Annotated in this window: 55 protein-coding genes and 1 riboswitch (2 of these 56 only partly in view); of the genes, 38 read left to right on the top strand and 17 right to left on the bottom strand. The window is 71.5% G+C overall.

The annotated features are described in order from the left end of the window. Positions 1-709: the 5' portion of a VOC family protein gene (locus B0I31_RS01930; RefSeq protein ID WP_106613534.1), read on the bottom strand. 110 nt of this gene lie to the left of the window's left edge; 709 of the gene's 819 nt are visible here — the first part of the coding sequence; its start codon is at positions 707-709; the stop codon falls past the left edge of the window. Between the two features lie 55 nt (positions 710-764). Between B0I31_RS01930 and B0I31_RS01925 the strand changes: the two genes are divergently transcribed. Then, on the top strand, positions 765-1,511 hold the full coding sequence (locus B0I31_RS01925) for a class I SAM-dependent methyltransferase (protein ID WP_106613533.1): 747 nt from the start codon (positions 765-767) through the stop codon (positions 1,509-1,511). A 23-nt stretch (positions 1,512-1,534) separates the two neighbouring features. Continuing rightward, on the top strand, positions 1,535-2,518 hold the full coding sequence (locus B0I31_RS01920; protein WP_106613532.1) for an aldo/keto reductase: 984 nt from the start codon (positions 1,535-1,537) through the stop codon (positions 2,516-2,518). Between the two features lies 1 nt (position 2,519). On the opposite strand, the gene B0I31_RS01915 is transcribed toward B0I31_RS01920, so the two are convergent. After that, positions 2,520-3,179, bottom strand: a complete 660-nt coding sequence (locus B0I31_RS01915) for a PadR family transcriptional regulator (protein WP_106613531.1) — start codon at positions 3,177-3,179, stop codon at positions 2,520-2,522. Between the two features lie 132 nt (positions 3,180-3,311). Between B0I31_RS01915 and rlmN the strand changes: the two genes are divergently transcribed. From rlmN to B0I31_RS01895, 4 genes are all read left to right on the top strand, one after another. Next, entirely contained in the window at positions 3,312-4,418 is a 1,107-nt protein-coding gene (rlmN, locus tag B0I31_RS01910; RefSeq protein ID WP_106613530.1) for a dual-specificity RNA methyltransferase RlmN, read from the top strand. Between the two features lie 41 nt (positions 4,419-4,459). After that, positions 4,460-4,732 (top strand): type II toxin-antitoxin system Phd/YefM family antitoxin, encoded by a 273-nt coding sequence (locus B0I31_RS01905; protein WP_106613987.1) that lies wholly within the window; start codon positions 4,460-4,462, stop codon positions 4,730-4,732. Next, a complete protein-coding gene (locus tag B0I31_RS01900; protein ID WP_106613529.1) occupies positions 4,729-5,004 on the top strand; it encodes a type II toxin-antitoxin system RelE family toxin in 276 nt (91 codons plus the stop codon). The genes B0I31_RS01905 and B0I31_RS01900 overlap by 4 nt, the downstream gene beginning before the upstream one ends. A 275-nt stretch (positions 5,005-5,279) precedes the next feature. Continuing rightward, positions 5,280-6,104, top strand: a complete 825-nt coding sequence (locus tag B0I31_RS01895) for a hypothetical protein (RefSeq protein WP_146173705.1) — start codon at positions 5,280-5,282, stop codon at positions 6,102-6,104. Positions 6,105-6,248: 144 nt separating this feature from the next. Here the strand turns inward: B0I31_RS01895 and B0I31_RS01890 are convergent, their stop codons facing one another. Then, positions 6,249-6,506, bottom strand: a complete 258-nt coding sequence (locus B0I31_RS01890; RefSeq protein ID WP_245949592.1) for a DUF2631 domain-containing protein — start codon at positions 6,504-6,506, stop codon at positions 6,249-6,251. A gap of 208 nt (positions 6,507-6,714) precedes the next feature. Between B0I31_RS01890 and B0I31_RS01885 the strand changes: the two genes are divergently transcribed. From B0I31_RS01885 to B0I31_RS01860, 6 genes are read left to right on the top strand one after another with little or no spacing between them, the layout of a single operon-like run. Continuing rightward, entirely contained in the window at positions 6,715-7,890 is a 1,176-nt protein-coding gene (locus B0I31_RS01885; protein WP_106613526.1) for an ABC transporter ATP-binding protein, read from the top strand. Beyond that, the gene (locus B0I31_RS01880) at positions 7,883-9,037 is read left to right on the top strand and encodes a polyamine ABC transporter substrate-binding protein (RefSeq protein WP_106613525.1); all 1,155 of its coding nucleotides are present in this window, start codon (positions 7,883-7,885) and stop codon (positions 9,035-9,037) included. Before B0I31_RS01885 ends, B0I31_RS01880 begins: the two co-directional genes overlap by 8 nt. Further along, entirely contained in the window at positions 9,034-9,879 is an 846-nt protein-coding gene (locus B0I31_RS01875) for an ABC transporter permease (protein ID WP_106613524.1), read from the top strand. Before B0I31_RS01880 ends, B0I31_RS01875 begins: the two co-directional genes overlap by 4 nt. After that, positions 9,876-10,721 carry an ABC transporter permease gene (locus tag B0I31_RS01870; protein ID WP_106613523.1) on the top strand — a complete coding sequence of 282 codons (846 nt, stop codon included), beginning with the start codon at positions 9,876-9,878 and terminating at the stop codon, positions 10,719-10,721. The genes B0I31_RS01875 and B0I31_RS01870 overlap by 4 nt, the downstream gene beginning before the upstream one ends. 20 nt (positions 10,722-10,741) lie before the next feature. After that, entirely contained in the window at positions 10,742-12,403 is a 1,662-nt protein-coding gene (locus B0I31_RS01865) for a sensor histidine kinase (RefSeq protein WP_106613522.1), read from the top strand. A 2-nt stretch (positions 12,404-12,405) separates the two neighbouring features. Continuing rightward, positions 12,406-13,056 carry a response regulator gene (locus B0I31_RS01860; protein WP_106613986.1) on the top strand — a complete coding sequence of 217 codons (651 nt, stop codon included), beginning with the start codon at positions 12,406-12,408 and terminating at the stop codon, positions 13,054-13,056. A 72-nt stretch (positions 13,057-13,128) separates the two neighbouring features. On the opposite strand, the gene B0I31_RS01855 is transcribed toward B0I31_RS01860, so the two are convergent. After that, entirely contained in the window at positions 13,129-13,395 is a 267-nt protein-coding gene (locus tag B0I31_RS01855; protein ID WP_073896502.1) for a GlsB/YeaQ/YmgE family stress response membrane protein, read from the bottom strand. 154 nt (positions 13,396-13,549) lie between these two features. Here B0I31_RS01855 and dxr point away from each other — a divergent pair, with 154 nt between their 5' ends. From dxr to map, 7 genes are all read left to right on the top strand, one after another. Next, positions 13,550-14,770 carry a 1-deoxy-D-xylulose-5-phosphate reductoisomerase gene (dxr, locus tag B0I31_RS01850; protein ID WP_106613985.1) on the top strand — a complete coding sequence of 407 codons (1,221 nt, stop codon included), beginning with the start codon at positions 13,550-13,552 and terminating at the stop codon, positions 14,768-14,770. 1 nt (position 14,771) lies between these two features. After that, on the top strand, positions 14,772-15,968 hold the full coding sequence (locus tag B0I31_RS01845; RefSeq protein ID WP_106613521.1) for a M50 family metallopeptidase: 1,197 nt from the start codon (positions 14,772-14,774) through the stop codon (positions 15,966-15,968). A gap of 22 nt (positions 15,969-15,990) precedes the next feature. Further along, a complete protein-coding gene (gene ispG / locus B0I31_RS01840; protein WP_106613520.1) occupies positions 15,991-17,148 on the top strand; it encodes a flavodoxin-dependent (E)-4-hydroxy-3-methylbut-2-enyl-diphosphate synthase in 1,158 nt (385 codons plus the stop codon). Between the two features lie 71 nt (positions 17,149-17,219). Beyond that, the gene (locus B0I31_RS01835; protein ID WP_181319945.1) at positions 17,220-18,074 is read left to right on the top strand and encodes a GNAT family N-acetyltransferase; all 855 of its coding nucleotides are present in this window, start codon (positions 17,220-17,222) and stop codon (positions 18,072-18,074) included. Positions 18,075-18,119: 45 nt separating this feature from the next. Continuing rightward, positions 18,120-19,919, top strand: a complete 1,800-nt coding sequence (locus tag B0I31_RS01830) for a penicillin-binding transpeptidase domain-containing protein (RefSeq protein ID WP_106613519.1) — start codon at positions 18,120-18,122, stop codon at positions 19,917-19,919. Between the two features lie 32 nt (positions 19,920-19,951). Continuing rightward, a complete protein-coding gene (locus B0I31_RS40325; RefSeq protein WP_181319944.1) occupies positions 19,952-20,110 on the top strand; it encodes a hypothetical protein in 159 nt (52 codons plus the stop codon). Between the two features lie 65 nt (positions 20,111-20,175). Further along, positions 20,176-21,033, top strand: coding sequence for a type I methionyl aminopeptidase (gene map, locus B0I31_RS01825; protein ID WP_106613518.1), 858 nt, complete (start codon positions 20,176-20,178; stop codon positions 21,031-21,033). On the opposite strand, the gene B0I31_RS01820 is transcribed toward map, so the two are convergent. Further along, a complete protein-coding gene (locus B0I31_RS01820) occupies positions 21,020-21,718 on the bottom strand; it encodes an alpha/beta hydrolase family protein (RefSeq protein WP_106613517.1) in 699 nt (232 codons plus the stop codon). The two genes, map and B0I31_RS01820, sit on opposite strands and share 14 nt — an antisense overlap. A 42-nt stretch (positions 21,719-21,760) precedes the next feature. Here B0I31_RS01820 and B0I31_RS01815 point away from each other — a divergent pair, with 42 nt between their 5' ends. Continuing rightward, positions 21,761-23,284: a cobyric acid synthase gene (locus tag B0I31_RS01815; protein ID WP_106613516.1), complete on the top strand. Its 1,524-nt coding sequence runs from the start codon at positions 21,761-21,763 to the stop codon at positions 23,282-23,284. Positions 23,285-23,619: 335 nt separating this feature from the next. Here B0I31_RS01815 and B0I31_RS01810 read toward each other — a convergent pair whose 3' ends face one another. Together B0I31_RS01810 and B0I31_RS01805 are read right to left on the bottom strand one after the other, a co-directional pair. After that, positions 23,620-24,549 (bottom strand): pentapeptide repeat-containing protein, encoded by a 930-nt coding sequence (locus B0I31_RS01810; protein WP_106613983.1) that lies wholly within the window; start codon positions 24,547-24,549, stop codon positions 23,620-23,622. A gap of 226 nt (positions 24,550-24,775) precedes the next feature. Then, positions 24,776-25,729 (bottom strand): EamA family transporter, encoded by a 954-nt coding sequence (locus tag B0I31_RS01805; RefSeq protein ID WP_106613515.1) that lies wholly within the window; start codon positions 25,727-25,729, stop codon positions 24,776-24,778. A gap of 73 nt (positions 25,730-25,802) precedes the next feature. Here B0I31_RS01805 and B0I31_RS01800 point away from each other — a divergent pair, with 73 nt between their 5' ends. After that, a complete protein-coding gene (locus tag B0I31_RS01800) occupies positions 25,803-26,711 on the top strand; it encodes a LysR family transcriptional regulator (RefSeq protein ID WP_106613514.1) in 909 nt (302 codons plus the stop codon). A 189-nt stretch (positions 26,712-26,900) separates the two neighbouring features. Here B0I31_RS01800 and B0I31_RS01795 read toward each other — a convergent pair whose 3' ends face one another. Beyond that, positions 26,901-27,152, bottom strand: coding sequence for a hypothetical protein (locus B0I31_RS01795; RefSeq protein ID WP_425444339.1), 252 nt, complete (start codon positions 27,150-27,152; stop codon positions 26,901-26,903). Between the two features lie 63 nt (positions 27,153-27,215). Beyond that, positions 27,216-27,887, bottom strand: a complete 672-nt coding sequence (locus B0I31_RS01790; protein ID WP_106613513.1) for a FadR/GntR family transcriptional regulator — start codon at positions 27,885-27,887, stop codon at positions 27,216-27,218. Positions 27,888-28,048: 161 nt separating this feature from the next. On the opposite strand from B0I31_RS01790, the gene B0I31_RS01785 reads away from it, so the two are divergent. Then, entirely contained in the window at positions 28,049-29,227 is a 1,179-nt protein-coding gene (locus tag B0I31_RS01785) for an MFS transporter (protein ID WP_245949590.1), read from the top strand. 203 nt (positions 29,228-29,430) lie between these two features. Here B0I31_RS01785 and B0I31_RS01780 read toward each other — a convergent pair whose 3' ends face one another. Both B0I31_RS01780 and B0I31_RS01775 read right to left on the bottom strand, forming a co-directional pair. Continuing rightward, entirely contained in the window at positions 29,431-30,807 is a 1,377-nt protein-coding gene (locus tag B0I31_RS01780; RefSeq protein WP_106613981.1) for a mycothione reductase, read from the bottom strand. 112 nt (positions 30,808-30,919) lie between these two features. Continuing rightward, entirely contained in the window at positions 30,920-31,447 is a 528-nt protein-coding gene (locus B0I31_RS01775) for a YbhB/YbcL family Raf kinase inhibitor-like protein (RefSeq protein WP_106613980.1), read from the bottom strand. A gap of 193 nt (positions 31,448-31,640) precedes the next feature. Here B0I31_RS01775 and B0I31_RS01770 point away from each other — a divergent pair, with 193 nt between their 5' ends. The 3 genes from B0I31_RS01770 (at position 31,641) to B0I31_RS01760 (ending at position 34,776) form a co-directional block, all read left to right on the top strand. Next, positions 31,641-32,474, top strand: coding sequence for a polysaccharide deacetylase family protein (locus B0I31_RS01770; protein ID WP_106613512.1), 834 nt, complete (start codon positions 31,641-31,643; stop codon positions 32,472-32,474). Between the two features lie 67 nt (positions 32,475-32,541). Beyond that, positions 32,542-33,027: an AMIN-like domain-containing (lipo)protein gene (locus B0I31_RS01765; RefSeq protein ID WP_245949588.1), complete on the top strand. Its 486-nt coding sequence runs from the start codon at positions 32,542-32,544 to the stop codon at positions 33,025-33,027. A gap of 117 nt (positions 33,028-33,144) precedes the next feature. Further along, positions 33,145-34,776 carry a PstS family phosphate ABC transporter substrate-binding protein gene (locus B0I31_RS01760; protein ID WP_106613979.1) on the top strand — a complete coding sequence of 544 codons (1,632 nt, stop codon included), beginning with the start codon at positions 33,145-33,147 and terminating at the stop codon, positions 34,774-34,776. Between the two features lie 272 nt (positions 34,777-35,048). Here the strand turns inward: B0I31_RS01760 and lon are convergent, their stop codons facing one another. After that, entirely contained in the window at positions 35,049-37,424 is a 2,376-nt protein-coding gene (gene lon, locus B0I31_RS01755; RefSeq protein WP_106613510.1) for an endopeptidase La, read from the bottom strand. 152 nt (positions 37,425-37,576) lie between these two features. Here lon and B0I31_RS01750 point away from each other — a divergent pair, with 152 nt between their 5' ends. Next, the gene (locus tag B0I31_RS01750) at positions 37,577-38,377 is read left to right on the top strand and encodes an SAM-dependent methyltransferase (RefSeq protein WP_106613509.1); all 801 of its coding nucleotides are present in this window, start codon (positions 37,577-37,579) and stop codon (positions 38,375-38,377) included. Here B0I31_RS01750 and B0I31_RS01745 read toward each other — a convergent pair. Together B0I31_RS01745 and B0I31_RS01740 are read right to left on the bottom strand one after the other, a co-directional pair. Beyond that, the gene (locus B0I31_RS01745) at positions 38,374-39,210 is read right to left on the bottom strand and encodes a serine hydrolase (protein ID WP_106613508.1); all 837 of its coding nucleotides are present in this window, start codon (positions 39,208-39,210) and stop codon (positions 38,374-38,376) included. The genes B0I31_RS01750 and B0I31_RS01745 overlap by 4 nt on opposite strands. After that, a complete protein-coding gene (locus B0I31_RS01740) occupies positions 39,207-40,148 on the bottom strand; it encodes a LysR substrate-binding domain-containing protein (RefSeq protein WP_106613507.1) in 942 nt (313 codons plus the stop codon). Before B0I31_RS01740 ends, B0I31_RS01745 begins: the two co-directional genes overlap by 4 nt. 93 nt (positions 40,149-40,241) lie before the next feature. On the opposite strand from B0I31_RS01740, the gene B0I31_RS01735 reads away from it, so the two are divergent. Both B0I31_RS01735 and B0I31_RS42450 read left to right on the top strand, forming a co-directional pair. After that, positions 40,242-41,159 carry an MBL fold metallo-hydrolase gene (locus B0I31_RS01735; RefSeq protein ID WP_181319943.1) on the top strand — a complete coding sequence of 306 codons (918 nt, stop codon included), beginning with the start codon at positions 40,242-40,244 and terminating at the stop codon, positions 41,157-41,159. A gap of 164 nt (positions 41,160-41,323) precedes the next feature. Then, positions 41,324-43,237, top strand: coding sequence for a patatin-like phospholipase domain-containing protein (locus tag B0I31_RS42450; protein ID WP_106613505.1), 1,914 nt, complete (start codon positions 41,324-41,326; stop codon positions 43,235-43,237). Between the two features lie 97 nt (positions 43,238-43,334). Here the strand turns inward: B0I31_RS42450 and B0I31_RS01725 are convergent, their stop codons facing one another. Beyond that, positions 43,335-44,267: an alpha/beta hydrolase gene (locus B0I31_RS01725; RefSeq protein WP_181319941.1), complete on the bottom strand. Its 933-nt coding sequence runs from the start codon at positions 44,265-44,267 to the stop codon at positions 43,335-43,337. A gap of 70 nt (positions 44,268-44,337) precedes the next feature. Here B0I31_RS01725 and B0I31_RS01720 point away from each other — a divergent pair, with 70 nt between their 5' ends. Continuing rightward, the gene (locus tag B0I31_RS01720; RefSeq protein WP_106613503.1) at positions 44,338-45,360 is read left to right on the top strand and encodes a M48 family metallopeptidase; all 1,023 of its coding nucleotides are present in this window, start codon (positions 44,338-44,340) and stop codon (positions 45,358-45,360) included. A gap of 72 nt (positions 45,361-45,432) precedes the next feature. Continuing rightward, the gene (locus tag B0I31_RS01715) at positions 45,433-46,185 is read left to right on the top strand and encodes a S1 family peptidase (protein WP_106613502.1); all 753 of its coding nucleotides are present in this window, start codon (positions 45,433-45,435) and stop codon (positions 46,183-46,185) included. A gap of 63 nt (positions 46,186-46,248) precedes the next feature. Here B0I31_RS01715 and B0I31_RS01710 read toward each other — a convergent pair whose 3' ends face one another. Beyond that, positions 46,249-46,854 carry a LysE family translocator gene (locus B0I31_RS01710; protein ID WP_106613501.1) on the bottom strand — a complete coding sequence of 202 codons (606 nt, stop codon included), beginning with the start codon at positions 46,852-46,854 and terminating at the stop codon, positions 46,249-46,251. 177 nt (positions 46,855-47,031) lie between these two features. Here B0I31_RS01710 and B0I31_RS01705 point away from each other — a divergent pair, with 177 nt between their 5' ends. Then, positions 47,032-47,751: a S1 family peptidase gene (locus B0I31_RS01705; RefSeq protein WP_106613500.1), complete on the top strand. Its 720-nt coding sequence runs from the start codon at positions 47,032-47,034 to the stop codon at positions 47,749-47,751. Between the two features lie 20 nt (positions 47,752-47,771). Next, positions 47,772-48,230, top strand: coding sequence for a GNAT family N-acetyltransferase (locus B0I31_RS01700; protein ID WP_106613499.1), 459 nt, complete (start codon positions 47,772-47,774; stop codon positions 48,228-48,230). Here B0I31_RS01700 and B0I31_RS01695 read toward each other — a convergent pair. After that, entirely contained in the window at positions 48,184-49,362 is a 1,179-nt protein-coding gene (locus B0I31_RS01695; RefSeq protein WP_245949586.1) for an 8-amino-7-oxononanoate synthase, read from the bottom strand. The two genes, B0I31_RS01700 and B0I31_RS01695, sit on opposite strands and share 47 nt — an antisense overlap. Positions 49,363-49,398: 36 nt before the next feature. Between B0I31_RS01695 and B0I31_RS01690 the strand changes: the two genes are divergently transcribed. From B0I31_RS01690 to B0I31_RS01665, 6 genes are all read left to right on the top strand, one after another. After that, positions 49,399-50,607, top strand: a complete 1,209-nt coding sequence (locus B0I31_RS01690; protein ID WP_219910569.1) for a cytochrome P450 — start codon at positions 49,399-49,401, stop codon at positions 50,605-50,607. Positions 50,608-50,727: 120 nt separating this feature from the next. Continuing rightward, a riboswitch (cobalamin riboswitch) is annotated at positions 50,728-50,799 on the top strand. Positions 50,800-50,856: 57 nt separating this feature from the next. Beyond that, the gene (locus tag B0I31_RS01685; protein ID WP_106613497.1) at positions 50,857-52,797 is read left to right on the top strand and encodes a putative cobaltochelatase; all 1,941 of its coding nucleotides are present in this window, start codon (positions 50,857-50,859) and stop codon (positions 52,795-52,797) included. Positions 52,798-52,807: 10 nt separating this feature from the next. Next, the gene (cobO, locus tag B0I31_RS01680) at positions 52,808-53,422 is read left to right on the top strand and encodes a cob(I)yrinic acid a,c-diamide adenosyltransferase (protein ID WP_106613496.1); all 615 of its coding nucleotides are present in this window, start codon (positions 52,808-52,810) and stop codon (positions 53,420-53,422) included. Then, the gene (locus B0I31_RS01675) at positions 53,419-54,792 is read left to right on the top strand and encodes a cobyrinic acid a,c-diamide synthase CobB (protein WP_106613977.1); all 1,374 of its coding nucleotides are present in this window, start codon (positions 53,419-53,421) and stop codon (positions 54,790-54,792) included. The genes cobO and B0I31_RS01675 overlap by 4 nt, the downstream gene beginning before the upstream one ends. Before the next feature lie 65 nt (positions 54,793-54,857). Further along, positions 54,858-55,931 carry a cobalt-precorrin-4/precorrin-4 C(11)-methyltransferase gene (locus B0I31_RS01670; protein ID WP_106613495.1) on the top strand — a complete coding sequence of 358 codons (1,074 nt, stop codon included), beginning with the start codon at positions 54,858-54,860 and terminating at the stop codon, positions 55,929-55,931. A gap of 1 nt (position 55,932) precedes the next feature. Continuing rightward, positions 55,933-56,163 carry the beginning of a bifunctional cobalt-precorrin-7 (C(5))-methyltransferase/cobalt-precorrin-6B (C(15))-methyltransferase gene (locus B0I31_RS01665; RefSeq protein WP_106613494.1) on the top strand. The gene runs 627 nt beyond the window's last position, so the window shows 231 of its 858 coding nt (coding positions 1-231); its start codon is at positions 55,933-55,935; its stop codon lies beyond the right edge, outside the window.

Genomic DNA, 56,163 nt, shown 5'->3' with positions numbered 1-56,163 from the left:
CGACCGTGATCCGGCCGAACGGCGTGTCGTACGGCTCCACGGTGACGCGTCCGCCCAGCTCCAGCACCCGGGAGGCGGCGGAGTCCGTGCCGATCTCCGGCGCCGCGGTGAAGTACACCATCCAGTGCGCCGGGGTGTCCGGCGTGAACGCCCGGCCCATCCGCTGACGTCCGAGCACGGTGTGCCCCTGGGTGGCCCAGATCGTGTAGTCGACCGCCTGACCGTCACCGATCTGGGTGATTTCGTACCCGCACAGCTCGCCGAAGAACTCGTCCGCCGCGTTCCCGTCACGCGTGTTCAGCTCCGCCCACGCGTACGCGCCGTGGCCATCGGTGCCGAACACCCAATCGGGTGGCACGTGCCGGAACCCCACCACCGCGCCGGTCGGGTCGGCGATCACGGTGACCGTGTCCGAAGGCTCCCCGAGCACGTGCCCGCCCAGCGCCTGTGCCTTCTCCGCGGTCGCCCTGGCGTGCGGGGTGTTCAGGTACAGCGTCCACGCGCTCGGCTCGGCGGCGGCGACCAGCTCGGCCACCGGCACGCCGTCGACCAGCGCGATCGCGTTGCCGGGCGCGTCGGCGAAGTTCCACCCGAACAGCCCCGCGTAGAAGTCGGTCGTGGCCTGGAGGTCCGTGGTCGCGATGTCGACCCAGCACGGGGCGCCGTGGTGCAACTCGGCCAAAGCGGGGGAATTCGGGACGATCGACACCGCGTACCTCCTGCTAGCCGTCTATTCGATCACGCTACGGCTCTAGAGTCGTCTCGTGAAGGGATTCGTCCGCGCCGCGTTGGCCGCCGTACGGCCGGTAGACGTCCTGCCGAGCCCGAACATCTGGCACTGGCCCGAGGTCTACGAGGTCGAGAACCGCGCGCAGGACGTGGACGGCGCCATCTGGAGCGCGCTGCGCGAGGAGTTCGACTGGGCCGGGCGGGACGTGGTCGACGTCGGCTGCGGTGACGGGTTCCACTTGCCCGTGCTCGCACGGGACGCGCGTTCGGTGATCGGTGTCGAGCCGCACCCGCCGCTGGTGCGGCGCGCCCGGGCACGGGTGGCGGAGGTGCCGAACGCCGAGGCGGTGGCCGGGCCCGCGCAACGGCTGCCGCTGCGCGACGCGACCGCGGACCTCGTGCACGCGCGCACGGCGTACTTCTTCGGTCCCGGCTGCGAGCCGGGCCTGCGTGAAGCCGAACGGGTGCTCAGACCCGGCGGCGCGCTGGCGATCGTGGACCTCGACGGCCTCGCCGAGCCGTACGGGCCGTGGCTGTGCGCCGACGAGCCCCGCTACAACCCCGTGGACGTGGAGCGGTTCTTCGCCGATCAGGGCTTCTCGTTGCGCCGCGTGCGCGCACTGTGGCGGTTCGAACGCCGTGAGGACCTCGAAGCCGTGCTGCGGATCGAGTTCTCCGAGGCGGTCGCGGCGAAGGCGATCGCGCGCACGCCCGGCCTGTCGTTCGAGGTCGGCTACCGGCTGCACGTCAGGCGCAAGCCGGCCGGGATTGTGCTGCCATGAGAGCGCTCACCTAGGATCGGACCGTGGAGAACAGGAACGCGGGCAAGTTGGGTCGGCAGGTCGGCGTCATCGGTCTGGGCTGCTGGCAGCTCGGCGCCGACTGGGGCCAGGTCGAGGAGTCCGACGCGCTGGCCGTGCTGCACGCCGCCGCCGACACCGGCGTGAACTTCTTCGACACCGCCGACGTCTACGGCGACGGCCGCAGCGAGACGCTGATCGGCAAGTTCCTCCGCGAGCGCGGTGACGCCGACATCACGGTGGCCACCAAGATGGGCCGCCGGGTCGAGCAGGCGCCGGAGAACTACTCCCGGGAGAACTTCCTGGCCTGGAACGACCGGTCGCGCGCCAACCTCGGCGTCGACACGCTCGACCTGGTCCAGCTGCACTGCCCGCCGACCCCGGTCTACTCCACCGACGAGGTGTTCGACACCCTCGACGAGATGGTGCAGGCCAAGCGGATCGCCGCGTACGGCGTGAGCGTGGAGACCGTCGAGGAGGCGCTGACCGCGATCGCCCGGCCGGGTGTCGCGAGCGTCCAGATCATCCTGAACGCGCTGCGGCACAAGCCGCTGGAGCGGGTGCTGCCCGCGGCGGCGGAGGCGGGCGTGGCGATCATCGCCCGCGTTCCGCTCGCCTCGGGGCTGCTGTCCGGCAAGTACACGGCGTCGACCACGTTCTCCGCCGACGACCACCGCAACTACAACCGCAACGGTGACGCGTTCGACGTCGGCGAGACGTTCTCCGGCGTGCCGTTCGAGGTCGGCCTGGAGGCGGTGGAGCGGCTGCGGCCCCTGGTGCCGTCCGGTGCGACCATGGCGCAGTTCGCGCTGCGGTGGATCGTGGACCAGCCCGGCGTCACCGTGGTCATCCCCGGCGCCCGCAACGGCGAGCAGGCCAGGGCCAACTCGGCCGCCGCGGACCTGGCGCCGTTGTCGGCGCAGGCGCAGGACGAGGTGCGCGCGGTGTACGACTCGCTGATCCGGCCGCTGGTCCACGACCGCTGGTAGGTCACTCTTCCGGGTCATCTTCCTCGACGTCGAGCTCGCCGAGGATCGCGTACAGCTTGCGGCGGGCCTCGCCGAGCACCTCGACGGCCCGCGCCTGCTGTTCCCGCGTGCCCGCGTGCGCCATCTGCTGCATGGCCGCGCCGAGGTGCCGTGCGGCCGTGCGCAGTTTCGCCGCGTGCGCGTCGAGGTCGTCGTTGACCTGCTGCCAGGGCGGCGCGCCTTCGAGCTTCGCGGCTTCCGCCTGACCGGTCTCGGTCAGCGTGAACAACTTCTTGCCGCCCGCCTCCTCGGTGGAGGCGACGAGGCCCTCGTCGGCCAGCAGTTGCAGGGTCGGGTAGACCGAGCCCGGGCTGGGCCGCCAGAGGCCGTCCGTGCGGCGGCCGATCTCCTGGATCATCTCGTAGCCGTGCATGGGCCGTTCGGCGAGCAGCGTGAGGACGGCCGCGCGGACGTTGCCCCTGCGCTGCCTGCCGCCGCGTCCCCGGCCCCGTCCCCGACCGTGGCCGAAGAAGCCAGGTGGTTCGGGTGGGAGGGGAGGGCCGGGGAACGGGCCGCCGCCGCCACCGAAACCGTGCCTCGGGTCGCCGAAGTCGCGGTCGCGGTGGTGCCTGCGCGGGTGGTGGTGCCGGTGTTCGCGGCGTCCGGGTTCTCGGAAGAACATCGTTCTGCTCCTTCTGTCGATCGGTTGCGACGTGTCGACGATATATCGGAACGTATCGCGATGCAACGGTGATGACGGTCGCGGTCGGGGTGGTCCTGCGCACTCGGCGCACGTGGGACACTGGAGGGCGCTATGACTGCCCTCCCCCTCGTCTTCGACGCGCCCAAGCGTGGCCTGCCGCCGCGCCACCTCGCCGACCTCTCCGCCGACCAGCGTCGAGAGGCGGTCGCCGCGCTCGGTGAGAAGCCGTTCCGCGCCGCGCAGCTGTCGAACCACTACTTCGGCCGGTTGACCGTTGACCCCGACGCGATGACCGACATCCCCGCCACCACCAGGGAACGCCTGGTCACCGACCTGATGCCGCCGCTGTGGACGGAGCTGCGCAGCGTGGAGGCCGATGGCGGCACGACGCGCAAGACGTTGCTGCGCGCGCACGACGGCACGTTGGTCGAGAGCGTCCTGATGCGCTACCCCGACCGTGCGACGTTGTGCATCTCGTCTCAGGCCGGCTGCGGCATGGCGTGCCCGTTCTGCGCCACGGGGCAGGGCGGCCTGACCCGGAACCTGTCCACGGCGGAGATCGTGGACCAGGTGCGGCGCGGCGCGGCGGCCATGCGTGACGGCGAGCTGCCGGGCGGGCCGGGGCGGCTGTCCAACATCGTGTTCATGGGCATGGGCGAGCCGCTGGCCAACTACAAGCGCGTGGTCGAGTCGGTGCACCGCATCTGCGACCCCGCGCCGGACGGGTTGGGGATCTCGCAGCGCTCGGTGACCGTGTCGACGGTGGGCCTGGTGCCCGCGATCCGGAAGCTGACGGAGGAGAACCTCCAGGTCCGGTTGGCGGTGTCGCTGCACACGCCGGACGACGAGCTGCGGGACACGCTGGTGCCGGTGAACACGCGGTGGAAGGTGGCCGAGGTCCTGGAAGCCGCCCGCGGCTACGCCGACCGCACGGGCCGCCGGGTGTCGATCGAGTACGCCCTGATCCGCGACATCAACGACCAGCCGTGGCGTGCGGACATGCTGGGCAAGCTGCTGCGCAAGCACTTGGGTCAACTGGTGCACGTGAACGTGATCCCGCTGAACCCGACTCCGGGCTCGAAGTGGGACGCGTCGCCGAAGCCGGTGGAGCGGGAGTTCGTGCGCCGGGTCAACGACCAGGGCGTCGCGTGCACCGTGCGTGACACCCGAGGCCAAGAAATCGCCGCCGCGTGCGGCCAGCTCGCCGCCGAGGGCTGACGACTGCAGGCTTTTCGGTCGGGTGTGCCACAATTGTGGCCATGACTGTTGAGCCGCTGCGATCGGTGCGCGACCACCTGTCGGAGTTCGTCGACCGGGCCGAGCGCGAGCACGAGCGCGTCGTCGTCACCCGGAACGGGCGGCCTGCGGCCGTGTTGATCGGGTATGAGGACTTGGCCGCGCTCGAGGAAACGCTGGAGGTCCTCAGCGACCCGAACGCGATGGCGGCGATCAAGCAGAGCCGTGACGAGGTCGCCGGTGGCGACGTGGTTCGCGGCGTGGAAGCCGTTCGAGCGCTGCGGCCTCGTTCGTGACCCAGCCGTACGAGCTCCAGGTCTCGGCCAGTGTCGCGCGGACCATCCAGGACAAGCTGCCGGTCGGCGTGGCCTCGGCCGTGATCGAGTTCATCACACGCACGTTGCCGGACAACCCCCACCGCGTCGGCAAGCCGCTGCGTTACGAGCTGGAGGGCGTCTACTCGGCTCGACGTGGAGCCTTCCGGGTGCTTTACGAGATCGACGACGAACGACGTGAGGTCACGGTGATCCGCGTCGAACACCGTGCCGACGCGTACCGACCGCGCTGAGGTGTACGGATCCGTGCCGCTCACTTAACGTGACTCGTTCGGTTCGTAGAGTTGGTAGAGTGTGAGTTCGCAAGCGGCAGTCGATGCCGATCCTTCGTGTGAAGGTGGCTCCACGGATGCTGATTGTGAGGAATACTCGCCCCGACTTTCGGGTGTCCTTCCGTGCGTCCGCATTTGGGAACGGTGTGGTTCCGAATCAGGATCGACTGCAGTTCTCGGAAAATGACCTAGCGCACGCTCTCTTTGTGACCGGCCGCGCCCCTGGGGACGAGCTCGTGTACGGCAAGTCGTCGGTGTACGAGTGGTTGCACCGGGCGTCGCTCATTCCGGCCTATGTGCGCCGCACTGATCGTGCCGAGTTGGTCCGCTCCGACTTGTCCTTGACATTGGACCGGTCGGAGTCGGCTGCGGTGTCATATGCGTTGGGCCAAGCGATGACAGCCATATTCTGTCGGACCCAACTGGGTGTGAGCCACCTGCTTCATATTGACAGGTACTCCGCGCAGCACGATGTGCTCTTCGGGGTGGGCCGGCGGAGAGCCGACTTGTTCGGGGTCTCGCCGCGAGGTTGGGTGGTCGCTGAGGCCAAGGGTCGTTCCGGCCATGTCCGCCCTGAGACGCGGCGCGCACTTGAGGATCAGAAGCGCTCGATTGTAGCTATTGAGGGTAAGCGGCCGTGGGTGGCTCTCGGATGTGTCGCGCATTTCCCGCAGCGTGTCGGGCCGATGCACCTGGAGGCCTTCGACCCGGAAGATGACGCTGACGAGGCGATAGCCTTGGACGTCACCAGGGACCGCTTCATGCTCGCCTATTATGCGCCGTTCCTCAGAGCGCTCGAAGTCGGCGTTTCACGGCAGGATGATAACTTCCAGTCCGCCGATTTTGCTGGCCTCGGCATCCGTATCGGACTGTCCATTCCGCTCGTAGCACGGCTTCGTCGCGCAGAATCCGGTGCACTCGCTGGTTTGTCCACCGATGTGGAAGGGCTGCTGGCGGAGGTGCTGAGCCTGCAGGGCGGAGTGCTACCAGACGGCAGCCTGGTGGAAACCGATTGGCAAGAGTCGATCGACCGGTGGGATTCGGGTCGGTTCGAAGGCTGACTCGATCACCTCACGGCCATCGCTGTCCTATCAGGCAGGTCGGGTTCCGAGCTGGTCAGCCGTCCCCTGCGGAGCGAGTCGTCGGTAGTTCGTCGGCGGCCGGCCAATGGTGCGCCGCAAGGTGGATCGGCCGCGACGCCGGGGCTAGCGGCGCCAGGAGGTGCGGCTGCGGACCTGGTCCCAGATCAGCAGGGCAGCCATGGTGATGCCCGTGAGGACGACCCAGAGGTCTTCGGTTCGGCCGTGGTGGTTGCCGATCAGCAGGGAGAACACGGCCAGGGTGGAGAGCCAGCCCGCGATCTTGATGCCCTTGGGGAAGCCACCGTGCCAACCCCACTCGGCCGAAGGCTCTTCGTGGGGGTCGACCGACGGACGCTTGTCCAGTTCCGAGGACGAAGACACAGCCGCACGACCTTCCTGCCCGATCACGTTCAACCCCGACAAGGGGTTCTCCACCGCCGTCATCGTCGCACACGCGCCTTCCACACGAGACGTGAGGTGCGCGGCACCGCCGTGACGTCTACCCTCGGCCCGCGCGCGAGTTCGCCGCGTATTCGCCGCACCCCGCCAGGCCGGAACGGGCACCAGACTGCCCAGAAAGGCGACGAGGTTGACCGAACAGCCGGTAACAGGCTTCCACCCGGCCGAAGGCCGCACGCCGGACACCTTCGCGCCGGTCGAAGTCGGCCTCCACGGCGTCACCAAGCGCTTCGCCGACCAGACCGCGGTGGACGACGTCACGTTGCGGATCCACGAAGGCGAGTTCTTCTCCGTCCTCGGCCCGTCCGGCTGCGGCAAGACGACGTTGCTGCGCATGATCGCCGGGTTCGAGGACCCGACCGCGGGCCGGATCGAGCTGGACGGGGTGGACGTCGTCGGCGTGCCGCCCTACCGGCGTGACGTGAACACGGTCTTCCAGTCCTACGCCCTGTTCCCGCACCTCTCGGTGTGGGACAACGTCGCCTACGGCGTCAAGCGCAAGGGCGTGCGCGGTGCGCGGCTGAAGCAGGTGGTGGGCGAGCACCTGGAGCTGGTCCGGCTCGACCGGTACGCCAAGCGGCGACCCGCGCAGCTGTCCGGCGGCCAGCAGCAACGCGTCGCGATCGCCCGCGCGCTGGCGGCCGGACCGCGGCTGTTGCTCCTGGACGAGCCGCTGGGCGCGTTGGACGCGGTGCTGCGCAAGGAGTTGCAGATCGAGCTGATGCGCATCCAGCGCGAGGTCGGCACCACGTTCCTCTACGTCACGCACGACCAGGAAGAGGCGCTGGTGCTGTCCCACCGCGTCGCCGTGATGAACGCGGGCCGGCTGGCGCAGGTCGGCTACCCGGAGGACGTCTACGAGCGCCCGGCCACCCGGTTCGTCGCCGGGTTCATCGGCACCTCCAACATCCTGGACGCGGAAGTGTCCGGTGTGGACGGTCGCTGGGTGGTGCTGGACGCGCCGGGCGTCACCGGCCTCAGAGCACCGCTGAACGGCCACGTGATCCGCCACGGGCAGCGCGTCGCGGCGACCGTGCGCCCGGAGAAGGTGCACCTGCACGACCTCGCCGACGAGCCGCCCACCGGCTGGTGCGTGCTCACCGGCACGGTCCGCGACGTCGTGTACGCGGGCGTGTCCACGCAGTACGTGGTGGACGTGCCGGGCGGCGCGGAGCTGGTCGCGTTCGTCCAGAACACCCACCGCGTCGCCGACGCGGGCTCGCCGGGCCAGCCCGTGCGGATGGCCTGGGACCCCGACTTCACCGTGCTGCTGGGGAGCACCCCAAGAGAGGGTTTGGATGACTGAGAAGCACCTCCGGATCGCCCGCCTCTGGGACACCGGGAACCCGCGCGTGACCCGGCGGACGATGCTGCGGTCGACGGCGTTCTTCGCACTGGCCGCCACCGGGGCGTGCGGTGTCGGCGAGGCACCGTCGACCGCCACGAGCAGCACGACGCCCGCGTCGAGCACCAAGGCGACCAACGCGATCGCCGAGCCGAAGCTCAACTTCTACAACTGGACCGACTACATCGCGCCCGAGACGCTGTCCGGCTTCACCGACGCCTCGGGCATCGACGTCACCTACGACAACTTCAGCTCCAACGACGAGATGGAAGCCAAGATCGCTTCCGGCGCGGCCGGGTACGACCTGGTGGTGCCCAGCGACAACTTCCTGCGCCGGTTCCTGCGCTCCGGGCTGCTCTCCCCGCTGGACCACGACCTGCTGCCGAACCTGGAGAACGTGGGCAAGCGGTTCACCGAGGCCGACTACGACCCGGGCCACGCCCACTCGGTGCCGTGGGCGTGGGGCACCACCGGCCTGGCGTACTCGAAGTCGCAGCTCGGCGAGGTGACCGGGTTCTCAGCCTACGACCTGGCCGCCGCGCAGGGCCGCAGCACGATCCTGGACGAGGCGCGCGACGCGATGGCGCTCGGCCTGCTCATGCTCGGCCACGACCCGAACACCACCGACGAGAAGCAGCTCGCCGAGGCGGTGGAGGTCCTGCTGGAGCTGAAGGAGAAGCTCGGCCAGATCACCTCGGACGTGATCGAGCCGCTCACCTCCGGTCAGGTGCCGCTGGCCCAGGCGTACTCCGGCGACGCGTTCCAGGCCCGCGAGGCGAACGAGGACCTGGCCTACGCCATCCCGGTCGAGGGCGGCCTGTCGTACGTGGACCTGCTGTGCGTGCCGAAGGACGCGCCGCACGCGGAGAACGCGCACAAGTTCATCGACTACGTGCTGGACCCGGCGGTCGGCGCCGCGCTGGCCAACGCCATCCGCTACGGCAGCCCGAACGAGGCCGCCAAGCCCTTGATCGACCCCGAGCTGCTCGACGACCCGCTGGTCTACCCGCCGGACGAGCAACTGGCCAAGCTGCCGTTCACCAAGGACCTCGGCGCGGACGTGGAGGCCCGCTACGCCGACGCCTGGACCAGGGTGAAGACCGGTTGACGGCCCGGCCGCGGTGGCTGGTCGCCACGGGTCTGCTCGCGCCGACCGGGGTGTGGCTCGGCCTGTTCCTGATCGCGCCGCTGGCGCTGGTGGTGCAGTTCAGCTTCGCCACCCGCGACACCGGCGTGGCGCGTGGCGTGCTGCCGTGGACGCTGCGGGCGTACGCGACCGCGCTGGACCCGGCGTTCCTGCCGATCTTCGGCCGGACGCTGGCCTACGCGGGCGCGACCACGGCGTTGTGCCTGATCCTGGGCTTCCCGCTGGCGTGGTTCATCGCCCGGCACGGCGGGCGGCTGCGGACCGCGCTGCTGGTGGCGGTGCTGGTGCCGTTCTGGTCGAGCTACCTGGCCCGGATCTACGCGTGGAAGGCCCTGCTGGACGGTGACGGCCTGGTCAACCTGCTGCTGGGCGCCGTGGGGCTCGACCGTGACGGCGGGTTCCTGCTGACGCACGGCGCGGTGGTGGTGGGGCTGACGTACGGGTTCCTGCCGTTCATGGTGCTGCCCCTGTACGTGGCGTGCGAGCGGTTCGACCACCGGCAGGTGGAGGCGTCCTACGACCTGGGGCACGGGCGGGCGTCGACGTTCCTGCGGGTGGTGCTGCCCGGCGTGTTCCCGGGAGTGCTGGCCGGGTCGTTGCTGGTCTTCGTGCCGTCCGCGGGTGATTTCGTGACGCCGAAGCTGCTCGGCGGGGTGGGCCAGTCGACGTTCGGCAGCGTGATCGACGACCAGTTCCGCGGCGGCAACAACTGGCCGCTCGGGTCGGCGATGGCGGTGGTGCTGCTGGTCCTGGTGGCGGTCGTGCTGGTGCTTCGCGGTCGGCGGGGCGAGGACGTGCTGTGAGCCGGCGGCCGTGGGTGCTGGGCGTGGTCGCCGCGCTGGTGTTCGGGTTCCTCTACGCGCCGATCGGGTGGCTGGCGCTGGTCTCGTTCAACGACTCGCGGTCGCTGAGCCGCGTCACCGGGCTGTCCACCCGCTGGTACGTCGAGCTGTTCGGCGACGCGCGCGTGCTCGACGCGCTGGGGCTGAGCCTGCGGCTGGCCGCGACGAGCGCCGTGGTCGCCACCGCCATCGGCACGCTCGCCGCCTTCGGGCTGCGCCGCGCGTTCCCCGGCCGGGGCGCGTGGACGGTGCTGCTGAGCCTGCCGCTCGTGGTGCCCGAGGTGGTGCTGGGGGTGGCGCTGCTCGGGTTCTGCGTGAAGCTGGCGGGCATCCCGCTCGGGTTCGGCGCCCTGCTGGCCGCGCACGTGGCGTTCTCGCTGAGCTTCGTGGTGGTCGTGGTGCGCGCCAGGGTGGCCGGGCTGGACCCCCGCCTCGAAGAGGCCGCCGCCGACCTCGGCGCGAGCCCGCTGGTGGCGTTCCGCACCGTCACGTTGCCGCTGGTCGCGCCCGCGGTGGCGGCCGGGGCGGCGTTCGCGTTCCTGCTGTCGTTCGACGACGTGGTGACGTCCAGCTACCTGACCGGTGTGGGCTCCACCACGCTGCCGGTGTTCGTGTACGCCCAGGCCGGCCGGCGGGGCGTGTCGCCGGAGATCGTCGCGCTGTCGACGCTGATGGTGGCGGTGAGCGCGGCCGTGCTGATCGCGGGCGTGCTCGTCGTCGCCTGGCGCGCCCGACGCGCGTCACCTGCGTCAACTTTCGTCGGAAGCGGTCGAGACCAAGGAACGCGGCCGACCGGCGGGTAGGTCTCCTACCGTGGTGCCCTGTGACCTCTGTCGTTCAGCGGCTCCGGCCCGCCCTGCCGGACCTCCGGGAGGCGCCCGCCGCGTTCCTGCGCACCCACGCCGAACGCCTCGGCCAGGTCACGCCCTGGCGGGTGGGCCGCGAGGTGCTGGCCGTCCTCGCGATCCTCACCCTGGACGTGTGGCCCGGCTGGTTCGCGAGCAACGGGCGGCTGTCCGGGTGGACGCTGATCGCGCTGGGCGTCGGGTACGTGACGATCTTCCTGACCAGGCTGCTGTTCCCCGCGCTGGCCCTGCTGATCGCCACGTGGGTCGTCTTCAGCGCCGACCACGGCGGCGTCGTCCTGGTGCTCATGCTGTCCTACGCCGCCGGCTACCGGATCGCGCCGTGGCAGCGCTCGCTGCTCACCGCGGTCCTCGCGCTCGCCCTGCACATGTTCGCCTGGGGCGTGTCCACGCCCGGCCTCTCCGGGCCGTTCGGCCAGTTCGTGATGCTGACCGTCTACGGCATGGTGGTGGCACTGCCGTTCCTGGTCGGCCGGTACGCGGCCCAGCGCAACGCCCTGGTCGCGGCCCTGCAGGAGCGCGAGGAGCGGGTGGTGCGCGAGCGGCGGATGGTGTCGCGCCAGGTCAGGCTGCGCGAGCGCAACCGGATCGCCCAGGACATGCACGACAGCCTCGGCCACCGGCTCAGCCTCATCTCCGTGCACGCGGGCGCGCTGGCCCTGGACTCCGGTCTCGGCGAACGGCAGCGCGAGGCGGTGCAGGTGCTGCGCAGCGCGGCCCTGACCGCGATGGAGGAGCTGCGCGGCGTCATCGGCGTGCTGCGGCGTGACGAGGAGCCCGAGGAGGACCAGGTCCGCCGCACCACCGTCGGCGGAACCGACAATCGGACGGTGGACGCGATCGACGAGCTGGTCGACGGCGCCCGGCGGGCCGGTGTGCGGGTCAGCCTCGTCCGCGGCGGGCAGGCCGTGCCGCTGCCCGCGAAGGTCAGCCACGCCGCGTACCGCATCGCGCAGGAGGGCCTGACCAACGCCAACAAGCACGCGCCGGGCGCGAGCGTGCAGGTGACCGTGAAGTACGAGCCGGACGCGCTGGTGGTGGAGGTGCGCAACAACCCGCCCCGCGCCAAGCTGCCCAGCGGCGGCGGGTTCGGCCTGATCGGGCTGGGTGAGCGGGTGCGGCTGGCGGGCGGCATGCTGCACGTCGGCGAGCTGCCGACCGGCGGGTTCCGGATCGCGGCCGTGCTGCCGTACGAGGACACCGCGGCGGCGAGCGACGAGCCGTCCGACGAGGAGCAGCCCGAACCGGCCAAGCCGACCGGCATCCGCAAGTGGGCGGGCGTCGGCTCGATCGTGCTGGCCGGGATCGTGGTGCTGGTGGTCGTCGGCGGCTACACGTGGATCGGGTCGCAGCCCGTCACCAAGGTGGTGTCGGAGGAGTTGTACGACTCGGTGTCGGTCGGACAGTCGCAGGCCGAGGTGATGGCCAGGCTGCCGGGCGGTGCCGAGCCGCCGCTGGGCGACATCACGTCCGACGCCGCGCCGGAGCCGGCCGGAGCGGAGTGCGAGTACCGCGTGGCCGACGTGCAGACGTACTCCTCGCGTGCGACCAAGATCGTGCGGTTCTGCTTCGCGAACGGCACCCTGGTCGAGAAGAAAACCCACCTGCAGGGGATGTGAACGTGATCCGGGTCCTCATCGCCGACGACGAGCCGCTGATGCGCGCGGGCATCAAGGCCATCCTCGGCACCGCCGACGACATCGAGCTGGTCGCGGAGGCCGGTGACGGCCGGGAAGCCGTGCGCATCGCGCTGGAACGGCGGGTGGACGTCGCCGTGCTCGACATCCGGATGCCCCGCCTGGACGGCCTGGCCGCGGCACGCGAGCTGCGCACCGTCGCGCCTTCGGTGCGGGTGGTGATGCTCACCACGTTCGGCGAGGACGACAACATCGTCCGGGCGCTGTCAGACGGCGCCGCGGGCTTCCTGCTGAAGGACTCCGCCCCGGAGGAGTTGCTACGCGCTGTGCGGGCGGTTCACTCGGGCGAGGCGTATCTGTCACCCATGGTGACGAGCCGGGTGGTGGGGATGGTGGCTCAGGTCGGCCAGCCGCGCCGCCAGGAGGCGATGCGCCAGGTCGAAGGGCTGACCGATCGCGAGGTCGAGGTGCTGTCGCTGCTCGGGCTCGGCATGTCGAACGCCGACGTCGGGCAGCGGCTGCACATGAGCGAGGCGACCGTGAAGACCTACGTGAGCAGGCTGTTGGCCAAGCTCGGGCTCACCAACCGGGTGCAGGCGGCGTTGCTGGCGCGGGACGCGGGCCTGGCGAACTGAGCCCGGACATGGGTGTGCCCCGCCGATTTCTCGACGGGGCACACTCAGAGTGGTTGTCTGCTCCGGACGTCGTCATGCCCTGGCTCGGGAACCGGTCACCATGCGGTAGATGCCCAGCACGATCAGCGAGCCGAGGATGGCGAGCAGCCAAGTGCTCAGGTCGAAGAACGTGTTGATGTCGGTCCCGAAGATGGCACGGCCGACGAAACCACCGATGATGGCGCCGACAATGCCGAGCAGCATCGTGATGATGATGCCGCCGGGGTCCCGACCAGGCATGATGGCCTTGGCGATGGCACCCGCGATGAGGCCGAGGACGATCCAACCCAAGATGCCCACGGGGCTCTCCTTCCTGATGGCCGCGACGGGCGGATCCGTCGGGCGCTTGATCGAGGAATGCCCACGTTCGGGTGAGACCACGCGTTCGTTACCGTTCCGTTATCGAAGTACCGCTGTGCGGGCTATCAGGATGGTTCGGCCACAATGGGTGGTGATGAGCACACCACGCACCGTCCTGGTCCTCGGGTCGACCGGGTCGGTCGGCACCCAGGCCCTCGACGTCATCGCCGCCAACCGCGACCGGTTCTCCGTGGTCGGCCTGGCCGCCGGCGGCGCGGACCCGGCCGCCCTCGCCGCCCAGGCCGTCGAGTTCGGCGTGCGGGCCGTGGCCGTTGCAAGGGCCACCGCGGTCGAGGACGTCACGCTCGCCCTCTACGCCGAGGCGCAGAAGCGCGGCTACCCGCAGGGCGCGTTCAAGCTGCCGCGCATCCTCGCCGGCCCGACCGCCATGACCGACCTGGTCGACTCCACCCCCGCCGACGTGGTGCTCAACGGCATCACCGGCTCCATCGGCCTGGCGCCGACGCTGCACGCCCTCAAGACGGGCGCCACGCTCGCCCTGGCCAACAAGGAATCGCTGATCGCGGGCGGTCCGCTGGTGCTCAAGGCGGCCAAGCCGGGCCAGCTCGTGCCGGTCGACTCCGAGCACTCCGCGCTGGCCCAGTGCCTGCGCGGCGGCCGGGCAGACGAGGTGGCCAAGCTCGTGCTCACCGCGTCCGGCGGCCCGTTCCGCGGCCGGACCCGCGCCGACCTCGCCGACGTCACCGCGCGTGAGGCCATGGCGCACCCGACGTGGTCGATGGGCCCGGTCATCACCATCAACTCGGCCACCCTGGTCAACAAGGGGCTGGAGCTGATCGAGGCGCAGCTGCTGTTCGGCGTGCCCTACGAGCGCATCGACGTGGTCGTGCACCCGCAGTCGATCGTGCACTCGATGGTCACCTTCACCGACGGCTCCACGCTCGCCCAGGCCAGCCCGCCGGACATGAAGCTGCCGATCGCACTGGCCCTGGGCTGGCCCGACCGCGTCCCCGGCGCCGCCGCCGCGTGTACTTTCGACGTCGCGACCGCGTGGACGTTCGAGCCGCTGGACGACGAGACGTTCCCGGCGGTGCGGCTGGCCAGGCAGGCGGGCTCCGGCGGTGGCTGCCTCCCGGCGGTCTACAACGCGGCGAACGAGGAAGCGGTCGCGGTGTTCCTCGGCGGCGGCACGTCGTTCACCTCCATCGTGGACACTGTCGAACGGGTGCTCGCGGAGGCGGACGGCTGGGCGCATGAGCCGGTCGACGTCGACGAAGTCCTCGCGGCGGAGCAATGGGCCCGGGCGCGGGCGCGGGAACTCGTGGCCACTTCGGTGGGGTCTGGAAGGGACTGACGTGCTCGTTTTTCTGGGCATTCTGCTGTTCGCCCTGCTCATCGGCATCTCCATCGCGCTGCACGAGCTCGGCCACCTGGCCACGGCGAAGATGTTCGGGATGAAGGTGACCCGGTACTTCATCGGGTTCGGACCGAAGATCTGGTCCTTCCGCCGCGGTGAGACCGAGTACGGCATCAAGGCCATCCCGGCGGGCGGGTTCTGCGAGATCACCGGCATGACCGCGCTGGAGGAGGTCGCGCCGGAGGACCAGCACCGCGCGTTCAACAAGCAGAAGACCTGGAAGCGCGTGGTGGTGCTGTCCGCGGGCTCCATCACCCACTTCATCGTGGGCTTCATCATCCTGTACTTCATGGCCTTCACCATGGGCATCCCGAACCTGCGCGACTCCGCGCTGATCGCGGAGGTGGCCCCGTGCGTGCAGAGCAGCACCGACGCCGAGTGCGCGCCCGGTGCGCCCTCGCCGGCCAAGGACGCGGGCTTCCAGGTCGGTGACGAGATCGTGGCGGTGGGTGGCGCGGCCACGCCGACGTGGGCGGACGTGCTGACCAAGACCCGCGAGCGGACGGGCACGACCGAGTTCAAGGTGCTCCGCGACGGTGAGGAGCTGACGCTCACCGCCGACGTCGCCCGGGTCGAGCGCGAGATGCAGCGCAAGGACGGCACGCGCTACACCGAAGAGGTCGGCGCCATCGGCGTCATCCAGCAGCGCAACTTCGAGTACAACGCGATCACCGCGATCGGCGGCGCGACCCAGTTCACCGGCACGATGTTCGAGAACACCTGGCGCGGCCTGATCAACTTCCCGCAGAAGATCCCGGCCGTGATCGAGGCCATCGGCGGTGGCGAGCGCGACATCGACAGCCCGGTCAGCGTGGTCGGCGCGAGCAGGCTCGGCGGCGAGGCGGTCGACCGGGGCCTGTGGCAGCTGTTCTGGCTGATGCTGGCGGGGCTGAACTTCTTCGTGGGTGTGTTCAACCTCCTGCCGCTGCTGCCGCTTGACGGTGGTCACATCGCCGTCAACCTGTACGAACGGGTGCGAAACTGGATCCGGAAGCTGCGTGGGCTGCCGGCCGGCGCACCGGTCAACTACCTGCGACTATTGCCGTTGACCTACTTCGTGATCTTCGTCGGCGGGTCGGTCACGCTGCTGACGATCACCGCCGACATCGTCAACCCCATCAAGCTCTTCCAGTGATCTCAGTGAGAGGTGCCAGTTCATGAGTGACGGCGTCATGCTCGGTCTCCCGGCGATGCCTCCTCCGGTGTTGTCGGAGCGGCGCAAGACCCGCCAGCTCATGGTGGGCTCGGTCGGCGTCGGCAGCGAGTTCCCCGTCTCGGTGCAGTCGATGACGACCACCGTCACGGCGGACGTGAACGCGACGTTGCAGCAGATCGCGGAGCTGACCGCGGCGGGCTGCGACATCGTGCGGGTGGCGTGCCCGTCGCAGGACGACGCGGACGCGCTGGCGGCGATCGCGAAGAAGTCGCAGATCCCGGTCATCGCGGACATCCACTTCCAGCCGAAGTACGTGTTCGCGGCGATCGAGGCCGGGTGCGCGGCGGTGCGGGTGAACCCGGGCAACATCAAGAAGTTCGACGACAAGGTCAAGGAGATCGCGCAGGCGGCCCGCGACCACAACACCCCGATCCGGATCGGCGTGAACGCCGGCTCGCTCGACCCGCGCCTGATGGCGAAGTACGGCAAGGCCACGCCCGAGGCGCTGGCGGAGTCGGCGCTGTGGGAGGCGTCGCTGTTCGCCGAGCACGACTTCCACGACCTGAAGATCTCGGTGAAGCACAACGACCCCGTGGTGATGATCCGGGCGTACGAGCTGCTGGCCGAGCAGTGCGACTACCCGCTGCACCTGGGTGTGACGGAGGCCGGTCCGGCGTTCCAGGGCACGATCAAGTCGGCGGTCGCCTTCGGCGCGCTGCTGCGGCAGGGCATCGGCGACACGATCCGCGTCTCGCTGTCCGCGCCGCCCGTCGAAGAGGTCAAGGTCGGGCACCAGATCCTGCAGTCGCTCAACCTGCGGCCGCGCAAGCTGGAGATCGTCTCGTGCCCGTCGTGCGGGCGTGCGCAGGTGGACGTCTACACGCTGGCGGAGCAGGTCACGGCGGGCCTGGAGGGCATGGAGGTGCCGCTGCGGGTCGCCGTCATGGGCTGCGTGGTGAACGGGCCGGGCGAGGCGCGTGAGGCGGACCTGGGCGTCGCCTCGGGCAACGGCAAGGGCCAGATCTTCGTCAAGGGCAAGGTGATCAAGACCGTGCCAGAGCACCAGATCGTGGAGACCCTGATCGAGGAGGCCATGCGCCTCGCCGAGGAGATGGGCGAGACCGTCGACGGCGGCGAACCCGTCGTGACGGTCGGCTGAGGCGGGCCGGGAGTCGGCTGAGCGGGTGGCAGACGCGCGGGTAACGGTGTCCATCTGGCAGGCTTGACGGCGTGCTGAGGTTGGCTGGCGCGCGTTTGCTCGACGAGCGGGACCTGTCGGAGGTCCTCGCCGTGCTGGCGGCCGACCCGGTGGCGTCCTGCATGGTCGCCGCCCGGGTCGAGGTCGCGGGCCTGGACCCGTGGCGGCTCGGCGGCGAGGTGTGGGCGTACGACCACCGGTCGCTGCGCGGCGGCCGGGTCGACGCGCTGTGCTTCGCCGGGCCGAACCTGATCCCGCTGCGTGGCAACACGACCGCGCTGCGCAGCTTCGCCGACCGCGCCCGCCGCCGCGGTCGCATGTGCTCGTCGCTGGTCGGGCCCGCCGAGCAGGTGCTCGGCCTGTGGGAGGAACTGGCACCCGACTGGGGACCGGCCCGCGAGGTGCGCGCCGACCAGCCGCTGATGGCGCTGGGCGGCAGCCCGTCGATCCCGCTGGACCCGCTCGTCCGGCCCGTTCGACCGGACGAACTGGACCGGTACCTGCCCGCCGCGATCGCCATGTTCATCGAGGAGGTCGGCGTCGACCCGTGCGCCGAGGACGGCGGCGCGTCGTACCGGGCGCGGGTGGCCGAGCTCATCGCGGGCGGGCGCGCGTTCGCCCGGTTCGAGGGCGGCGACGTGGTGTTCAAGGCCGAGATCGGGGCCATGTCGGCGAAGGTCGGCCAGATCCAGGGCGTGTGGGTGCGGCCGGACCGCCGCGGCAACGGCATCGGCGCGGCGGGGACCGCGGCGGTGGCCGAACGCCTGGTCAGGGGCCTGGGCCGGACCGCGTCGCTGTACGTGAACTCCTACAACGACGTGGCCAAGGCGGCGTACCGCAAGATCGGGTTCTCCCAGGTCGGCCAGTACGCGACCGTCCTGTTCTGACACCGTCGCGGTGTGTCGTGGGCGACACCGGGCATACTCGGCGCCGTGATCGCGCGCAAGGTGGCCCTCTTCGGGGTGGTCCTGCTGCTCGTCAGCGGCTGCGGCCTCTTCTCCTCCCGTCCGGGTCCCGACCAGGTGGCCGGCGACTTCCTGGCCAAGCTCGCCGCCGGTGACGTCGACGGCGCGGCCGGGCTGACCGACGACCCGGGCGGCGCCAAGGAGGTGCTGGGCAAGGTCCGCGAGGTGCTCAAGCCCGAGGGACTGGGCGCCAGGGTCGAGCAGGTGCGCTCGGCGGGCGAGTCGACCACCGCCGACGCGACCGCGCAGCTGGACTGGGACCTCGGCCACGACCACGCGTGGAGCTACCGGACCGAGTTCGACCTGCGCCGCGAGGAGGACGACTGGAAGGTGCACTGGGCGCCTTCGGTCGTGCACCCGAAGCTGGCCGTGCAGCAGACGTTGGGCGTGGCCGAGGTGAAGCCCGCGCTGGCGCCGGTGCTGGACCGGGACGGCACGCCGCTGCTCGCGCCGGAGGTGGTCGTGTCGATCCTGCTCGACGCCAAGGAGGCTGGTGACGTCAACGCGGTGGCCGCCGCGCTGGCTGCGGCCCTCACGCCGATCGACGCCGCGATCACCCAGGCCTCGATCGTGGACGGCGTGTCGAAGGTGCCCGCCGGGCAGGTCTACCAGGTGGCCGCGCTGCGCGATGCGGACTACCAGACCGTGAAGCCCGCGATCTACGAGCTGCCCGGGGTGCGGTTCACCACGCAGACGAGCCTGCTCGCGCCGTCGCGCACGTTCGGCTCGCAGGTGCTGCCCGCCGTGCGCAAGGCCGTCGAGGAGGAGATCGCCGGCCGGGCCGGGCTGCGCGTCTACACCGTGAACGCGGCCGGTGACGAGGTGGAGACCCTGCACGAGCAGGCGCCGGAGCCGGCGCAGGCGATCTCGACCGCGCTGAGCCGGACCGCGCAGGCGGCGGCGGAGGACGCGCTGGAACCCGTGCCGCAGGCGGCGATGCTGGTGGCGCTGCAGGCGTCCACCGGCGAGGTGCTGGCGGTGGCGCAGAACGGCCCGGCGGACGCGGAGGGTCCGGTGGCGTTGACCGGCCGCTACCCGCCCGGGTCGACGTTCAAGATCGTGACGGCGGCGGCGGCGATGTCGTCCGGGCAGGCGACGGCGGACAGCCCGCTGCCGTGCCCCGGCAAGGCGGTCATCGACGGTCGCCGGGTCGTGCCGAACGACCACGAGTTCGACAAGGGCACGATCCCGCTGCACTCGGCGTTCGCGTTCTCCTGCAACACGACGTTCGCGCAGCTCGCGGCCGGGATGGCGCCGGACGCGCTGACCAAGGCGGCGGAGTCGTTCGGCCTCGGCGTCGACTTCGAGATCCCGGCGATCACCACGATCACCGGTTCCGTGCCGCCCGCCACCGACGTGGTGGAGCGGGCGGAGGACGGCTTCGGTCAGGGCAAGCTGCTGGCCAGCCCGTTCGGCATGGCGGTGGTGGCGGCGACGACGGCGACGGGCGAGATGCCGGTCCCGACGCTGCTGAAGGGCCGTGAGACGAAGGTCGACCGCACCCCGGCCCCACCGGCGCCCGCCGTGCTGGAGCCGTTGCGGGCGATGATGCGGGAGGTCGTCGAATCGGGCACCGCGCCGCAGCTCAAGCCGTACGGGGACGTGCGGGGCAAGACGGGCACGGCGCAGTTCGGCGACGGCACGAACTCCCACGGCTGGTTCGTCGGCTACCGCGGCGACGTGGCGTTCGCGACCCTGATCCTGGGCACCAACAGCTCCGCCCCGGCCGTCGACGCCACGGCCCGCTTCCTTGCCGCGTTCGGCTGAACGGAGCAGTCGCTGATGGCATCATGTCGCGCATGGGTCGGGACGAAGTGCGGGAACACCTCATCGCGGCCGGTGCATCGATCCCGGCCACCAGCAGCCGGGACCACCTGTTGACCGAGCCGCTGCCCGCCGGATCCGGTCCGCCGCTGTCCGAGGTGGTGCTCCGGAGGCGATCGGAGGAGCGCTGGTGACCTGGACGGACCGCGTAGGGGACACGTGGCGCATGCCTCATCACGCTGAGCCGTAATCTGGGGGCATGTCCGTGCGTGCCGTCCTCCAGCCAGGTGTGCTGTCCCCGCGCCGTCCGGTGCCCGCCGAGATCGAGCGGCCCGAGTACGTCGACCGGCCCGAACCCAAGCGCAACACCGATCCGTGGGTGCAGCCGCCCGAGGTGATCGAGGCGATGCGCGTCGCGGGCAGACTGGCCGCGCAGGCGTTGCAGGAGGCGGGCAAGGTGATCGTGCCCGGCGTGACCACCGACGAGATCGACGCGGTCGCCCACGAGTTCCTGTGCGACAACGGCGCGTACCCGTCCACGCTCGGCTACCGCGGTTTCCCCAAGTCCTGCTGCACCTCGCTGAACGAGGTCATCTGCCACGGCATCCCCGACTCGACCGTGGTCGAGGACGGTGACATCGTCAACGTCGACGTCACCGCCTTCATCGGCGGCGTGCACGGCGACACGAACGCCACCTTCCTCGCGGGCGACGTGAGCGAGGAGGCCCGCCTCCTGGTCGAACGCACGCACGAGGCCACCATGCGCGCCATCAAGGCCGTGAAGCCTGGTCGGCAGCTCAACGTGGTCGGCCGGGTCATCGAGTCCTACGCCAACCGCTTCGGCTACGGCGTGGTGCGCGACTTCACCGGCCACGGCATCGGCCGCACCTTCCACAGCGGCCTGATGGTGCTGCACTACGACGCGCCGCACGTGCCCACGATCATCGAAGAGGGCATGACGTTCACCATCGAGCCGATGATCACCCTCGGCGGCATCGAGCACGACCTGTGGGACGACGGCTGGACGGTCACCACCCGCGACAAGAGCTGGACCGCCCAGTTCGAGCACACGATCGTCGTCACCGCGGACGGCGCCGAGATCCTCACCATCTGCTGAGCAGCGGCACCAACGCCTCCGCCACCACCTCGGGCGACGTCACGGCGCCCAGGTGGTGGCTGTCGACCTCCACCACCGGCCAGCCCAGCTCGCGCGCGGCCGACGCGGCGGAGTCGTAGGCGGGGCTGAGCCGCACGTACGAGCACGGCCCGGTCCACGCCACGGTGGGCCGGGGCTCCTTCAGGAACGCCAGCGGCACCTCGGGCGCCTCGGCCACGATCTCCTCCAGCAGCCGCACGTCCGGCACCATCGCCGACAGCGCCTCGGGCGCGAACCACAGGTCCCAGCGCGGCATCAGCCCGTCCCGCGCGATGGTCTTCAGGTGGGCCATCCGCTCGGCGGGCGCGTCGTCCCGCCAGCTCCGCCCCGGCGTGGGCAGGTCCGCGTCGAGGAACACCAGCCCGCGCACGGGCGTCTCCAGGGCGTCGGCGAACGCGGGCAGCAGCGGACCGGCTCCGCTGTGCCCGACCAGCACCAGGTCGCCCTCCACCAGGGAGTCCTCCACGGCGTCGGCGAACACGCCGAGCAGCCGTTGGTGGACGGGCGCGGCGTTGACCGTGACACGCAGGTCGAGCAGCACCACGGGGTGGCCGAGTTCGGCCAGCGCCCCGGCGAGCGGGCGCAGGCTCGCGGGCCCGAGGTAGGGGCTGTGCACCAGGACAGTGGTAGCGGGGACGTCGGCCATGCCGTGGATGATGTCAGCCGGGACCGACAGCTAGGGGACATTGTGCGCAGTGCGTTGCTGGTGGCCGGCACGACGTCGGACGCGGGGAAGAGCGTGCTGGCGGCCGGTCTGTGCAGGTGGCTGACCCGGCGCGGGGTGCGGACGGCGCCGTTCAAGGCGCAGAACATGTCCAACAACTCGGTCGTGACGGCTGACGGCGGCGAGATCGGCCGGGCGCAGGCGGTGCAGGCCGCCGCGTGCGGGCTGGAGCCGAGCGTGCGGTTCAACCCCGTGCTGCTCAAGCCGGGCGGCGACCGCAGTTCCCAGGTGGTCGTGCTGGGACGGGCCGTGGGCGAGGTGTCCGCGCTGTCCTACCGCGAGCGCAAGGCCGAGCTGTTCGCCACCGTCCTGACCACGCTCGACAGCCTGCGGGACGATTTCGAGGTCGTGGTCTGCGAGGGCGCGGGCTCGCCCGCCGAGATCAACCTGCGGGCGAACGACATCGCGAACATGGGCCTGGCCAGGGCGGCGGACCTGCCGGTGCTCGTCGTCGGCGACATCGACCGCGGCGGGGTGTTCGCGCACCTGTTCGGCACGCTGGCCCTGCTCGACCCGGCCGACCAGGCGCTGGTCGGTGGGTTCGTGGTGAACAAGTTCCGGGGCGACCCGGCGTTGCTCGAACCCGGCCTGCGGCAGCTGGACGCGCTCACCGGACGTCCGGTGCTGGGCGTGCTGCCCTGGCGGGAGGAGCTGTGGCTGGACGCCGAGGACTCCCTGTCCTACGCGGCGGACGGCGTGATCGGGCGGCCGGAACCGCCGCGCGGCGACCAGTGGCTGCGGGTGGCCGTGGTGCGGTTGCCGCGCATCTCCAACGCCACCGACGTGGAGGCGCTGGCGTGCGAGCCGGGCGTGTCGGTGCGGTTCGTCACCGAGCCGTCCCGGCTGGCCGACGCGGACCTCGTGGTCGTGCCCGGTTCGAAGGCGACGGTGGACGACCTGGGCTGGCTGCGCGCCACGGGCCTGGCCGACGCGATCGCCGCGCACGACGGCCCGGTGCTCGGCATCTGCGGCGGGTTCCAGATGCTCGGCCGGACGATCGAGGACGAGGTGGAATCGCGCGCGGGCACGGTCGCGGGCCTCGGCCTGCTCGACGTGGACGTGCGGTTCGCTCCGGACAAGACCCTGCGCCGCCCGCACGGAGACGCGTTCGGCGAACCCGTCACCGGCTACGAGATCCACCACGGCGTGGTCACGCGCAACGCCGAAGCGGGCCTGGTCACCCTGCCAGACGGCACGCCGGAGGGCGCGCTGCGCGGCCGGGTCGCCGGTACGCACTGGCACGGCCTGCTGGAGAACGACGCCTTCCGCCGCGCCCTGTTGCGCTGGGCCGCCGGTCACGCGGACCGGCAAGGATTCACCCCCGCGCCGGACGTGGACTTCGCCGGACGGCGGGCCGCTCAGCTCGACCTGCTCGGCGACCTGGTCGCCGACCACCTCGACACCGACGCGGTGTGGGCGTTGCTGGAGGAGGGCGCGCCACCGGGACTGCCGGTCATCCCTCCCGCCGGTGCACCACCTGTCGCGTGACGGCGTCCGACCTCGGTGCACGCGACCGGCAAGTCGCGCGGTAGTGCCACCGGTGGGCGGGGAGCCGTGCAGACGACCGGCCCGGACGACGGTGCGCGGGAGGTCGCTCGACCCGCAAGCCGGGCTGACCTACCCGCGGCGGCCCGTCGAGGACCGTGCGGTCGCATCAGTGCGTGAGGGAATCTGTGCGGTCCGGACTGGACGACGCTGACTCAGAGATCCGCTAGCGCGCGAGGGGACATGCGGAAGGTGGCACACACGTCACACCTCCGCTCACGGGTAGTCACACTGTGAAGGTACCGGCCACGGACCCGGGGATACGTCGCCCGTTCGGGTCAACGCCGTTCACGCGAGGCGACGAGCACGGCCCAATCGCCGTCGACGGCCTGCTCCTCCCACCCGTCCGGCCACTTCCGCCGCACGTCGGACGTCCGCGCCCGGGCACCCGCCAACTTGGCCGCCGTGTGCACGCCGAAGTCCGTGCCACCCTCGAACGCCGCGCCCCGGAACACCGAGTCGCCGAACGCGACCCGCCGGAAGTCGGCCAGGTCGCGGAACCAGGTGTCGCGGAAGTCCGCCGTCCCGCTGAAGGTCGTGCCGCGGAACGTCGCCGGCCCGACGAACGTGGTGCCCGCGAACGAAGCCGACCCGATCCGCGCGTGCGTCAAGGTGGGCTTGACCAGCGTGGCGTTGGACAGGTCGAGCGTGATGTCGGCCCAGAACACCTCGGGCCGGTCCGGTCGCAGGTGCGCGGCCAGCAGCGCGGTGGCCGTCTGCCGCACTTCCAGCTCCTGGAACCGATGGGCGTCCCGCGGACCTATCCGCCCCCTGACCCGCGCCTCGGGTGGCGGCGTGAACGGCATCCTCAAGTAGGCGCAGACCAGGTTCACGATCGTCTGCCGATGCGCGGGATTGCCCTGCGCCAACCGCTCCAACGCGTACAACCCGGCCAACCGCACGGGCGCCTTGTCACTGCCCAACTGGTCGGCCGCCTTGCCGTACAACTCGGTGACCCGGCGCTCGGTCGCATCGTGGTCCTTCTGCACCAGATCCAACTCGGCATACCGCTGCCGCCGAGCCGTGAGCAACAACGCCGCCGCCCCACCCGTACCGAGCACGATGCTGGCCGCAGTGCGAACCACATCCAGCCGAACCCCGTCCTGCGGTTCCCCCGACCCGAGCGTGACCAGGAGAAGCACGACGGACCCCACCGCCACCAACCCCAACCCGACCGCCCAGAGCACGATCGTCCTGGCCGACAGCACGCGGTGCTCCACAACTCCCAGCCCATCGGAACCCCGACATCCCGTCAATCACCGATGCGGGTACCACAATTCCCAAACAACCCCGCGCCCCACCGCCCCCCAACGGACACGCAGCCCGTCCCCCGAGGCCAGCAACTCTCCTGCCCACAACGGACCCGCAGCCAACCCACCGAGGCCCGATCTGACATGGCTTCGAGCAGCCTGGAGTGCCCGTAAGGGCCCCATGTCAAATCGAGCCGGACTCAACAACCGAGCGGGACCCAACCACCGCTTCCCCCAACCGACCCGACCCACTCGATCCACCCGGCCGACTCGAACGAGCTGCCCCACGCCCCTTCACCGTCGTCGCCGCCATCCCGACCACCACCAACAACCCCGCCCCCAACCGCACCGTCGTAACCATCTCACCCAACAGCAACCACCCGGACAACATCCCCGCCACCGGCACCAACAACGCGAACGGCACCACCGCGCTCGCCTCGTAACTCCGCAGCAGCAAGTTCCACAACCCGAACCCCAGCAACGTCGACACCCACGCGATGAACAGGATCGCGCCCACCCCCGTCCAACTCAGCCCGCGCAACGCCGCCAGATCCGCCGCCGGCCCCTCGAACACCAGCGACAGCCCCAGCAACGGCAGCACGGCCACCGCGCTCACCCACACGATGAAGTTGATCGGGTCCGGCGGCCGGGCGTACCGGGTGGCGACGTTGGCCAGTCCCCACGCCACCGCGCCGAGCACCACCAGCAGGAACGCCGAGATCGGGCTGCCGACGCCGTAGTCGAACGCGATCACCACGATCCCCGCAGCCGCCACCCCCATCCCCGCGAGCTGCACGGGCCGCGGCCGTTCGCGCAGCAGCACGGCCGCGAACAGCACGGTGAAGAACACCTGGCTCTGCAGCACCAACGACGACAGCCCGGCGGGCATCCCGGCGGCCATCCCGACGAACAGCAACCCGAACTTGGCCACCCCCAACGACAACGCCACCGCGACGACCCACTTCCACGCCACCTTCGGCCTGCCGACGAACCACAGCGCGGGCACCGCGGCGGCCAGGAACCGCAGCGCGGAGAAGAACAGCGGCGGGAAGTCGCGCAGGCCCACCTTGATGACGACGAAGTTGACACCCCAGATGGTGGCGACGAGCACCGCGATCGCGATGTGGCGTGGTTTCACGTCCCCGAGTCTCAGTGCTCACATCATTTAGCACCAGCGACGACTTCTAAGGTTTTCAGTTTAGGATCGCTACATGTTGGATCTCGGACGCCTCCGCGCGCTGCACGCCGTCGCCCAGCACGGCTCGGTCGGCGCGGCGGCCACGGCCCTGGGCTACACGCCTTCGGCGGTGTCGCAGCAGATCGCCAAGCTGGAACGGGAGACCCGGACGACCCTCCTGGAACGCCGGGGCCGCGGTGTGGCGCTGACCGACGCGGCCCACCTGCTGTCGGCCACGGCGGGCCAGGTGCTCGCGCTGGTCGAGCACGCCGAGGTGGCGTTGGAGGAGCAGCGCGGCGCGGCCGTGGGCGAGCTGCGGGTCGGCGCGTTCGCCACCGCCGCGCGCGGCCTGCTGCCCGCGACGGTGGTGCGGCTGGCCGAGCGGCACCCGCAGCTCGACGTGCGGCTGGTCGAGCTCGACCCGCCCGACTGCCTGGAGGCGGTGGCACGCGGCGAGCTGGACCTGGCCGTCACGCACGACTGGGTCAACGCACCGCTGGCCGTGCCCGAGCCGGTGTCGCGGGCGCGGCTCGGCGAGGACGTCGCGGACGTGCTGCTGCCCGCCGGACACCCGTTGGCGGACCGGGAATCCGTGGCGCCGGAGGACCTGGCCGGTGAGCGGTGGATCTGCCAGCCGGAGGGCACGATCTGCCACGACTGGCTGGTGAACACCTTCCGCGGCGCCGACATGGAACCCGACCTGGCCTTCCGGATCGCCGAGTACGAGACGCAGTTGGCGTTGCTGGCCAAGGGGATCGGCGTGGCGCTGCTGCCCCGGCTCGGCCGCGGCGCGTTGCCGGACTCGGTACGCGCGGTGCCGTTCCGCCCGACGCCGACCCGGCGGGTGTTCGCGGTGTGGCGGACGCAGGCCGGTCGTCGCCCGGCCGTGACCGCCACTTTGGCGGCGCTGCGCGACTGCTGGGAGCAGCGGGAAACCGCCTGAAAAGGCGCCTGGGGGAACGTCCGAGGTAACGATCGCGCAACCCACTGTTGCGGTACGTCGGTTTGCGACGAGTATCGGGGTGGGCCATCGGGGGTGACCGAGGTCACGGGCCCGTGCCAAGCCACTCACCAGGGGGCCTCCTGCGGAAATCCGCCGCCGTGGGAGGCCTCCGCCCCGACGTGAAAGCCCTTACCGGCCCCGGGCGTCGAGGAAGAACGCGCGGACGTCCTCAGCGAGCAACCCCGGCTGCTCCATCGCCGCGAAGTGCCCACCCCGGTCGAACTCGGTCCACCTCACGATGTTGTCGGTGCGCTCGGTGATCAGCATGTTCAGGTGCACGCCGACGACGTGCTCGGCGTCCACGATGCCGAGTTCGCGGGAGATGACCGAACCCCAGTCGCCGCCCTGCGCGCCGTAGCGGTCGTCACCCAGCCGGCGCATCAGCTCCGCCCACGTCCGGGCGATGATCGCGGACGCCCACCGTCCGCGATCCGGATCGCGTCGTCAGTCCTTGTGCCGCTCCAGCAACTCCTCCAGGAAGCCGCCCGCTTCCGCCGCGGCACGGGCCGCGTCACGGTCGCGCACGGCGTCGAGCAGGCCGGTGTGCGAGACGTGGTCGTCCTCGTGATCGGTCTCCACGGTCGCCGTGATGCTGGCCCGGACCGCCTCGGTCAGGCCCTGGTACAGCTCGGCCAGCAGCGTGTTGTGCGAGCACTGGACGAGCAGCACGTGGAACGCGGTGTCCCGCTCCACCAGCCGGGCCCAGTCCTTCGCGGCCAGCGCCTCGTCCCGCTCGGCCAGCAGCCCTTCGAGCTTGCCGACCTCCTCGTCGGTGCGGTTGGTCGCGGCCAGGCGCGCGCCCTCCACCTCCAGCGTCCGGCGCACCTGCAGGACCTCGCGCAGCTCGGTGCCGCACATCCGGCGGACCGCGCCGGACAGCTCGCTGGTCGCGCGGACGAACGTGCCGTCGCCCTGGCGCACCTCCAGCAGCCCGGCGTGGGACAACGCGCGCACCGCCTCCCGCACGGTGTTGCGTCCCACGCCCAGGGCGGTGACCAGCTCCGGCTCCGGTGGGATGCGGCGGCCGACCGGCCACTCACCGGCGGCGATCGCCCCCCGCATCTGGTCGATCACCTGGTCGACGAGCCCTGCCCGCCGAGTAGTGGCCAACGGCACAGCGGCATCCTTTCATCCGAACATCCCATGTCTGCGATAGTAGCTCCGTGCCAATCCAGCAGACCCGGCCAGACTGGTCACCGTCGACTGCCCACATTGCCACCGATGGCGGTGGCGATGCGACGATCGCCGACCATCCTCGCCGTACTGCCACGGGTCAGGTGCGTGGGAACCGTCAAGTTGCCCTGGTCGGCAGCACCCTGTTGGCGATCGGCGTAGCGCTGGCCGCGGCCAACCTCCGTCCGGCGGTGACGAGCCTCGCGTCCGTGCTGGGCGACGTGCGCACGTCGCTGGGCGTCTCGACCGCGTGGACGAGCCTGCTCACCGCCGTGCCGACGCTGTGCTTCGGGTTCGCCGCTTTCCTCGCGCCGTGGCTGGGTCGACGCCTCGGCATGGCACGGGCGGTCGCGCTGTCGCTGCTGGTGCTGACGGTCGGCTTGGTGCTGCGGGTGGTGGACGGCCCGGCGGCGGTGCTCGGTGGCACGTTCATCGCGTGCGCGGGCATCGCGGTGTGCAACGTGCTGATCCCGGTGGTGGTGAAGGAGTCGTTCCCGGGGCGGGTGGGCCTGGTGACCGGTGTCTACACGGCGGCGCTCGCGGCCGGTGCGGCGATGGGCGCGGCGTTCACCCCCGGGTTGGAATCGGCGTTCGGCTCGTGGCGGCTGGCTGTCGGGGCGTGGGCCTTCCTGTCTGCGGCGGCACTGGTCGTGTGGATCTCCGGGGCGCGGCACGGGTGGTCCGCGCGGCCGGTCGTGCGCACGGCGCGGGCGGGGCGGTCGCTGATCCGCAGCCCGCTGGCGTGGGTGATCACGGTGTTCTTCGGGCTGCAGTCGCTGCTGGCCTACACGGTGATGGGCTGGCTGCCGCAGATCCTCGTGGACTCGGGGGTGGACCGGACGACCGCCGGGTTGCTGCTGGCGATCACGATGGTGCTGGGTGTGCCGGTGAGCCTGGTCGTGCCGCCGTTGGCGGCGCGGTGGTCCGGCCAGTCGTGGCTCGTGCTGGTGCTGGGCGCGTTGTCGGTGCTCGGCGTGCTGGGTCTCGCGCTGGCGCCCGGCGCGGCACCGGGGCTGTGGGTGGTGCTGATCGGCGTCGGGATGGGCATGTTCCCGCTCGCGCTGGTGATGATCTCGTTGCGCACGTCGTCCGGTGCCGACACGGCCCGGTTGTCGGCGATGGCGCAGAGCATCGGGTACCTGATCTCGGCGGCCGGTCCGTTCGCGTTCGGCGTGCTGCGGGGTGTGACCGGGACCTGGACGGTGTCGATGCTGGTCCTGGTGGGGTTGCTGGTCGTGCTGACCGCGTTGGGGTGGGTCGCGGGTCGTCCGCGGACGGTGTAGCCGGTCGGTCGGCGGTGCCGTCGCGGCTGGGCAGCGGCGCGGTCGGCGATGGGTAACTGATAACGCCTCGTCTTCTCGGCGCGATGTGTCGGTTACGGACACGAACGGGGAGACCCGGTCGCACGAGGGGTACGACCGGGTCTCCCCGTTGACTTCGCGTTTTGTGCAGCTGTGGTGGTGTGCCTGCGCGGCTCTGGTGCGCTTTAGTGCGTCAGAGGCAGGTTGAGCAGCGCGTTCTCGATCACCTCGGGCATCGCCGGGTGGATCCAGTACTGGCCGCGGGCCATCGTCCTGGCGTCCAGGCCGAAGCTCATCGCCTGGATCACCGGCTGGATCACGCTCGACGCCTGCGGCCCGAGCACGTGCGCGCCCAGGATCAGGCCCGTGTCCGGATCGGCCAGCACCTTCGCGAACCCGGTCGTGTCCTCCATCGCCCAGCCGTACGCGATCGACGCGTACGCCTGCGACGCGGCCACGTACCGGACACCGCGCTCGACGGCCTGCTCCTCGGTCAACCCCACCGACGCGATCTGCGGCGACGAGAAGACGGCGGCGGGCACGAACCGGTGGTCCGACGAGATCGGCTCGTCCGGGTGCAGCAGGTTGTGCTGCACGACCCGTGCCTCGTGGTTGGCGACGTGCTTGAGCTGGTACTCCGAGCTGATGTCACCCAGCGCGTAGATGCCCTCGGCGGACGTGCGCTGGTGCTCGTCGACGACCACGCGCCCGTCCGGGTGCAGGTCGACACCGGTGGCGGCCAGGTCGAGCAGGTCCGAGTTCGGCGTGCGGCCGACCGCGACCAGCAGCTCCTCGGACTCCACGACCTCCGCGCCGTCCGGACCCTCCAGGTGCAGCCGCACCACGCCGTCGACCCGCTCCGCCCGGACGGCCTTGCGCTTGAGCCGCACGTCCCACTTCTCGGTGGCGAGCTGGGTGAACCGGGTGGCGACCTCGCGGTCCTCGTGGCGCAGGAGCAGGTCGGACCGCGCGATCAGGGTGACCGCGACGCCGAAGGAGGAGAACACGTGCGCGAACTCCGCCGCCACGAAACCGCTGCCCAGGATGGTGAGGCGAGGGGGCAGGTCGTCGAGCCGCATGATCGTGTCGCTGGTGTGGTAGCCGGCGGTGTCGAGGTCGGCGACGTCCGGGACCACCGGGCGGCTGCCCGCGGCCAGCACGAACCGGTCGGCGGTGATCACCTCGCCGGTGCCCGTGTCGAGCGTCTTCGGGCCGGTGAACCGGGCCGTGCCCTCGTAGACGGTGACGTTGGCGTTCTCCACCGCCCGCCAGTGGCGGCCACCCTCGGAGATGGGGTCGATGCGGCCGAAGATCCGGTCGCGCACGTCGGTCCACCGCACGCCGTCCAGGTGGGCGTCCACGCCCAGCCGCGCGCCCGAGGCGGGTGCGGCGGCGACGTCGGCGGTGTGCACGAACATCTTCGTGGGGATGCACCCGACGTTCAGGCACGTGCCGCCGAAGACGCCCTTCTCGACGATCGCGATGTTCCAACCGGCGAACCGCTCGTCCGCGATGGAGTTGCCGGAACCGGTGCCGATGATGACCAGGTCGAAGTGCCTCACGTCGTGCTGCAACCCGCGACGTGAGGCACTTGTTCCCGGTGATGTGGAGTAGCCGGCGGGGTGGTTGCCTGCCGGGTCGTTTCCGACCGGGTCGTTTCCGACCGGGTGGTGATCAGTGGGCGTAGGTCGGCACCAGGATCGCGCGGGCCAGGGTGTGGAACGCCAGGTTGAAGCTGACCACGGCGGGGGACGCGTCACCGTCGACGTCCAACTTGTCGACGTCCACCGCGTGCACCACGAAGTAGTAGCGGTGCACCTGGTCGCCGGGCGGCGGGGCGGCGCCGCCGAACGCGCGGGTGCCGAAGTCGCTGCGGACGTGGAACGCGCCGGCGGGCAGGGTGTCGTCCGAGGCGCCCGCGCCGGCGTCCAGCGAGGTGACCGACGCCGGGATGTTCACCGCGACCCAGTGCCAGAAGCCCGAGGGGGTGGGCGCGTCCGGGTCGAAGCAGGTCACCACGAAGCTCTTGGTCTCCTCCGGGAACCCGGTCCAGCTCAGCTGTGGCGAGGTGTTGCCGCCCTCGAACAGGTGCGCCTCCGCCAGCGGTTGGCCGTCCGAGACGTCGGTCGAGCTGACGGTGAACGACGCCACCTGCGGCAGCAGCGAGTAGGGGTCGGGCGCGACGGGGCGTTCGAGGCTCATCAGGTCCTCCACACGTGATCTTGCGGGACAGACCCGCACGACCTTATCGCCGGGGTGGGAGGGGCGCAGAGAGGGTGGTGACGGGTGGTGTTTGAGTATTCACCAACCTGTGAGCAACCTGAGCGATCCTCGTGGCGTCCCAATCGAGTGAGTGTCACCTGAGTGGGTGACACCTGTTCGAGGGGGACTACGGATGAGACGCAGGGGAATGGCGGTTCTGGCGGCCGTCGTCGTGGTGGCGAGCGCGTGCACGCCGCAGCCCGAGCCGGAGGCTCGGCGGGAGCAGGTGGCGGCCACGGCCACCACCACAACCACGACGACCACCACCACCACGACGCCACCGACCGCCGTACCCGGCCCAGGTGGGACCACCATTCCCGTGTTCCAGCCCGCGTACTCGTACGGGACGCCCCAGCAGCACGTGCCGCCGACCGTGGACGGCCTGGTGCCGGTGATCCGCCGGATCGAGACCGACCGGCCGTACGTGTTCATCACGATCGACGACGGCGCGGTCCGTCACCCGGCGGCGGTCGAGCTGATGCGCAAGAGCGGGGTCGAGCCGACGTTGTTCCTCAACTCCAAGCACGTCGACGGCCACGCGGAGTACTTCAGGCAGTTCGAGGGCGTGGCGACGGTTCACGCGCACACGTCGACCCACCCGGACCTGCTGGGCAAGCCGTACGAGTTCCAGCGGCAGGAGATCTGCGGCAACGCCGACCTGCTGCGCGTGCAGCTCGGCGCGGAGCCGAAGCTGTTCCGGCCGCCGTTCGGCAACTTCGACCTCACGACCCGCCGGGCGGCGGCGGACTGCGGGTTCACGGCGTTGGTGATGTGGACGGCGGCGGTGAACGACGGGGTCGTGCAGTTCCAAGCGGGTGGTCGGTTGAACGCCGGTGACATCGTGCTCATGCACTTCCGGCACACGTTCGCGGAGGACTTCCTGGCGTTCCTCGAGCGCTGCAAGGCCGATGGCCTCACGCCGGTGGTGCTGGAGGACTTCCTGGCGGAGCCGCGAGCAACCGTGTGACGTGTGACACGTCTGTATGGGTGTACCGGCTCGGCCAAGGAGCCGGGAGAGCCCATGGAGGGCCGTCATGAACAGCCGCCTCAGAAAACTCGCACTGCTCGTCCTCACGCTGGCCGCGGTCGGGGTCGTGATCCCGGCCGCGTCGGCGGCGTCCTCGATGACGCAGACCCCGGTGCTGACCGACATCCGCACCGGCAGGCACGCCGACTTCGACCGTGTCGTGCTCGACCTCGCCGGCCACCGGCCGGAGTTCTTCATCCGGTGCGTCGACCAGCTCTACCAGGACGGTTCCGGCTACCCGGTCTCGTTGCCGGGCACGTACTTCCTGGAAGTGCGGCTCGCGCCGGCCGCCGCGCACGACGACAGCGGCAACCCCACCTACACCGGTCCCCGGCAGTTCGGGACACCCGCGTTGACCAACGTCCAGGCGGTCGCGATCACGGGTGACTTCGAGGCCAACCTCACCGTTGGGTTGGGGCTGCGGCGCGACTCGTGGCACCGCGTGTTCGTGCTCAGCTCGCCCACGCGCGTGGTGATCGACGTCGGCCACTGACGGTGGCATTGAGGTCGGCCCCCGAGGTCGGCCACTGACGTCGGGGTGAAGTCACGGTGAACACCCGGCGGTGACCCGGTTCTCGGTCGGTCCGCCGACCGAGAATTCGGTGTGCAGGTGCTGCGGTCCGCATTGGACTTCCTCGGTGGTCCCGGTCCGGTGCTGCTCGCGATCGGGCTGCTGTTCGCGACACCGGTCATCGACCGGCTCTTCGTGCGCCGCAAGAGGCTCGGGTTCCGGGTGCTCTACAACTCCAAGATCGGTCTCGGCCCGGAGCAGTTGCACGACGGCACCGACCCGAACTCGCCGCAGCTGCGCGAGCTGGTGCGGGTACTGGACCGGATGAGCATCGTGGTGATCCGGGTCCGCAACACGGGTAGCTACGACATCGACGGCGAGGACTTCGAGAAGCCGCTGACGTTCACCTTCGGCGACCGGGTCGTGTGGAACGCGCGGGTGTCCGAGGCGGGCTCGGAGGAGATGAAGGCCGAGATCCGGCGGAGCCTGCAGTTCTTCGGCTCGGAGTCCAACACGGTGAAGGCCACCCTGCCGACGGTGCGGGAGCGGATGGCGCAGCGCGTGGCCAGGTGGGGCGGGCTGGCGGTGGCCGCGGACCCGCCGGGCGAGCCGGTGTGGCACGGCGTGCGGCTGGAGAAGCTGACGTTGCGGCGCAAGCAGAAGTTCAAGCTGCTGGTGGTGCTGCGCGAGCCGGACAGCAACCGCAACGGTGAGCTGGGCAAGGACGTGAAGGTCGTCGGCGATCTCGGCGGCGCGGGGATCGTGCACGACGAGCGCCCGGAACGGCTGCTCACCCTGCCGAGGCTGACCGGTGGCCTGGCCGCGTTGCTGGCGGCGGTGCTGGTGCTGGTGCTGGCGTGGCCGCCGAGTTCGAACGACGCGACGGTGGCGTGCGCGAGCGGCAAGCTGGCGGTGGAGGGGTCGAGCGTCTTCATGCCGACCATGGCGACGATCGCCGACCAGTACGAGCGCGCGTGCCCGGACGCGGTGATCACCACGTCCGCGACGGGCAGCATCCAAGGCGTGCGTGACGTGGCGGGGGGTGAGGAGGGGCTGGTCGCGCTGTCGGACGGCAAGCAGGAGACGCAAGGTGTGTTCGCGCAGCAGTTGGCGATCGTGGTGTACCACGTGGTGGTGCACGGCTCGGTCGGCCTCGACACCATCTCGGTGGCGCAGTTGCGCGGGATCTACGCGGGTGAGTACACGGACTGGAGCCAGCTGCGCGGCGGTGCGCCGTTGCCGATCCGGATCGTCGGGCGCGGTGGCGAGTCGGGGACGCGGGAGCTGTTCGAGCGGCGGGTGCTGGGTACGAGTGAGAGCGCGTTGTCATCCAACGATTGCCGGGTGAAGGACCGGGCGCCGGAGGCGCCGGTGATCCGGTGCGAGCGGGACGAGAACGCCGACGTGGTGCGGGAGATCGGCGCGGTCGAGGGTGCGATCGGGTACGCGGACGCGCCTTCGGTGGCGGAGGCGCGCAAGACCAACGCGTTGACCGCGCTGTCGTTGGACGGGAAGGTGTTCGACGCGGCGGCGGGGGTGGAGGCGGGTTACCCGTTCTGGACGGTCGAGTACTTGTACACGCGGTCGGAGCCGGCGGCTGAGTCGTTGATGGGGCGGTTCGTGGCTTATGTGCGGGAGCACGATGACGCTCGGGTGCGGATGAAGGATGCCGGGTATCTGCCGTGTGTGACGGCGGATGGTGTGCCGTTGGATTTGTGCAATTTGAGGTGAAGGTGGTTGTGGGGGTGTGGGGGGTTAGGGTTCGGCTCGGTGGTTGGGGCAGGGGCGGTGGTTGGGCGGGCTCGGTGGTTGGGCGGGCTCGGTGATTGGGGCAGGCTCGATTTGACATGGGGCCCCTTACGGGCACTCCAGGCAGGCCAAAGCCGGGCAGGCCTGGCGGATAAAGCGCCCGCCAAGCCTGCCCGGCTTCGACCAGCCTAAAGCACCCGAACCCCATGTAAAATCGGGCCTTTCGCGGTCCCGCTGCGGTCCGATGTGGGGTGTTAGGCGGCTGCGGTTGTGGTGGTGGTGGTGTTGGAGGTTGTGTTGGTGGTTGGTTCTAGGGCGAGGTTGAGGACTTCTTGGACGTCGGCGACGAGGTGGATGGTCAGTTCGTTCCTCACCGAGGTGGGGACGTCGTCCAGGTCGGGTTCGTTGCGTTGGGGGAGTAGGACCGTGGTGATTCCGGCGCGGTGGGCGGCGAGGAGTTTTTGCTTGACGCCGCCGATCGGTAGGACGCGGCCCGTGAGGGAGACTTCGCCGGTCATGGCCACGTCGGAGCGGACGGGGCGGCCGGAGAGAAGTGAGGCCAGGGCCGTGGTCATGGTGACGCCGGCGGAGGGGCCGTCCTTCGGGACTGCGCCGGCGGGGACGTGGATGTGGACGCCTCGGTCGGCGAGGATGTCGGCGCGGTCGTCGTTGGAGCGCAGGTAGGACAGGGCGATTTGGGCCGATTCCTTCATGACGTCGCCCAGTTGGCCGGTCAGGGTGACGCCGGACGCACCGGTGTCGGAGGGTGCCAGTGAGGCCTCCACGAAGAGGACGTCGCCGCCCGCTCCGGTGACCGCCAGGCCCGTTGCGACGCCGGGGACGGCGGTGCGCTCGGCCGATTCCGGGGTGTGCTTGGGCGAGCCCAGGTAGGTGCGGAGGTCGGGGACGTCGATGGTGACCGGGAGTTCGGTCTGGTCGAGGGCGACGCGTGCGGTGATCTTGCGGAGGATTCGGGCCACGGAGCGTTCCAGTTGGCGGACGCCTGCCTCGCGGGTGTACTCGCCGGCCAGTTTGCGCAGGGACGGCTCGGTGATGGTGACGTCGTCGGGGGTGAGGCCGGCGCGTTCCACCTGGCGCGGCAGGAGGTGGTCGCGGGCGATGGTGACCTTTTCGTCCTCCGTGTAGCCGTCGAGTCGGACCAGCTCCATGCGGTCGAGGAGGGGGCCCGGGATGGACTCCAGGACGTTCGCGGTCGCCAGGAAGACGACGTCGGAGAGGTCCAGTTCGACTTCGAGGTAGTGGTCGCGGAAGGTGTGGTTCTGGGCCGGGTCCAGGACTTCGAGGAGTGCGGCGGTGGGGTCGCCGCGGTAGTCGGCGCCCACCTTGTCGATCTCGTCCAGCAGGACGACGGGGTTCATCGAGCCCGCTTCCGAGATGGCGCGGACGATCCGGCCCGGGAGCGCGCCGACGTAGGTGCGGCGGTGGCCGCGGATCTCGGCTTCGTCGCGGACGCCGCCCAGGGCGACGCGGACGAACTCGCGGCCCATGGCGCGGGCCACCGATTCGCCGAGGGAGGTCTTGCCGACGCCGGGAGGGCCGACGAGGGCGAGGACCGCGCCGGAACGGCGGCCGCCCACGACGCCGAGGCCGCGGTCGGTGCGGCGGCGGCGGACGGCGAGGTACTCGGTGATGCGTTCCTTGACGTCGTCCAGGCCCGCGTGGTCGGCGTCGAGGACGGCACGGGCGCCGGCGATGTCGTAGGCGTCCTCGGTGCGCTCGTTCCACGGCATGTCGAGCACGGTGTCGAGCCAGGTGCGGATCCAGCCGACCTCGGGGGACTGCTCGGCGGTGCGTTCGAGCTTGTCGACCTCGGCCAGGGCCGCCTTGCGGACGTTCTCGGGCAGGTCGGCGCCCTCGACGCGGGCGCGGTAGTCCTGTTCCTCGGTGGCGGGCTTGCCGTCGAGCTCGGCCAGTTCCTTGCGGATCGCGGCCAGTTGCTGGCGCAGCAGGAACTCCCGCTGCTGCTTCTCGACGCCTTCCTTGACGTCCTTGCGGATGGTCTCGGCGACGTCCAGCTCGGTCAGGTACTCGCGGCCCCACTCGAGCAGCTTCTCGAGCCGCTCCGTGACGTCGCTGGTCTCCAGCAGCCAGACCTTCTGCTCGTCGCTGAGGTAGGAGGCGTAGCCGGCCAGGTCCGCCAAGGCGGACGGGTCGTCCACCTGCTGGACCGAGTCCACGACCTGCCAGGCGCCGCGCTGCTGGAGGATGGTGGTGACCAGCGCGCGGTACTCGCGGGCCAGTTCCCGGGTGTGGTCGTCGATCGGTGCCTCGTCGGCGATGGTGGCCTCGACCCACAGGGCCGCGCCGGGGCCCGTGGTGCCGGTGCCGATGCGGACCCGCTCGGTGCCGCGCACGACGGCCGCGCGTTCGCCGCCGGGAAGCCTGCCGACCTGCTCGATCAGCGCCAGCGTGCCCACCTTCGCGTACTTGCCGTCCAGCCGGGGCACCAGCAGCACCTTCGACTGGCCGCCCGCTGCGGTCGCGGCCTCGATCGCGGCGCGGGCCTCGGCGGTGGCGTCCGAGCCGCTGATCCGGATCGGCACGACCATGCCCGGCAGCACGACCACGTCGTCCAGCGGCAGCACCGGCAGCGCCAACGTCTCGCCCATGATCCCTCCAAAGTTGAGTCTGACTGGCTCAACCAAGATGAGCCCGGGATTGTTTCCGGTAGGTGTTCGCCCTGAGCGAGCGTCCATTCGGGGGTTGTGCCCGGTTGGTGACGCGGTAACGATCACGCCGTCGACTGACGAGGAGATGTGCGATGGAGCAGGCGAGCTGGGTCCCGTCCTCGGTGGACCTGGACCGGCCGAGCGCGGCCCGGATGTACGACTACTTCCTGGGTGGGTCGCACAACTTCGCGGTCGACCGCGAAGCGGCCAAGTCGGTCGAGCAGATCTTCCCCGGCATGTCCGGGGCGGCCAGGGCCAACCGGTCGTTCCTGCGGCGCGCGGTGCGGTACCTGCTGTCGCAGGGCATCGACCAGTTCCTGGACCTGGGGTCGGGCATCCCGACGGTCGGCAACGTGCACGAGATCGCCCAGCAGACCAACCCGCGGGCCCGGGTGGTGTACGCCGACGTCGAGCCGGTCGCGGTCGCGCACAGCACGGCGTTGCTGGCCGACAACCCGCAGGCGAGCGCGATCCAGGCGGACCTGCGCGACCCGGACTCGGTGCTGGGCAACGAGGAAGTGCGGGCGATGCTCGACTTCGACCGGCCGATCGGGTTGCTGATGGTCGCCGTGCTGCACTTCGTGCCGGATGCGGACGACCCGCAAGCGGCGATCGCGCGGTACCGGGAGGTGCTGGCGCCGGGCAGCTACGTGGCGATCTCGCACGCGAGCTGGGACGGCGTGTCGCAGGAGGGCCGGGAGAGCGGCGAGCAGGTGAACGCCATCTACCGCAAGACGGACAGCCCTCTGGTGCTGCGGACGGGTGCGGAGGTCGCCGAGTTCTTCAGCGGGCTGGAGGTCGTGGAGCCCGGTGTGGTGCCGCTGAGCGAGTGGCGCCCGGATTCGGATGACGCCTACATCAGCGCGTACGCGGGGGTTGGGCGGAAGGCCTAGCGGAGGTGCTCGACGGCGAGCCTGGCCGCGGTTCCGATCACGGCGTCCGCTTGCGGGAGGGTGAAGGCGGTGCTCGCGCTGCGGGTGAAGACGGCGACCGCGTAACGGCCGCCGTCCGGGTACTCGACGACGCCGACCTCGTTGCGGATCGTGGGCAGGGTGCCCGTCTTGCCCGCCACGCGGACGTCGTCGAACGGGAAGCCGGAGGCCAGGCGGTGCGGCCAGACCTGCCGGGCCATGGTGTGGCGGATCGGTGCGCAGTCGTCGTGCTGCCAGATGTGCCGCAGCACAGTGGTCAGGTCGCGCGCGGTGCCCCGGTTGGTGTGGTCGGGGTTCAGGGCGCGCAGCCGTGACAGCACGACGGGGTCGGTGAGCGCGGCGGGCAGTTCGGCGGGGGCGGCGTCCTCGGCCATGGTGCGCATGAAGTCTCTCGCCCGGTGGACGACGACGGTGCGCGTCAGGTGCAGGTCGCGGAGGGTCCGGTTGACGTCGTCGGTGCCGACCAGGTCCATCAGGGCGTCCGCGGCGGCGTTGTCGGAGACCGTGATGGCCAGGTAGGCGAGGTCGCGCAACGACATCGTGACCGGGTCGAGCATCCCGCCCACGCCGGTGGGGCCGGTGCTGCGGTCCTGGCCGAGGGTGATCCGGCGGGTCAGGTCGTGGGTGCTGTGGTGCAGCGACACGACCAGCGGGACCTTGAACACGCTCGCCAGCACGACCGGGTCGTCCGCGCCGACGGAGACCTCGCGGTCGGGCTGGTCGAGGTCGACGGCGTGCAGCCGGCCCGTGACGCCGGCGTCGGTGAACGCGGCGCGCACCCGTGCGGCGGTCATGACAGGTACTCCGCGGCCGGGCGGGGGTAGCGCGGGAGCGTGCCCTCGGCGTGCCGCATCCCTTGTGCGGTCAGGACTTCGGTGACGGCGTCGGCGAAGGCGGTGACGGCCGGGGTCTGCCGCCCGCGCGGCCAGGCGGCCGACGTCCGCCAGAGCAGGGGCGTGCCGCGCAGCGGGCGCCAGACCGCGTCCGCCGGGGGTGCGACGCCGTCGTGCAACGCCACCGCGCCGCCCGCCAGCACCAGTCCCAGCGCGAACTCCGGGTTGCCCGCCTGGTGGACCTCGGCGGGCGTGTAGCCGTGCCGGGCGCACGTGGTCAGCACCTCGTCGTGCAACGCGGGCGCGGTGGCGCGGGGGAACAGCACGAGCGCCAGGCCGTTCAGGTCGGCCAACCGGACGTCCGGTGCGGCGGTCAGGGGGTGGTCGCGGGGCAGCAGGACGCCGAGCGGGCTGGTCAGCACCGGTCCGAGGCTCAGCCACGACACGTCGAACGGGAACCGCAGCACGCCGACGTCCAGGCTGCGGTCGGCCAGCGCGCGCAGTTGCTCCGCGGTGCCGATCTCGCGGAGCTTGAGCTCGACGGGACTGCGGCGGCGGAACGCGGGCAGCAGCGCGGCCACCGCCCGTCCACCCAGGTCCGGCGGCACGCCCGCGCGCAGCGACCCGGCCTCGCCGTGGCGGAACCGCTCGGCCAGCGCGCGCAGCCGGTCCTCGCCCGCCAGCAGGCCGCGGGCCTCGGTGAGGATCCGGCGGCCCGCGTCGGTGAGCGCGACGTGCCGGGCGTCGCGGTCGAGCAGGCGGACGCCGAGCTCGCGTTCCAGGCGTTGGATGCTCTGCGACAGCGGTGGCTGGGACATGTGGAGGCGGGCCGCGGCACGGCCGAAGTGCAGCTCCTCGGCCACGGCCAGGAAGTACCGCAAGTGCCGCAGGAGGTCCACGACCAGTGATGATAGCCGAACGAATATCGCTGGCCTGGTGATATCGGACTTGGACACGTGCCGGTGCGGGCTGATCTTGTCGGTGGCATGTGCGTGAGCAGACGACAGGTGTTGATCGGTTCGGCGGCGGTCGCGGTGGCGGGTGCGGGGTTGCCGGGGGTGGCGTTCGCGTCGGGGCGCAGCGGGGTGAGCCTGCGCTGGCTCGGCGTCGCGGGGTGGGAGCTGCTGTTCGGCGGCAGGCGGGTGCTGATCGACCCGTACCTGAGCAGGCTGCCGGTGTTCGACGAGGAGGGCGGCTTCATCGCCGACTACCCGTTGACCGTGCGGAAGGACCTGGTCGACCGGCACCTCGGCGAGCGGCCGGAGCTGGTGCTGGCCACGCACGGGCACTACGACCACCTGCTGGAGATCCCGTACGTGGTGGAGAAGCACGGTTCGCGGGTCATCGGCACCGAGACCCACCGGCACCTGCTGACGGCGCAGGAAGTGCCCGGGGACAACGTGATCGTGGCGTCCGGCGGTGAGCACCTGGACTTCCACGGCTTCACCGTCCAGGTGTTCCGGAGCCTGCACAGCCAGTTCGGCACGTACGGCTACTTCGCGCCGGGCAGCCTGACCGCGCCGCCGTCACGCCCGAGAACGATCAGCGACCTCGTGGAAGGCGGCTCGCTGGCGTACCTGGTCACGGTGAACGGCTTCTCGGTGCTGTTCCTGTCCGGTACGGCCAACTACGTCGAACGCGAGATCGTGGGCCTGCGGCCGGACGTGCTGGTGCTCGGCATGAGCGGCCACGCAAACGTTTTCGACTACACCGCGCGTGCGTTGCGGGCGACCCGGCCCAAGCTGCTGATCCCGAGCCACCACGACGACATGGTGACCCAACTGGACGACCCGAACCTGCCCCCGCGTGGCAACCCAGCGGCGGCGGCCGAACTGACCGAGACGGCACGGCGGATCGGCCTCGCGGCCCGCGTCCTCGATCCGGAGGTGCTGCGCTGGTACGAGCTGTAGCGGGTCAGGGCGGGCCGGCGCGCTCGGCGGTCCTGAACGTGGAACTCGGGGGTCCTGAGCGTTCGACACGCGGGGCCTGAGGGTTCGACACGCGGGAGGGAAGCCGATCGGTCTAGCGCCACGCGGGCCGGTGGCGGGAGATCATGGTGGTGGGAGGTTCCGCCATGGCCGAGGACTTCAACCGGTACTGCGACCTGACCATGCGGGGTGGGACGGCGAGCGGGGTCGTCTACCCGTTGGCGGTGGTGGAGTTGGCGCGGCACTACCGGTTCCGGTCGTTGGGTGGTGCCTCGGCCGGTGCGATCGGGGCCGCGTTCACCGCCGCCGCCGAGAAGGGGCGGGACCGGGACGGCTTCCGCAAGCTCGGGGAGGTCGTCGACTGGTTCGCCGCGCCCGGCTGGCGGCTGGCGCAGCTGTTCCAGCCCAGCGAGCACACCCGCAAGCTGTACCGGATCGTGGCGGCCTCCATGCAACGGCGCGACTCGACCGGACGCAGCGCCCTCACCTGCCTGTTGCTGGCCCTGATCAGCGCGATCGGGTGGCGGGCCCGGGTGTTCCTGGCACTGGCGCTGGCGTTGTGGCTCGTCGGGCCGACGCTGTGGTTTCACTCGATCGACTGGGGCTCCACGCCGACCTGGGTGATGATCGGTCTCACCGTCGTGGTGCTGGTCGCCGTGCCGGGGATCGTGCTGCGGGTCCTGCCGAGCGGGCGGGACGCGTGGCTGCGCCGCCTCGGCACCGGGCTGCTCCTGGTGGTCCCGCTGATCCCGGTCGCGCTGAGCGCCCGGTGGACGGCGCCGAGCCTGGCGAGCGCGGCGACCGCGGCGGTGTGGTGGCTGGTGCTCGGGTTCGCGTTCGTCAGCGCGGTCGCGGTCACCTACGGGTCGAGCGCCAAGCGGTTCCTCGACCGGATGGCCACCACCGTCCACTTCGGACTCGTGCCGGGCACCGGGACGTTCCGGCCGAACTTCTGGGACCGGCGCTGCGGTGTGCCCGCGTCGACCGGCGTGCCGCCGTTGAGCGACTGGATCGCGGACGTGCTGGACGACCTGTCCGGGACGGCGGACCTGACGTTCGACGACCTGACCACGAACCTGGTCCTGATGACGACGGACCTGTCCGAAGGCCGCCCGTACCGGCTGCCGTTCACCGAACCACGTGCCGCCTGGCTGTTCTGCCCTACGTGCCTGAAGACCGTGCTGCCGCGGCGGACCGTCGACCGGCTCGGCCACGACGCCACCGAGCACCGCTGCCCCCTGCACCCCGTCGAAACCGTCCACGTGCTGCCGACGAACCTGCCGGTCGCGCTGGCCGTGCGGATGAGCATGCCGTTGCCGGGCCTGATCGCCGCCGTGCCGCTGGTGCGCGCCGAACCCGAGCCGCGCGTGCACTGGTTCTCGGACGGCGGCATCACGAGCAACTTCCCCATCCACTTCTTCGACAACCTGCTGCCGCGCTGGCCGACGTTCGGCCTGAGCCTGCAGTCCTACCCGCCGGGCGACGACCGGGACGTGTGGCTGCCCGAGCAGGACGCGTCGACCAGCGGCACGCCGTGGCGCGGCATCGGCCTCGTGCGGCACTTCGCGTCCGCGATCCTCGACACGATGCTGGACTGGCGCGACACCATGCAGTCCGCCCTCCCGGGCTACCGCGGCCGGATCGCGCACGTCCGCGTCGGCGCGTTGGAAGGCGGCACGAACCTCTTCATGCGCCCGGAGACGATCCGCGCCCTGGCCGAGCGTGGCGCGGAGGCGGGACGACTGCTGCGCACCCGGTTCACCGAGGACGACGCCACCAAGACCGACCGCTACCGCTGGATCCGGATGCGGCTGGCCATGCGCGAGTACCGGCAACTGGCCGAGCAATCCGGCGACCGCGCCACCCTGTACCGCGACCTCACCGCCAGGTACCGGATCCCCGAGGACCTGCACGCCTGGTTCACCACACCGCCGACCGGCACGGACCCGCACGCGCACGAGATCGGCCTCACCCTGGACGCCTTGGGCGCGGTCCCCGACGCCCCGTTCGACGGCGAGCCACCGATCGACCCGGACCTCCGCCTCACGCCGCCGGAGTGACGGGACGACCGGAATTGTCGGACCCTGTCGGTAGAATGAAGAACAGGGGTCCCCCTGCGCGGGGACGCCTGCGAAGCGGGCGGTCGGGTGGCGCGGGTCAGACCTCGTCCAGGAACTCGTCCACCTCGGCCAGCGCCCGCCGGCGCACCGGCTCGGCGGACAGGAACACGTCGTGCATCCCGCCCTCGACCGGCACGATCCGCACCCGCCCGCCGATCTTCGGCCCCCACAACCGCATGTGGTCCACGTCCAGCACGGTGTCCGCGGTCATCGCCTCCGGGGTCCAGCGCTTCGCGTGCAAGTGGCTGCGACCCGACCTGAGCAGCAGCACGGGCGCCTGCACGTCCAACCCCCGGTGCAGGCGGGCGTGACCGCGGCGGATGGCGCGCAGCCACCCGGCGTGCACCGGGAACGCCTCGATCGGCTTCCACGCCGTGTCGAAGTCCCACTCTCCGTGGTGGTCGCGGTGGATGCTCTCGCCGTACACCGGGCCCAGCCCGGGCTTGAGCACCAACCGGGGCGCGAACCGGCCGACACCGCGGATCAACGCCGTGCCCACCGTCCGCACCAGCCACGGCTCGGCCAGGTCCAGCCACGGGCTGTTGAGCACCAACGCGTCCAGCACGTCGTCGGAGCGCCGCTCGTGCGCCCACAGACTGGTGATCAGCCCCCCGGTCGAGTGACCCATCACCACGAGGTGCCGGTGGCCGTCCTCCTCGCGGATCACCCGCGCCGCGGCGTCGATCTCCTCGAAGTGCTCGGCCAGGTCGGTCACGAAGTTCGCCACCTGCCCCGGCCGCAGCGACCGCCCGTACGCGCGCAGGTCGATGGCGTAGAAGTCGAAGCCCCGCGCGGTGAAGTGCTCGGCGACGTGCCGCTGGAAGAAGTAGTCCGCGAAACCGTGCACGTACAGCACCGCGCCGCGGGTGGCCGGCTGCGCGCGGCGCCGCACCAGGGTCGCGGTCGTGTCACCGCCGCCCAGGGGCAGCACGCGGGTCTCGTAGTCGGTGCCGAGCACGTCTGCGTTCACCCGGTCAGTGTGCACGCCGATTCCGCCGAACGGGGAGAGGAGGGTCACGGGTCGTGGCACTGTGGGAAGCATGAGCAGCGAGGAGATCGAGCGGTCGAGCGCACGCGTGCGGTTCCCCGGTATCAGTCCGCGGGCGTACGAGCACCCGGTCGACCGGGGGGCGTTGGCGGTCTTGCGCGCGGTGCCGGGGATCGGCCCGGTGTTGCAGGCGGTGGCGGGGGCGTTCACCGAACGCGGTGAGCGGCTGGGTTACCTGGCGTCGAGCATCAGGGTGGGCCCGAAGCAGTACCCGGAGCTGGACCGGCTCCGATCGGAGACGGCGGCGACGCTGGACGTCGACCCGGTGCCGGAGCTGTTCATCAAGCGCGACCCGGTGCCCAACGCCATGACGCTGGGCATCGACAAGCCGTTCATCGTGCTCACCACGGGCCTGATCGAGCTGCTGGACGCGGACGGCCTGCGGTTCGCCATCGGGCACGAGATGGGGCACGTGCTGTCCGGGCACGCGCTGTACCAGACGATCCTGCAACGGCTCATGCAGCTGCAGCACGGCCTGGGCTGGATGCCGGGCGGGTACTGGGCGATCACCGCGATCATCGCCGCGCTGCGCGAGTGGTACCGCAAGACCGAGCTGTCCTGCGACCGGGCGGGCCTGCTGTGCGGGCAGGACCCGGCCGCCGCGCTGCGCGTGCACGTCGCCATGGCGGGCGGCATGGACCTCACCCAGGTCGACACGGCCGAGTTCCTCAAGCAGGCCAAGGAGTACGAGCAGGTCGAGGACGTGCGCGACAGCGTGCTCAAGCTGATCCGGACGTGGCCGCTGACGCACCCGATGGCCGTGGTCCGCGCCGCCGAGCTGCAGAAGTGGGCGGCGGGCGAGGAGTACCGCGCCATCCTGACCGGCTCGTACCAGCGCCGCGAGGACGACCGGCCGACGAGCTCGTTCACCGAGGACATCAAGTCGGCGGCCCGGTCGTACAAGGAGTCCGCGGCCCAGTCCGAGGACCCGCTGATGAAGGTGTTCAACGAGGTCGGCGACGTGCTCGTGGGTGCCGCGGGCAAGGTCCGGAACAAGTTCACCGGAGCGGACTAGCCCGATTGGTCCTGCGAGATGGGCCGTTCTGGCTAACCTCCTCTTGACGTCTTGGATCAGGAGGAGGGGCCGATGCGGCTTGCCGCGCTGTTGGTGACGATGTTGATGGCTCTCGCGGGAACCGCCGCGGCGGACGTGGACGAGCGCGTGGTGGGCGGTGATCGGGTGTCGATCGCCGATCACCCGTGGGTGGTGTACCTGACCGACTCCAGCGGTCACCAGTTCTGCGGCGGCACGCTGGTCGCCCCGACCAAGGTGGTCACCGCGGCGCACTGCGCGGTCTCGCGCACGCCGAGGAACACGCGGGTCGTGGCGGGCCGCGAGGACCGCAACAGCGCCGAGGGCAAGGTCGTGCGGCTGGACGACATCTGGGTCCACCCGGACTACGCGTCGGCGGACCAGGGTGCCGACGTCGCGGTGCTGACGTTGCGCGCGCCGGTGGAGTACGCGCCCCTCCCGCTGGCCGGCCCGTCCGACGCCTGGCTGTATGAGCCGGGCACGAACGGCCTGGTGCTGGGCTGGGGCCGGACCAGTGAGCAGGGTGCGGCGTCGCGGTACCTGCTGGGTGCCACCGTGCCGGTGATGGAGGACGGGTACTGCCACGACGCGTACCCCCAGTACGACCCGGACGAGATGACCTGCGCCGGCTACCCCGAGGGCGGCGTGGACACCTGCCAGGGCGACTCGGGCGGTCCGTACGTGGCCGGCGGGAAGCTGATCGGCATCACCTCTTGGGGTGAGGGTTGTGCCCGGGCGGGCAAGCCGGGGGTCTACAGCGAGGTCAAGAAGTACGCCGACGTGCTCCAGCAGCAACTGCGGGTCTGACGCGAGCGGCGTGCGGACCTCCGGGCCTCGGGGGTCCGCACGCCGGGCTGGAGGGTCGCGGCGCTAGAGCACGAGCCCGATCGACATGGTCAGGAACACCGCCGCGCACACCGCGTCCAGCGCCGTGGTCACGCCGGGTCGGCGCAGCGAACCCGCGACGCGGGCCGCGGCGACCACGATCGTCAGCTCCCACAGCGCGGCCAGTCCGAGGAACACCGCGGCGAGCATCCCGAGCTGGAACGCCGGGTCTCCCGTGCCGATGAACTGCGGTAGGAACGCCAGCGAGAACAGCAGCATCTTCGGGTTGGTGATGTTGGTCAGGAAGCCCTGCCGGAACGGCCGGGGCGCGACCGCCACCACCTCGCCGCCCGAACGCCGCAGCAGCCCGCGGGTGATCGTCACCGCCAGGTAGAGCAGGTACGCCGCGCCGATCCAGCGCAGCCCGGTCAGCACGGCGGGGTAGCGGGCGATCACCACGCCCAGCCCCGAGATGACCAACGCCACCTGAACGAAGGCCGCGGTGTGGATGCCCGCCAGCGCCAGCAGCCCGGCCCGGGTGCCGGACCGCATCGAGGTGCGCAGCAGGAGGAAGGCGTCCACGCCCGGCGTCAGCACGACCACCGCGCAAGCGATCAGGAACGCCGGCAGCTGGGTGAAGTCCAGGTGCATGAAAACCTCCCTCATGTTCCGGACAGATCGCCGTGATCTGTCTCACTGGCCGTCAAATCTTCGGCACCAAAGCACTCTAACAACAGATTTTCCGGATCTCATACCCCACTGCCGCTCGTGAACGCCTTCCGCTACGGTCGGTGCCCATTCGGCCACACGTCGTAGGAAGGGTGCTCCATGCGCATCAGCGCGCCGGTCTTCGCCGTTCTCGTGCTGGTCCTGTCCGCGCTGCCCGCGGACGCGATCGTGGGCGGCCGGGAAGCGCCCGTGACACCGTGGGCGGTGGCGTTGTTCGACCAGGGCACGTTCTTCTGCGGCGGCGCGCTGATCGCACCGGACAAGGTGGTCACGGCCGCGCACTGCACGTTCGCCCGCACCACGCTCGGCACCCGTGACCGGCGGCCCGCCGACCTGGTCGCCGTCGCCGGCCGCGCCGACCTCGACACCTCCGAAGGCCGGGCGGTCGGGGTCGCCGCGCTCTGGCGGCACCCCGCCTACACCGAGGTCTCCGCCGGTGACGACGTGGCCACCCTCACCCTCGCCGCCCCGCTGCCGTACCGGCCGATCCGCATCGCCGACGCCGCCCCGGGCCAGGCCAGGGTGTACGGCTGGGGCCGGACCGGTGAGTTCGGCCCGCCGAGCCGGCGGCTGCTGGAGGTGGACGTGCCGATCCGGGCGGACGCCGACTGCGCGGCCCAGGTGCCCGACTACCGGCCGGGCGGGATGCTGTGCGCGGGTTACCCGGAGGGCGGCAAAGACGCCTGCGAGGGCGACTCGGGCGGTCCGCTCACCGCGGCGGGCGAGCTGGTGGGCGTCGTGTCCTACGGCCGCGGCTGCGCCCGTCCCGGTCAACCCGGCGTCTACACGCGGCTGAGCCGGTACCGGGACCAAATCTGAGACTGTGGTACCACAGTGGGGTGCGCTCACACCCCTACCCGGCGACGCTGCGCCGGCAGTGGTCGGCCGACCTGACGCCCGACCAGCTCTACGCCGTGCTCAAGCTGCGCTCCGAGGTGTTCGTCGTGGAGCAGAACTCCGTCTACGCGGACCCGGACGGGCGTGACCTCGAACCGGGCACCCGGCACTTCTGGCTGGAAGCCGACGACTCACCCGCACCCCAGGCCTACCTGCGGCTGCTGGAGGAGCCCGGTGGCACGTTCCGCATCGGCCGGGTCTGCACGGCCCGTGCCGCCCGCGGTCGCGGCTACAGCCGCCGGCTGGTGGAGGCGGCGCTGGCCGAGGTCGGCCGGGTGGAGTGCGTGCTGGACGCGCAGACCTACGTGGTCGACTTCTACGCGTCGTTCGGCTTCGAGCCGCAGGGCGCGGAGTTCATCGAGGACGGGATACCGCACCTGCGGATGCGCCGGTCTCCGTGATCACCCGCACGGCGCGCTCGATGTCGCCCTCCGACAGGTCGGCGCGGGCGGTCAGGCGCAGCCGGGAGATCCGGTCCGGCACCGAAGGCGGGCGGAAGCACCCGACGACCACCCCCTGCGCGCGGCACGCCTCCGCCCAGTCGAACGCCGCCTCGGGCGACGGCGCCTGCACGGACACGACGGCCGCGGTCGGCGTGCTGACCCGCAGCCCCTTCTCCTTCAGCCGGAACGCCAGGTCCTGAGCCACTTCCAGGGCGCGCGCGGGCCGTTCCGGCTCGTCCCGCAGCACCTTCAACGCGGCCAGTGACGCCGCCGCGCTGGCCGGTGCGAGCCCGGTGTCGAAGATGAACGTGCGCGCGGTGTCGACCAGGTGCTTGATCACCCGGCTCGGTCCGAGCACCGCGCCGCCCTGCGCGCCGAGCGACTTGGACAGCGTCACCGTGGTCACCACGTCGGGCGCCTTGGCCAGGCCCGCCGCGTGCACCGCGCCGCGCCCGCCGTCACCGACCACGCCGAGGCCGTGCGCGTCGTCCACGACCAGCGCAGCGTCGTGCTCGCGGCAGGCCGCGGCCAGGTCCGCCAGCGGTGCCAGGTCGCCGTCCACGGAGAACACCGAGTCGGTCACCACCAGCGCCCGCCGCTTGCCGCGCGTGGCCAGGGCGTGGGTGACCTGTCCGACGTCGCAGTGCCCGGCGACCACGACGTCCGCCTTGGACAGCCGGGTGCCGTCGATCAGGGAGGCGTGAATGTGCTGGTCGGCCACGATCGCCGTGCCGGGGCCGGACAACGCGGTCAGCGCGCCCAGGTTCGCCGCGTAGCCCGAGGAGAACACCAGCGCGGACTGCGCGCCGCAGAAGTTCGCCAGCTCGTACTCCAGCTCGGTGTGCAGGTCGGTGGAACCGGTGACCAGCCGCGATCCCGTCGAGCCCGCGCCCCAGCGCAGCGTCGCCGCCGCGGCGGCACCCGTCACCCGCTTGTCGCGGGCCAGACCGAGGTAGTCGTTCGACGCCAGGTCGAGGTTCGTCGAGTCGGCGGGGCGCGGTCGGACGCGGCGGGCCAGACCGGCTTTCGCCCGGGCCTCGGCACGCGTGTCGATCCAGTCGAACACCGAGTCACCTGTGCGCACACTCACGCCGGCAGTGTCGCATCCGGCGGTTACCGTGCCGGCGTGGACCTCTTCCAGCCGGAGCCTGCCGACCTGCGCTCGTTGCGCGAGAACGCGCCGGTCCACCGCGACGAGCGGACCGGGTTGTGGCTGGTCAGCCGCTACGACGACGTGCGCGCCGTGCTGGCGGACCCGCACCGCTTCCACCCGGACAACGCGCTGACCGCCGTCGTCCCGATCCCGCGCCCGGTGCTGCGGGTGCTGGCGCGGGCCGGGTTCTCGCTGCCGCCGACGCTGGCCAACAACGGCACCGACACGCACGCCGACCTGCGTCGCCTGGTCTCCCGGTTCCTCACCCCGGCGCGGGTGGCGGCCTTGGGGCCGCGGATCGCGGAGCTGACCGCCGAACGGCTGGACGGGTTGAGCGGACGTGCCGACCTGCACGCGGCCGTGGCCCGCGACCTGCCCGCGATCGTGCTGCTGGAGGTCATGGGCATCCGGGACGTGGACGTCGACGCGCTCAAGGCGTGGAGCACGGCGTCGTTGGAGCTGTTCTGGGGTGACGTCACGCTGGAGCGGCAGCACGAGCTGGCCCGCCCCGCCGCCGCGTTCCACCAGTGGCTGACCTCCCGGATCAAGGCCGCCGACCCCGGTGGTGACGACCTGTTCGGCGCGTTGCGGGCGCAGGGCGTGCCGATCCGGGACGCGGCCGGGCTGTGCTACTTCCTGCTGATCGCGGGCCAGGAGACGACGACCCAGCTGCTGAGCGCGGCGTTCCACGCCGTGCTGCGGGAGGACGGCCTGTGGTCGCGGCTGGGCGAGCCGGGCTTCGCCGCCGCGTGCGTCGAGGAGGTGCTGCGGCGCGATCCGCCGGTGAGCACGTGGCGCCGGATCGCGGCCGAGCCGGTCACGCTCTCCGGGGTGGACGTCCCGGCCGGTGCGCCGTTGCTGCTGATGCTGGCGGGCAGCGGCTCGGACCCGGACGTGTTCGCCGAACCGGAGCGGTTCTGCCCGGCCAGGCCGAACGCCCGCAGGCACCTGGCGTTCGGCTTCGGCAGGCACTTCTGCCTCGGCGCGGGCCTGGCCAGGCTGGAGGCCGAGGTGGTGCTCCGGGAGACCGCCCGACGCTTCCCCGACCTGCACCTGACCTCCACCGGACCACCACCGATGCTGGGCCTGCTGTCGTTCCGCGCGCCGTTGAGCGTGGAGGTGGAGCCGGGGGAGCCCGCCGGCCCAGCCCGCCTGCGGTCCACGGCCTCCGGGCGGCGTTGACACCTGCCCACGCGGACCGCGGCTGCCGTACCGACAGCCGGTGTGTGATCGTGGTCGCCCGCTCAGGGCTTGGAGGGTGGCCGGGGAAGTGCGACGATGCCCAGGCTTGAGGGGGTGCGCGAGGAAGCCGGTGTGAATCCGGCACGGTCCCGCCACTGTGACCGGACCGAGGAGCCCGGGAGTCAGGAACTCGACCCCCGACTCATCGACCGGACACGGGCGTGGACACCCGAGGAAGGACACCGCCGCATGGGCGCGCGTTTCCCCTTTTCCGCTGTCGTCGGCCACGACGACCTCCGCACGGCACTGCTGCTCAACGCCGTGCACCCCGGTATCGGCGGGGTGCTCGTCCGAGGTGAGAAGGGCACCGCGAAGTCGACCGTGGTCCGCGCGCTCGCCGCGCTGCTGCCCGAGCTGGACGTGGTGCCGGGCTGCCGGTTCGGCTGCGACCCGGCCGTGCCCACCGACTGCCCGGACGGGCCGCACGGCCACGGCGCGGAACGCCGCCCGGCCCGGCTGGTCGAGCTGCCGGTCGGCGCGACGGAGGACCGGCTGATCGGCTCGCTCGACCTGGAGCGCGCGTTGACCGAGGGCGTCCGCGCCTACCAGCCGGGTCTGCTGGCCGCGGCGCACCGGGGCGTGCTGTACGTGGACGAGGTGAACCTGCTGCACGACCACCTCGTGGACCTGCTCCTCGACGCCGCCGCGATGGGCCGCGCGCACGTCGAGCGCGAGGGCGTATCCGTCTCGCACGCCGCGTCGTTCCTCCTGGTGGGCACCATGAACCCGGAGGAGGGCGAGTTGCGGCCGCAGCTGCTGGACCGCTTCGGCCTCACGGTCGCGGTGCGCGCGTCGCGGGACGTGCCGACGCGGACCGAGGTCGTGCGGCGCCGGTTGGCCTACGAAGCCGACCCCGAGGGCTTCGCCGCCCGCTGGGCCGAAGCCGACCAGGAGTTGGCACGGCGGATCGTCGCCGCCCGCGACCGGCTCGAGGACGTCGTGCTGCCGGACGCCGAACTGCGCCGCATCGCCGCGATCTGCGCCGCGTTCGAGGTGGACGGGATGCGCGCGGACCTGGTCGTGGCCCGCACGGCGACCGCGCACGCCGCCTGGCGTGGTGCCGCCGAGGTGGCCGAGGAGGACGTGGAGGCGGCCGTGCGGCTGGCGCTGCCGCACCGCAAGCGCCGCGACCCGTTCGACGAGCCGGGCCTGGAGCAGGAGCAGCTGGACGACGCCCTCCAGCAGGGCGCGGAAGCCGCCGGGGAAGAGCCGGAAGGCGACCCCGAAGGCCCGGACGACGACGGTGGCGGCTCGTCGCTTCCCGGCGAACCATCGGAGTCCACTTCGGACGGACAAGGCTCCGCCGAGCGGTCGCACGCGCCGGCGCCCGCGTTCCGCGCCCGGTTGTTGCAGGTGCCGGGGGTCGGCGAGGGTGCGCCGGGCAAGCGGTCGCGGGCACGTGCCCGCACCGGCCGCGTGGTCCGCTCGTCCACGGTGGACGGAACCGGCCTGCACCTGGTCGGCACGCTCGCCGCCGCCGCACCGCACCAGGCGGCCCGGGGCCGCAGCGGTCCCGGCCTGGAGCTGAGGGGCGCGGACCTGCGGCTCTCGGTGCGGGAGGGCAAGGAGGGCAACCTCGTGCTGTTCGTGGTCGACGCGTCCGGGTCGATGGCGGCCCGGCAGCGCATGTCGGCGGTCAGCGGCGCGGTGATCTCCCTGCTCCGCGACGCCTACCAGCGGCGCGACAAGGTCGGCGTGGTGACGTTCCGCGGTCGTGAGGCCCAGGTCGCCCTGCCGCCGACGAACTCGGTGGACGCGGCGGCGGCCCGGCTGCGCGCCCTGCGCACCGGCGGCCGGACGCCGCTGGCCGATGGACTGCTGCGCGCCCGGCACGTGCTGGCGACCGAACGCGTGCGCGACCCGCGCCGCCGACCGCTGCTCGTGCTGCTCACCGATGGCCGTGCCACGGCGGCGGGCACGGGCGGCGACCCGATGCGCGACGCGTTGCGCGCGGCGGGGATGCTGGCCGCCGACCGGGTGGCGTCGGTGGTGGTGGACTGCGAGCACGGCCCGGTCAGGCTCGGCCTGGCGGCACGGGTGGCGGACGCGCTGGAAGCGGCGTGCGTGCGCCTGGATGAACTGTCCGCAGACCAGGTGGCCGGCGTCGTGCGCGCGGCCCGAGCCGCGTAGGAGCGCCGAGATGCCCCAAGGTCAACCGTCCGTCGTGCCCGTCGACGGCCTCACCACCCGCCAGCGCCGCAACCGCCCGCTGGTCGTGCTGCACACCGGTGAGATGAAGGGCAAGTCCACCGCCGCCTTCGGCCTCGCGCTGCGCGGGTGGAACCAGGGCTGGTCCATCGGCGTCTTCCAGTTCGTGAAGTCAGCCAAGTGGAAGGTCGGCGAGGAGTCGGCGTTCCGCGCGCTCGGCCGGCTGCACGAGCAGACCGGCGAAGGCGGCCCCGTCGAGTGGCACAAGATGGGCGAGGGCTGGTCCTGGACCCGCAAGCAGGGCACCGAGGACGACCACGCCGCCGCCGCGCGCGAGGGCTGGCAGGAGATCTCCCGCCGACTGGCCGCCGAGCAGCACGGCCTGTACGTGCTGGACGAGTTCACCTACCCCCTGCACTGGGGCTGGATCGACGTGGACGAGGTGGTTGAGGCGCTGACCAACCGGCCGGGTCACCAGCACGTCGTCATCACCGGCCGGTACGCGCCGGACGAGCTCGTCGACGCCGCCGACCTGGTGGTGGAGATGACCAAGGTCAAGCACCCGATGGACGCGGGCCAGAAGGGGCAGAAGGGGATCGAGTGGTGAACCGGCTGGTGGTCGCCGCGCCCGCCTCGGGCAGCGGCAAGACCACCGTGGCCACCGGCCTGATGGCGGCGCTGCGCCGCGCGGGCGACAAGGTCGCGCCGTTCAAGGTCGGCCCGGACTACATCGACCCCGGCTACCACTCGGTGGCCACCGGCAGGCCGGGCCGCAACCTCGACCCCGTCATGGTCGGCGAGCACCGGGTGGCGTCGCTGTTCGCGCACGGCGCCCGCGGCTGCGACCTGGCCGTGGTGGAAGGCGTGATGGGCCTGTTCGACGGGCGGGTGGACACCGAGGGCATCGGGTCCACCGCGCACGTCGCCAAGCTGCTGTCCGCGCCCGTGCTGTTCGTGGTCGACGCCCGCGGTCAGAGCCGCAGCCTCGCCGCCCTGCTGCACGGGTTCCGCGGTTACGACCCGACCGTGCGGCTCGGTGGCGTGGTCCTCAACCAGGTCGGCTCCGCGCGGCACGAGCAGGTGCTGCGCGGCGCGTGCGCCGAGGTGGGGCTGGAAGTGCTCGGCGTGCTGCCGCGCGACGACAAGTTCGCGCTGCCGTCCCGGCACCTGGGCCTGGTCACCGCCGCCGAGCACGGACCGGCCGCCACCGCCGCCGTGGACGCCATCGCCGACGCCGTCGCGCGGCACGTCGACCTGCCCGCGGTGCGCGCGCTCGCTGCCCAGGTGCCCGCGATGGCCGTGCCGACCTGGGACCCGCACGCCGAGGTCGAGCGGGTCGACCGCACGCCGACGATCGCGGTCGCGGGCGGCGCGGCGTTCACGTTCGGCTACGCCGAGCAGGTCGAGCTGCTCACCGCGGCCGGCGCGGACGTCGTCGTGGTCGACCCGCTGCGCGACGAGACGCTGCCCGACGGCACGGCCGGCCTGGTGCTGCCCGGCGGTTTCCCCGAGCAGCACGCCGCCGAGCTGTCCGCCAACGAATCGCTGCGCGCCGCCGTCACGGCCCTGGCCCGCGGCGGCGCTCCCGTGCACGCCGAGTGCGGCGGCCTGCTGTACCTGGCGAACTCGCTGGACGGCGCGCCGATGTGCGGCGTGATCGACGCGGACGGTGCGATGACGTCCCGGCTCACGCTCGGCTACCGCGACGCCGTCGCGCCGCATGACTCCGTGCTTGCCCGCGCGGGTCAGCGGATCACCGGGCACGAGTTCCACCGCACCGCGCTGGGCGTCCCGCACGGCGGGAAACCGGCCTGGCAGTGGCGCGGTCACGACCTGCGCCCGGTGGCCGAGGGATTCGTCGTCGGCCGGGTGCACGCGTCGTACCTGCACACCCACCCGGCGTCCGCGCCGGAGGCCGTGACGCGCTTCGTGCGGGCCTGCGCGAGCGAGTCCGTGCGCTCCGAGGCCACTCGTTAGTGGATCGCGCTCGCGCGGTACGGTCCTTGCCCACCAAGCCGAACACGACGTGGGGAGCAGTTGTGATGACTGGTCGGGTCTCCTTCGTGGGTGCCGGTCCCGGCGCCGCCGATCTCATCACCGTGCGCGGCGCGAAGCGGATAGCCGAGGCGGACGTCGTGCTGTGGGCGCCCAGCGTGATCGAGGCGGAGTGCGTGCGCGAGCACGCCCGCGCGGACGCCGAGCTGGTCGACTTCTCCCGCGTCACCGAGGCCGACGTGGTGGAGGTGTACCGGCGCGCGTCGGCGGGCAAGCTCGAGGTCGTGCGGCTGCACGCGGGCGATCCCTCGCTGTGGGGCGGCCTGCGCGACCAGCAGGAGGCGTGCCGGCGGCTGGGCCTGGAGACCGACGTCGTGCCGGGTGTGTCGCAGGTCTCCGCCGCGGCGGCGTCCGTGGGCCGCGAGCTGACCACGTCGTCCGTCGCGCAGTCGCTGCTCCTGGTCGGGCCGGAGACGGCCGAGCACGTCGAGGAGTTCGCCGCGCACGGCACCACGATGGCGATCTCCGCGTCCGGCGCCCGCGCGGGCCTGCTGGTCGAACGGCTGCGCGCGGGCGGTTACGCCGACGACACGCCGGTCGTGGTGGCGTACAAGGTTTCCCTGCCCGACGAAACGGTCGCGCAGACCACGCTGGGCGAGCTGGAGGCGTGCGTCAAGGAGCGCAAGCTCTACCGCACCACGCTGTTCCTGGTCGGCCAGGTGCTCGCGCAGCCCGCGTCCCGCCGCCGTGCGCCGGTGGTCGAGGGCGACGAGCCGGTGCGCCGGGCGCGGCCGTCGAAGTGGGCCCAGCGCGCGAGCAGGCCGGTGGTGAAGTCCGGCGAGTCGCCGTCGGCGGCGGCGTGGTCGGCGGTGCACGACTGGCAGGAGACGGCGCGCACCAAGCGCCAGGCGCCCGCCAGGCCGAAGCCGGAACCGGTCGGCGAGCCGCTGCTGCAGCTGGTCACCGACGTGCCGGAGGACGTCGAGGCGGACGAGGCCAAGCCGAAGCCCAAGCCCGTGGTGGCCGCCGCCGCGAAGCCCAAGCCCACCACCGTGCGGGCGAGCACCACACCGCGCAAGCCGACCGGGTCGCGGGCCAAGAAGAACAAGCGCGTGAACTGACGTGGACGTCGTCGCGCTGCACCGCTTCGTCACGCAAGCCGGTCGTTCCTGGGACGACGTGACCGTCGTGGACGCCGGGGCGGTGGGCCTGCGGCACGCGGTGAACGTGTGCCGGGCCCGGCCCGCCGTCGTGGTCTCCGGCGCCGACCCGGCGGAACTGGCCCGCGGGCTGGCCGGGTGGCGCCGCTCGCTGGTGGTGGAGTCGGCCGCCGGTCTGTCCACTGTGGATCCG

The organism is Saccharothrix carnea, from assembly GCF_003014735.1.
GTDB classification, from domain to species: domain Bacteria; phylum Actinomycetota; class Actinomycetes; order Mycobacteriales; family Pseudonocardiaceae; genus Actinosynnema; species Actinosynnema carneum.
The sequence above is the reverse complement of the archived record's forward strand: the minus strand, read 5'-3'. Positions and strand labels throughout refer to the sequence as shown.

What these genes read in the sequence shown, in the direction of transcription:
- B0I31_RS01710 (WP_106613501.1), bottom strand. Translation starts at nt 46,854, where the DNA reads ATGCACCTGGACTTCACCCAGCTGCCGGCGTTCCTGATCGCTTGCGCG.
- B0I31_RS01820 (WP_106613517.1), bottom strand. Translation starts at nt 21,718, where the DNA reads ATGGCCGACGTCCCCGCTACCACTGTCCTGGTGCACAGCCCCTACCTC.
- B0I31_RS01770 (WP_106613512.1), top strand. Translation starts at nt 31,641, where the DNA reads ATGAGACGCAGGGGAATGGCGGTTCTGGCGGCCGTCGTCGTGGTGGCG.
- B0I31_RS01915 (WP_106613531.1), bottom strand. Translation starts at nt 3,179, where the DNA reads ATGTTCTTCCGAGAACCCGGACGCCGCGAACACCGGCACCACCACCCG.
- B0I31_RS01775 (WP_106613980.1), bottom strand. Translation starts at nt 31,447, where the DNA reads ATGAGCCTCGAACGCCCCGTCGCGCCCGACCCCTACTCGCTGCTGCCG.
- B0I31_RS01685 (WP_106613497.1), top strand. Translation starts at nt 50,857, where the DNA reads ATGGGCGCGCGTTTCCCCTTTTCCGCTGTCGTCGGCCACGACGACCTC.
- B0I31_RS01720 (WP_106613503.1), top strand. Translation starts at nt 44,338, where the DNA reads ATGAGCAGCGAGGAGATCGAGCGGTCGAGCGCACGCGTGCGGTTCCCC.
- B0I31_RS01745 (WP_106613508.1), bottom strand. Translation starts at nt 39,210, where the DNA reads ATGACCGCCGCACGGGTGCGCGCCGCGTTCACCGACGCCGGCGTCACG.
- lon (WP_106613510.1), bottom strand. Translation starts at nt 37,424, where the DNA reads ATGGGCGAGACGTTGGCGCTGCCGGTGCTGCCGCTGGACGACGTGGTC.
- B0I31_RS01765 (WP_245949588.1), top strand. Translation starts at nt 32,542, where the DNA reads ATGAACAGCCGCCTCAGAAAACTCGCACTGCTCGTCCTCACGCTGGCC.
- B0I31_RS01795 (WP_425444339.1), bottom strand. Translation starts at nt 27,152, where the DNA reads ATGCGCCGGCTGGGTGACGACCGCTACGGCGCGCAGGGCGGCGACTGG.
- B0I31_RS40325 (WP_181319944.1), top strand. Translation starts at nt 19,952, where the DNA reads ATGGGTCGGGACGAAGTGCGGGAACACCTCATCGCGGCCGGTGCATCG.
- B0I31_RS01905 (WP_106613987.1), top strand. Translation starts at nt 4,460, where the DNA reads ATGACTGTTGAGCCGCTGCGATCGGTGCGCGACCACCTGTCGGAGTTC.
- B0I31_RS01715 (WP_106613502.1), top strand. Translation starts at nt 45,433, where the DNA reads ATGCGGCTTGCCGCGCTGTTGGTGACGATGTTGATGGCTCTCGCGGGA.
- B0I31_RS01880 (WP_106613525.1), top strand. Translation starts at nt 7,883, where the DNA reads ATGACTGAGAAGCACCTCCGGATCGCCCGCCTCTGGGACACCGGGAAC.
- rlmN (WP_106613530.1), top strand. Translation starts at nt 3,312, where the DNA reads ATGACTGCCCTCCCCCTCGTCTTCGACGCGCCCAAGCGTGGCCTGCCG.
- cobO (WP_106613496.1), top strand. Translation starts at nt 52,808, where the DNA reads ATGCCCCAAGGTCAACCGTCCGTCGTGCCCGTCGACGGCCTCACCACC.
- map (WP_106613518.1), top strand. Translation starts at nt 20,176, where the DNA reads ATGTCCGTGCGTGCCGTCCTCCAGCCAGGTGTGCTGTCCCCGCGCCGT.
- B0I31_RS01670 (WP_106613495.1), top strand. Translation starts at nt 54,858, where the DNA reads ATGACTGGTCGGGTCTCCTTCGTGGGTGCCGGTCCCGGCGCCGCCGAT.
- ispG (WP_106613520.1), top strand. Translation starts at nt 15,991, where the DNA reads ATGAGTGACGGCGTCATGCTCGGTCTCCCGGCGATGCCTCCTCCGGTG.
- B0I31_RS01750 (WP_106613509.1), top strand. Translation starts at nt 37,577, where the DNA reads ATGGAGCAGGCGAGCTGGGTCCCGTCCTCGGTGGACCTGGACCGGCCG.
- B0I31_RS42450 (WP_106613505.1), top strand. Translation starts at nt 41,324, where the DNA reads ATGGCCGAGGACTTCAACCGGTACTGCGACCTGACCATGCGGGGTGGG.
- B0I31_RS01705 (WP_106613500.1), top strand. Translation starts at nt 47,032, where the DNA reads ATGCGCATCAGCGCGCCGGTCTTCGCCGTTCTCGTGCTGGTCCTGTCC.
- dxr (WP_106613985.1), top strand. Translation starts at nt 13,550, where the DNA reads ATGAGCACACCACGCACCGTCCTGGTCCTCGGGTCGACCGGGTCGGTC.
- B0I31_RS01800 (WP_106613514.1), top strand. Translation starts at nt 25,803, where the DNA reads ATGTTGGATCTCGGACGCCTCCGCGCGCTGCACGCCGTCGCCCAGCAC.